The sequence below is a fragment of the Pandoraea sp. NE5 genome, assembly GCF_024363545.1.
GTDB lineage: Bacteria > Pseudomonadota > Gammaproteobacteria > Burkholderiales > Burkholderiaceae > Pandoraea > Pandoraea cepalis.
The window spans coordinates 4,917,628-4,973,001 of sequence record NZ_AP025517.1; the positions used below are offsets into that span (position 1 = coordinate 4,917,628).

General features: G+C 61.7%; 56 protein-coding genes, 1 tRNA gene and 1 pseudogene (1 of these 58 only partly in view). 31 read left to right on the plus strand and 27 right to left on the minus strand.

From position 1 onward, the window contains the following. Positions 1 to 176: 176 nt before the first annotated feature. A complete protein-coding gene (locus tag PanNE5_RS22295) occupies positions 177 to 1,025 on the minus strand; it encodes an NAD(P)-dependent oxidoreductase (protein WP_261939892.1) in 849 nt (282 codons plus the stop codon). 356 nt (positions 1,026 to 1,381) lie between these two features. Here PanNE5_RS22295 and ybgC point away from each other — a divergent pair, with 356 nt between their 5' ends. The 9 genes from ybgC to PanNE5_RS22340 all read left to right on the plus strand — a co-directional run bounded on the left by ybgC (position 1,382) and on the right by PanNE5_RS22340 (position 8,432). Further along, on the plus strand, positions 1,382 to 1,840 hold the full coding sequence (gene ybgC, locus PanNE5_RS22300) for a tol-pal system-associated acyl-CoA thioesterase (protein ID WP_026132192.1): 459 nt from the start codon (positions 1,382 to 1,384) through the stop codon (positions 1,838 to 1,840). Between the two features lie 39 nt (positions 1,841 to 1,879). Then, a complete protein-coding gene (gene tolQ, locus PanNE5_RS22305; RefSeq protein WP_017235170.1) occupies positions 1,880 to 2,554 on the plus strand; it encodes a protein TolQ in 675 nt (224 codons plus the stop codon). A 21-nt stretch (positions 2,555 to 2,575) separates the two neighbouring features. Further along, complete coding sequence (gene tolR / locus PanNE5_RS22310; RefSeq protein ID WP_026132193.1) at positions 2,576 to 3,010, plus strand: protein TolR; 435 nt, start codon at positions 2,576 to 2,578, stop codon at positions 3,008 to 3,010. Continuing rightward, positions 3,007 to 4,053 carry a cell envelope integrity protein TolA gene (gene tolA, locus PanNE5_RS22315; protein WP_261938833.1) on the plus strand — a complete coding sequence of 349 codons (1,047 nt, stop codon included), beginning with the start codon at positions 3,007 to 3,009 and terminating at the stop codon, positions 4,051 to 4,053. Before tolR ends, tolA begins: the two co-directional genes overlap by 4 nt. 101 nt (positions 4,054 to 4,154) lie before the next feature. Further along, positions 4,155 to 5,447 (plus strand): Tol-Pal system beta propeller repeat protein TolB, encoded by a 1,293-nt coding sequence (tolB, locus tag PanNE5_RS22320; protein WP_017235173.1) that lies wholly within the window; start codon positions 4,155 to 4,157, stop codon positions 5,445 to 5,447. Between the two features lie 30 nt (positions 5,448 to 5,477). Next, positions 5,478 to 5,975: an OmpA family protein gene (locus PanNE5_RS22325; RefSeq protein ID WP_017235174.1), complete on the plus strand. Its 498-nt coding sequence runs from the start codon at positions 5,478 to 5,480 to the stop codon at positions 5,973 to 5,975. A 10-nt stretch (positions 5,976 to 5,985) separates the two neighbouring features. Beyond that, positions 5,986 to 6,729, plus strand: coding sequence for a tol-pal system protein YbgF (gene ybgF / locus PanNE5_RS22330; protein WP_261938834.1), 744 nt, complete (start codon positions 5,986 to 5,988; stop codon positions 6,727 to 6,729). A 405-nt stretch (positions 6,730 to 7,134) separates the two neighbouring features. Further along, entirely contained in the window at positions 7,135 to 8,250 is a 1,116-nt protein-coding gene (locus tag PanNE5_RS22335) for a YeeE/YedE family protein (RefSeq protein WP_150564634.1), read from the plus strand. 106 nt (positions 8,251 to 8,356) lie between these two features. After that, positions 8,357 to 8,432, plus strand: a tRNA-Lys gene (locus PanNE5_RS22340). A gap of 159 nt (positions 8,433 to 8,591) precedes the next feature. On the opposite strand, the gene PanNE5_RS22345 is transcribed toward PanNE5_RS22340, so the two are convergent. Next, a complete protein-coding gene (locus PanNE5_RS22345; RefSeq protein WP_261938835.1) occupies positions 8,592 to 8,963 on the minus strand; it encodes a single-stranded DNA-binding protein in 372 nt (123 codons plus the stop codon). Positions 8,964 to 9,153: 190 nt separating this feature from the next. Between PanNE5_RS22345 and PanNE5_RS22350 the strand changes: the two genes are divergently transcribed. Further along, on the plus strand, positions 9,154 to 9,321 hold the full coding sequence (locus tag PanNE5_RS22350) for a hypothetical protein (protein WP_017232392.1): 168 nt from the start codon (positions 9,154 to 9,156) through the stop codon (positions 9,319 to 9,321). A gap of 45 nt (positions 9,322 to 9,366) precedes the next feature. Here the strand turns inward: PanNE5_RS22350 and PanNE5_RS22355 are convergent, their stop codons facing one another. From PanNE5_RS22355 to PanNE5_RS23100, 4 genes are all read right to left on the minus strand, one after another. Then, positions 9,367 to 9,696: a BrnA antitoxin family protein gene (locus tag PanNE5_RS22355; RefSeq protein WP_017232393.1), complete on the minus strand. Its 330-nt coding sequence runs from the start codon at positions 9,694 to 9,696 to the stop codon at positions 9,367 to 9,369. A gap of 10 nt (positions 9,697 to 9,706) precedes the next feature. Beyond that, positions 9,707 to 9,973: a BrnT family toxin gene (locus tag PanNE5_RS22360; RefSeq protein WP_017232394.1), complete on the minus strand. Its 267-nt coding sequence runs from the start codon at positions 9,971 to 9,973 to the stop codon at positions 9,707 to 9,709. Between the two features lie 180 nt (positions 9,974 to 10,153). After that, positions 10,154 to 10,447, minus strand: a complete 294-nt coding sequence (locus tag PanNE5_RS22365; RefSeq protein WP_410007551.1) for an isochorismatase family cysteine hydrolase — start codon at positions 10,445 to 10,447, stop codon at positions 10,154 to 10,156. Next, positions 10,413 to 10,646 carry a hypothetical protein gene (locus PanNE5_RS23100; RefSeq protein WP_353744109.1) on the minus strand — a complete coding sequence of 78 codons (234 nt, stop codon included), beginning with the start codon at positions 10,644 to 10,646 and terminating at the stop codon, positions 10,413 to 10,415. The genes PanNE5_RS22365 and PanNE5_RS23100 overlap by 35 nt, the downstream gene beginning before the upstream one ends. On the opposite strand from PanNE5_RS23100, the gene PanNE5_RS22370 reads away from it, so the two are divergent. After that, on the plus strand, positions 10,575 to 10,739 hold the full coding sequence (locus PanNE5_RS22370) for a hypothetical protein (RefSeq protein ID WP_017232396.1): 165 nt from the start codon (positions 10,575 to 10,577) through the stop codon (positions 10,737 to 10,739). The genes PanNE5_RS23100 and PanNE5_RS22370 overlap by 72 nt on opposite strands. Before the next feature lie 40 nt (positions 10,740 to 10,779). On the opposite strand, the gene PanNE5_RS22375 is transcribed toward PanNE5_RS22370, so the two are convergent. Together PanNE5_RS22375 and PanNE5_RS22380 are read right to left on the minus strand one after the other, a co-directional pair. Beyond that, positions 10,780 to 11,592 carry an IclR family transcriptional regulator gene (locus PanNE5_RS22375; protein WP_017232397.1) on the minus strand — a complete coding sequence of 271 codons (813 nt, stop codon included), beginning with the start codon at positions 11,590 to 11,592 and terminating at the stop codon, positions 10,780 to 10,782. A gap of 174 nt (positions 11,593 to 11,766) precedes the next feature. Further along, on the minus strand, positions 11,767 to 12,333 hold the full coding sequence (locus tag PanNE5_RS22380) for a VOC family protein (RefSeq protein ID WP_150564200.1): 567 nt from the start codon (positions 12,331 to 12,333) through the stop codon (positions 11,767 to 11,769). A 145-nt stretch (positions 12,334 to 12,478) separates the two neighbouring features. Here PanNE5_RS22380 and PanNE5_RS22385 point away from each other — a divergent pair, with 145 nt between their 5' ends. The 3 genes from PanNE5_RS22385 to PanNE5_RS22395 all read left to right on the plus strand — a co-directional run bounded on the left by PanNE5_RS22385 (position 12,479) and on the right by PanNE5_RS22395 (position 16,321). Continuing rightward, positions 12,479 to 13,330 (plus strand): fumarylacetoacetate hydrolase family protein, encoded by an 852-nt coding sequence (locus PanNE5_RS22385; RefSeq protein ID WP_261938837.1) that lies wholly within the window; start codon positions 12,479 to 12,481, stop codon positions 13,328 to 13,330. A 56-nt stretch (positions 13,331 to 13,386) separates the two neighbouring features. Beyond that, positions 13,387 to 14,910 carry a bifunctional 3-(3-hydroxy-phenyl)propionate/3-hydroxycinnamic acid hydroxylase gene (locus PanNE5_RS22390; protein ID WP_261938838.1) on the plus strand — a complete coding sequence of 508 codons (1,524 nt, stop codon included), beginning with the start codon at positions 13,387 to 13,389 and terminating at the stop codon, positions 14,908 to 14,910. A 64-nt stretch (positions 14,911 to 14,974) separates the two neighbouring features. Beyond that, complete coding sequence (locus PanNE5_RS22395; protein ID WP_261938839.1) at positions 14,975 to 16,321, plus strand: MFS transporter; 1,347 nt, start codon at positions 14,975 to 14,977, stop codon at positions 16,319 to 16,321. A gap of 69 nt (positions 16,322 to 16,390) precedes the next feature. Here PanNE5_RS22395 and PanNE5_RS22400 read toward each other — a convergent pair whose 3' ends face one another. The 4 genes from PanNE5_RS22400 to PanNE5_RS22415 form a co-directional block, all read right to left on the minus strand. Further along, positions 16,391 to 17,263 carry an oxaloacetate decarboxylase gene (locus PanNE5_RS22400; RefSeq protein ID WP_261938840.1) on the minus strand — a complete coding sequence of 291 codons (873 nt, stop codon included), beginning with the start codon at positions 17,261 to 17,263 and terminating at the stop codon, positions 16,391 to 16,393. Between the two features lie 95 nt (positions 17,264 to 17,358). Continuing rightward, the gene (locus PanNE5_RS22405) at positions 17,359 to 18,756 is read right to left on the minus strand and encodes an MFS transporter (RefSeq protein ID WP_017232403.1); all 1,398 of its coding nucleotides are present in this window, start codon (positions 18,754 to 18,756) and stop codon (positions 17,359 to 17,361) included. 58 nt (positions 18,757 to 18,814) lie between these two features. Beyond that, complete coding sequence (locus tag PanNE5_RS22410; RefSeq protein WP_261938841.1) at positions 18,815 to 19,519, minus strand: GntR family transcriptional regulator; 705 nt, start codon at positions 19,517 to 19,519, stop codon at positions 18,815 to 18,817. Between the two features lie 197 nt (positions 19,520 to 19,716). Then, the gene (locus PanNE5_RS22415) at positions 19,717 to 20,337 is read right to left on the minus strand and encodes a flavin reductase family protein (RefSeq protein WP_261938842.1); all 621 of its coding nucleotides are present in this window, start codon (positions 20,335 to 20,337) and stop codon (positions 19,717 to 19,719) included. Between the two features lie 294 nt (positions 20,338 to 20,631). On the opposite strand from PanNE5_RS22415, the gene PanNE5_RS22420 reads away from it, so the two are divergent. Both PanNE5_RS22420 and PanNE5_RS22425 read left to right on the plus strand, forming a co-directional pair. Beyond that, complete coding sequence (locus tag PanNE5_RS22420; protein ID WP_261938843.1) at positions 20,632 to 21,285, plus strand: DsbA family oxidoreductase; 654 nt, start codon at positions 20,632 to 20,634, stop codon at positions 21,283 to 21,285. Positions 21,286 to 21,291: 6 nt separating this feature from the next. Next, on the plus strand, positions 21,292 to 22,698 hold the full coding sequence (locus tag PanNE5_RS22425; RefSeq protein ID WP_017232407.1) for an MFS transporter: 1,407 nt from the start codon (positions 21,292 to 21,294) through the stop codon (positions 22,696 to 22,698). Positions 22,699 to 22,749: 51 nt separating this feature from the next. On the opposite strand, the gene PanNE5_RS22430 is transcribed toward PanNE5_RS22425, so the two are convergent. The 5 genes from PanNE5_RS22430 to ribA all read right to left on the minus strand — a co-directional run bounded on the left by PanNE5_RS22430 (position 22,750) and on the right by ribA (position 28,889). Then, on the minus strand, positions 22,750 to 23,247 hold the full coding sequence (locus tag PanNE5_RS22430) for an Rrf2 family transcriptional regulator (RefSeq protein WP_017232408.1): 498 nt from the start codon (positions 23,245 to 23,247) through the stop codon (positions 22,750 to 22,752). Between the two features lie 149 nt (positions 23,248 to 23,396). Next, on the minus strand, positions 23,397 to 24,131 hold the full coding sequence (locus PanNE5_RS22435; protein WP_150564183.1) for a transporter: 735 nt from the start codon (positions 24,129 to 24,131) through the stop codon (positions 23,397 to 23,399). Positions 24,132 to 24,289: 158 nt separating this feature from the next. Further along, on the minus strand, positions 24,290 to 27,043 hold the full coding sequence (mgtA, locus tag PanNE5_RS22440; RefSeq protein ID WP_261938844.1) for a magnesium-translocating P-type ATPase: 2,754 nt from the start codon (positions 27,041 to 27,043) through the stop codon (positions 24,290 to 24,292). Between the two features lie 308 nt (positions 27,044 to 27,351). Beyond that, on the minus strand, positions 27,352 to 27,708 hold the full coding sequence (locus tag PanNE5_RS22445; RefSeq protein ID WP_150564181.1) for a hypothetical protein: 357 nt from the start codon (positions 27,706 to 27,708) through the stop codon (positions 27,352 to 27,354). Positions 27,709 to 28,241: 533 nt separating this feature from the next. Continuing rightward, positions 28,242 to 28,889, minus strand: coding sequence for a GTP cyclohydrolase II (ribA, locus tag PanNE5_RS22450; protein WP_261938845.1), 648 nt, complete (start codon positions 28,887 to 28,889; stop codon positions 28,242 to 28,244). Positions 28,890 to 29,276: 387 nt separating this feature from the next. Between ribA and PanNE5_RS22455 the strand changes: the two genes are divergently transcribed. From PanNE5_RS22455 to PanNE5_RS22470, 4 genes are all read left to right on the plus strand, one after another. Continuing rightward, the gene (locus PanNE5_RS22455) at positions 29,277 to 29,918 is read left to right on the plus strand and encodes a LysE family translocator (protein WP_261938846.1); all 642 of its coding nucleotides are present in this window, start codon (positions 29,277 to 29,279) and stop codon (positions 29,916 to 29,918) included. A gap of 217 nt (positions 29,919 to 30,135) precedes the next feature. Continuing rightward, complete coding sequence (locus tag PanNE5_RS22460) at positions 30,136 to 30,432, plus strand: DUF4148 domain-containing protein (protein ID WP_261938847.1); 297 nt, start codon at positions 30,136 to 30,138, stop codon at positions 30,430 to 30,432. Between the two features lie 257 nt (positions 30,433 to 30,689). Further along, a complete protein-coding gene (locus tag PanNE5_RS22465) occupies positions 30,690 to 31,367 on the plus strand; it encodes a heavy metal response regulator transcription factor (RefSeq protein ID WP_130025430.1) in 678 nt (225 codons plus the stop codon). After that, positions 31,364 to 32,827 (plus strand): heavy metal sensor histidine kinase, encoded by a 1,464-nt coding sequence (locus PanNE5_RS22470; protein ID WP_261938848.1) that lies wholly within the window; start codon positions 31,364 to 31,366, stop codon positions 32,825 to 32,827. The genes PanNE5_RS22465 and PanNE5_RS22470 overlap by 4 nt, the downstream gene beginning before the upstream one ends. A gap of 28 nt (positions 32,828 to 32,855) precedes the next feature. On the opposite strand, the gene PanNE5_RS22475 is transcribed toward PanNE5_RS22470, so the two are convergent. From PanNE5_RS22475 to PanNE5_RS22490, 4 genes are all read right to left on the minus strand, one after another. Next, the gene (locus PanNE5_RS22475; protein WP_261938849.1) at positions 32,856 to 33,614 is read right to left on the minus strand and encodes an aspartate/glutamate racemase family protein; all 759 of its coding nucleotides are present in this window, start codon (positions 33,612 to 33,614) and stop codon (positions 32,856 to 32,858) included. Between the two features lie 30 nt (positions 33,615 to 33,644). Beyond that, positions 33,645 to 35,060, minus strand: coding sequence for a dihydropyrimidinase (gene hydA / locus PanNE5_RS22480; RefSeq protein ID WP_261938850.1), 1,416 nt, complete (start codon positions 35,058 to 35,060; stop codon positions 33,645 to 33,647). 4 nt (positions 35,061 to 35,064) lie between these two features. After that, on the minus strand, positions 35,065 to 35,799 hold the full coding sequence (locus PanNE5_RS22485) for an aspartate/glutamate racemase family protein (protein ID WP_017232426.1): 735 nt from the start codon (positions 35,797 to 35,799) through the stop codon (positions 35,065 to 35,067). 73 nt (positions 35,800 to 35,872) lie between these two features. After that, complete coding sequence (locus PanNE5_RS22490; protein WP_261938851.1) at positions 35,873 to 37,171, minus strand: MFS transporter; 1,299 nt, start codon at positions 37,169 to 37,171, stop codon at positions 35,873 to 35,875. A 218-nt stretch (positions 37,172 to 37,389) separates the two neighbouring features. On the opposite strand from PanNE5_RS22490, the gene PanNE5_RS22495 reads away from it, so the two are divergent. After that, positions 37,390 to 38,067: an FCD domain-containing protein gene (locus PanNE5_RS22495; RefSeq protein WP_017232428.1), complete on the plus strand. Its 678-nt coding sequence runs from the start codon at positions 37,390 to 37,392 to the stop codon at positions 38,065 to 38,067. 184 nt (positions 38,068 to 38,251) lie between these two features. Beyond that, positions 38,252 to 38,983: an ABC transporter substrate-binding protein gene (locus PanNE5_RS22500; protein ID WP_150564173.1), complete on the plus strand. Its 732-nt coding sequence runs from the start codon at positions 38,252 to 38,254 to the stop codon at positions 38,981 to 38,983. Between the two features lie 277 nt (positions 38,984 to 39,260). On the opposite strand, the gene PanNE5_RS22505 is transcribed toward PanNE5_RS22500, so the two are convergent. The 6 genes and pseudogenes from PanNE5_RS22505 to PanNE5_RS22530 form a co-directional block, all read right to left on the minus strand. After that, entirely contained in the window at positions 39,261 to 40,574 is a 1,314-nt protein-coding gene (locus PanNE5_RS22505) for an MFS transporter (RefSeq protein ID WP_261938852.1), read from the minus strand. A gap of 99 nt (positions 40,575 to 40,673) precedes the next feature. Next, positions 40,674 to 41,465, minus strand: coding sequence for an enoyl-CoA hydratase-related protein (locus PanNE5_RS22510; protein WP_261939893.1), 792 nt, complete (start codon positions 41,463 to 41,465; stop codon positions 40,674 to 40,676). A 44-nt stretch (positions 41,466 to 41,509) separates the two neighbouring features. Then, positions 41,510 to 41,638 (minus strand): annotated as a pseudogene (locus PanNE5_RS22515) (enoyl-CoA hydratase); the annotation flags it as partial. Between the two features lie 198 nt (positions 41,639 to 41,836). Beyond that, positions 41,837 to 43,060, minus strand: a complete 1,224-nt coding sequence (locus PanNE5_RS22520) for a CaiB/BaiF CoA transferase family protein (RefSeq protein ID WP_261938853.1) — start codon at positions 43,058 to 43,060, stop codon at positions 41,837 to 41,839. 152 nt (positions 43,061 to 43,212) lie between these two features. Further along, complete coding sequence (locus PanNE5_RS22525) at positions 43,213 to 44,097, minus strand: LysR substrate-binding domain-containing protein (RefSeq protein ID WP_261938854.1); 885 nt, start codon at positions 44,095 to 44,097, stop codon at positions 43,213 to 43,215. Positions 44,098 to 44,124: 27 nt separating this feature from the next. Then, positions 44,125 to 45,075 carry an AraC family transcriptional regulator gene (locus PanNE5_RS22530; protein WP_150564168.1) on the minus strand — a complete coding sequence of 317 codons (951 nt, stop codon included), beginning with the start codon at positions 45,073 to 45,075 and terminating at the stop codon, positions 44,125 to 44,127. A 266-nt stretch (positions 45,076 to 45,341) separates the two neighbouring features. Here PanNE5_RS22530 and PanNE5_RS22535 point away from each other — a divergent pair, with 266 nt between their 5' ends. The 9 genes from PanNE5_RS22535 to cynS all read left to right on the plus strand — a co-directional run. Beyond that, positions 45,342 to 46,730, plus strand: coding sequence for an NAD-dependent succinate-semialdehyde dehydrogenase (locus PanNE5_RS22535; RefSeq protein WP_017232435.1), 1,389 nt, complete (start codon positions 45,342 to 45,344; stop codon positions 46,728 to 46,730). A gap of 399 nt (positions 46,731 to 47,129) precedes the next feature. Next, entirely contained in the window at positions 47,130 to 48,659 is a 1,530-nt protein-coding gene (locus PanNE5_RS22540) for a sigma 54-interacting transcriptional regulator (protein ID WP_261938855.1), read from the plus strand. A 218-nt stretch (positions 48,660 to 48,877) separates the two neighbouring features. Beyond that, the gene (locus tag PanNE5_RS22545; protein WP_017232437.1) at positions 48,878 to 49,417 is read left to right on the plus strand and encodes an OsmC family protein; all 540 of its coding nucleotides are present in this window, start codon (positions 48,878 to 48,880) and stop codon (positions 49,415 to 49,417) included. 44 nt (positions 49,418 to 49,461) lie between these two features. Beyond that, entirely contained in the window at positions 49,462 to 50,601 is a 1,140-nt protein-coding gene (locus PanNE5_RS22550) for an acyl-CoA dehydrogenase family protein (RefSeq protein ID WP_017232438.1), read from the plus strand. Beyond that, positions 50,598 to 51,953 (plus strand): FAD-dependent oxidoreductase, encoded by a 1,356-nt coding sequence (locus PanNE5_RS22560; protein ID WP_017232439.1) that lies wholly within the window; start codon positions 50,598 to 50,600, stop codon positions 51,951 to 51,953. The genes PanNE5_RS22550 and PanNE5_RS22560 overlap by 4 nt, the downstream gene beginning before the upstream one ends. 59 nt (positions 51,954 to 52,012) lie before the next feature. Further along, on the plus strand, positions 52,013 to 53,407 hold the full coding sequence (locus tag PanNE5_RS22565; protein WP_026131681.1) for a CmpA/NrtA family ABC transporter substrate-binding protein: 1,395 nt from the start codon (positions 52,013 to 52,015) through the stop codon (positions 53,405 to 53,407). A 15-nt stretch (positions 53,408 to 53,422) separates the two neighbouring features. Further along, on the plus strand, positions 53,423 to 54,292 hold the full coding sequence (ntrB, locus tag PanNE5_RS22570) for a nitrate ABC transporter permease (RefSeq protein WP_017232441.1): 870 nt from the start codon (positions 53,423 to 53,425) through the stop codon (positions 54,290 to 54,292). Then, positions 54,282 to 55,211 (plus strand): ABC transporter ATP-binding protein, encoded by a 930-nt coding sequence (locus tag PanNE5_RS22575; RefSeq protein WP_017232442.1) that lies wholly within the window; start codon positions 54,282 to 54,284, stop codon positions 55,209 to 55,211. Before ntrB ends, PanNE5_RS22575 begins: the two co-directional genes overlap by 11 nt. 33 nt (positions 55,212 to 55,244) lie before the next feature. Beyond that, on the plus strand, positions 55,245 to 55,374 hold the start of the coding sequence (cynS, locus tag PanNE5_RS22580) for a cyanase (protein WP_017232443.1). The gene runs 320 nt beyond the window's last position; 130 of the gene's 450 nt are visible here — the first part of the coding sequence; it begins with the start codon at positions 55,245 to 55,247; the stop codon falls past the right edge of the window.

Here is a 55,374-nt window from a genome sequence, read left to right on the forward strand (position 1 = left end):
GTTGACGATTGGAGACAAACCCGGAGATATGCCAAATACCGGATATCGACTGCCGACTGCCGACCGCCCACCGACGGCAGGCGACGACCCAGCCTGCCGCCGGTCGTCCACCGTCGCCCCGCTCGCTACCGGCATGCCACGGTCGCGACCGCGGCGGCGACCCCCGACGGTGCCGCTCAGGCCTTGCCCGACAACACGCGCAACCGATGAATCAGGCTCGAGGTGTCCCAGCGCGAACCGCCGAGCGACTGCACATCCCCATAGAACTGGTCGACGAGCGCCGTGACCGGCAGCGACACGCCGTTGCGCTGTGCTTCGGCCAGGCAGAGGCCCAGATCCTTGCGCATCCAGTCCACCGCGAAGCCGAAATCGAACTTGCCGTCGATCATCGTCTGCCCGCGATTGTCCATTTGCCAGCTCGCTGCCGCCCCTTTGCTGATGACGTCGAGCACGAGCGGCATGTCCAGACCGGCACGCTGGCCGAAGTGGATCGCTTCCGACAGTCCCTGCACGAGACCGGCGATGCAGATCTGATTGACCATCTTGGCCACCTGCCCCGCGCCGGCCTCGCCCACGCGCGTGACGGCTCGGCCGTAGGCGCCCAGCGTCGGGGCCACCCGGTCGAACGCCGGCGCGTCGCCGCCGCACATGATCGTCAGCACGCCGTTCCTGGCACCGGCTTCGCCACCCGAGACGGGGGCGTCGACGAAGTGCAGCCCCTTCGCGCGCGCGGCGGCGTAGAGTTCGCGTGCCACGTCGGCCGAGGCCGTTGTGTGGTCGACGAAGACGGCGTTCGCCTTCATGCCGGCGAAGGCGCCGTGCTCACCGAGCACGATACTGCGCAGGTCGTCGTCATTGCCGACGCAGGCGGCCACGATATCGGCGTCGCGCGCTGCCTCGGCCGGCGTGGCGGCGGCCGCACCGCCATACTCGTTGGCCCATTGCTGCGCCTTGGCAGCCGTGCGGTTATAGACCGTGACCTGATGACCGGCACGTTGCAGATGACCGGCCATGGGATAACCCATCACGCCCAGGCCGAGAAACGCGACACGGACAGACGTTGCTTGCGATGAAGGGGAAGTCAATTCGAGGGCCTCGCAGGTTGATTCGCTATGAGGGAACCCAGGGGCGCACGAAGCAGGGGGCACCCGCGGGGTCCTGTCTGAAATTCAGGGGGCTTGCGAGCCACCATTATAAAGATGGGCAGCCCTCGGGCGCCAGCGCAATCCCCCGCCACACGGGGGATCCGCGCAAATTGGCCCCAGTTTGGTGCGCCGCGGGGCTTTCAGTAATTCCCCGTAAACATGAGGCCATCGTTACCGTTTGAAAAATTGTGTTTCCGTGACTGGCGTTGGTCTCAGGTTCCGCTACAATGCGCGGCATGGCTGATTTTGATACCTGTTGGTCAATTCGCGTTTACTACGAGGACACGGACGCCGGAGGCGTCGTCTTCTATGCCAACTATCTGAAATTCTTTGAACGGGCCCGAACCGAGTGGCTTCGTTCGCTCGGCATCGAGCAGCTCGCGCTGGCCCGCGAAACCGGCATGATTTTCATTGTGCGTGCAACCGCACTCGACTATCTGGCCCCCGCCCGGCTGGACGATCTCCTCACCATCAAAAGCCGCATCGAGCGCGTTGGCGGCGCCTCTGTCGATTTTCACCAGGAAGCCTGGCGAGACGCGCCGGACGGCAGCAGCGAACTGTTGGTGCGCGGCAGCATCAAAATCGGCTGTGTGGCGGCCAACACGCTGCGCCCAGGCAAGATTCCCGCGAACGTGCGCCTCGCCATGCTGTCGGCCGCCGCAGCGGGTGAGCCGCCCCGTTCGGCAGCCGCCTGAAGCCAACAACAAGAATTCCGGTCAGTCAATAACCACACCATGCCCGATCAAGACCTTTCCATTATTTCGCTGGTCCTGCATGCCAGCGTGCTCGCTCAGGCCGTCATGGGCCTGCTGCTGGTGCTCTCGCTGCTCTCGTGGACCCACATCTTCCGCAAGATCTTCGCGATTCGCCGCGCCCGCACCCAGACCGAGCGCTTCGAACGCGATTTCTGGTCGGGTGGCGACCTTCAGGCGCTCTATCAAAGCGCGCTGAACAACCGTCATCAGACGGGGGCGCTCGAACGCATCTTCGAATCGGGTATGCGCGAGTACATCAAGGCGAGCGAGAAGGGTCTGCACGATCCGAGCGCCATTCTGGACGGCGCGCGTCGTGCGATGCGCGCTTGCTATCAACGCGAAATGGACTCGCTCGAAGCCAATCTGCCGTTCCTCGCATCGGTCGGCTCGGTGAGCCCGTACATCGGTCTGTTCGGCACGGTGTGGGGTATCATGAACGCTTTCCGCGGCCTGTCGAACGTGCAACAAGCCACGCTCGCCAATGTAGCGCCCGGTATCGCGGAAGCACTGGTGGCGACGGCCATCGGTCTATTCGCCGCAATCCCTGCCGTGGTCGCCTACAACCGCTTCGCCAACGACATCGACCGACTGTCGATCCGCTTCGAAAGTTTCGTCGAAGAATTCTCCAACATCCTGCAACGGCAGATTCACTAAGCACTCCGGGAGCGCCGAGACATGGCAGGTTCTATGCGCAACGCTCGCCGCGGCCGTCGCGCCATGGCGGATATCAACGTCGTACCGTACATCGACGTGATGTTGGTGCTGCTCGTCATTTTCATGGTGGCCGCGCCGCTGGTCGCGCCGTCGATCGTCAACCTGCCGAGCGTCGCCAACGCGAGCCCGCAGCAGCAGACGCCGCCCGTGGTCGTCAACATCGAGGCCGACAACCGGATGCTGGTGCGCTACAAGGACGGCGAGAACACCATCGAGCAGCGCATGGGCGCCGCCGATCTGACGGGGTTCCTGCAAGGGCGTCAGGCCGCAAATCCGGATCAACCGGTCGTCATCGCCGCCGACAAGTCGGTGCGCTATGAAATCGTCATGAACGTGATGTCCGATCTCAAGGCCCAGGGCGTCAAGCGCGTGGGCCTGCTCGTCAAGCAGAAATGAGCCGCACCGCAGCCCGCACCGACCGTGCCAATCGCCCTATCGGCCCACGCAACGATGAGCGGGGCACGGGTCGGGCATTTCTCCTCGCGCTGTTCATGCACGCGCTGCTGTTCGCGCTGCTCTTCTATGGCATGCGCTGGCAGAACAGTTCGCCGGCCGGGTCAGAGGCCGAGCTGTGGACACCGTCCGAAGTCGCGGAGCCGACGCCGCCCGTGGTGACGCCGCCGCCGACGCCCGCGCCGCCCGCCGTGGCCGCGCCCACGCCGCCGGTCGAAGACGCCGACATCGCCCTCCAGCAAAAAAAGCGCAAGCAGGAGCAGCAGGCCGCCGAGCAGGCACGCCTGCTCGAAGCGCAGCAGGAGAAGGCACGTCAGGAAGCGCTCAAGCAGAAGCAACTTGCCGAGCAGCAGGCAGCAGCCGACATCGCTCGCAAGAAGGCGGCGGAGGAAGCCGCCCGCCAGCAGAAGCTGGCCGACCAGAAGAAGGCCGACGAGTTGAAGCATCAGAAGGATGAAGCGGCGAAGAAGGCCGAAGCGCTCAAGCAGCAGCAACTCGTCGATGCACAGAAGAAGGCGGACGCCGAGAAGAAGGCCCAACAAGACAAGGCGGCCAAGGCCAAGGCCGCGCAGGAAGCGGCGGCACAAAAAGCAGCCGACGCCGCACGCGCGCAGCGTCTGGCGGCGTTGCGCGGGATGGCCGGAGGCACGGCCGGCGCGACCGGCAACGGTCTGGGCTCGCAGGCCGGCGGTACGGGCTCGGGCGCAGGCGGCACAGCGTCGGCGGGCTATGCCGATCGCGTGCGCGCGAAGGTCAAGCCGAACATTGCTTATGGCGGCGACACCACGGGCAATCCCACGGCCGTCGTCTCGGTACGTCTGGCGCCGGATGGCAGCGTGCTGTCCATGCAGCTGGTCAAATCGAGCGGCAATCCCGCCTGGGACGCCGCCGTGCAGTCCGCTATCACCAAGTCCGATCCATTGCCACGCGACACCAATGGCAAAGCCCCCCCGAGCGTCAACCTTCGCTTCAGCCCAAAAGGCTGAGAGTGTTGTCAAACGGGAACGATAACCGAGCGACGTGAGTCCATTTTCATCCGAGTGTGGTAAAAATGGCGCTTGCACCGCGTAACTGACCAATCGAACGCATGCGAATTTCCAGTCAATATGCATGGCGTGCGCTGGTGGCCACCTGGCTCACCGCAGCGTGCACGATCGCCCATGCGCAGACGCCGCTGACCGTTGACATTACGGGCGTCGGCACCAACCGTTACCCGATCGCCGTGTCCAATTTCAAGGGCGCCGCGCCGACGGACATCGTGTCCGTCGTCAAGGCCGACCTGAGCAACAGCGGGCGCTTCAATCAGATCGATACGGGCGGCGCCGCCGTCGGCGTGGACGATTCGGTCGATCTCGGCACTTGGCGCGCCAAGGGGGCGAATGCCTTCGTCTCGGGCACGATCGTCCCCGCGGGCAACGGCAACTTCCAGGTCAGCTTCCGTTTATACGATGCCGTGAACGGACAACCGCTCGGCGGTCTGGCCCTCACCTCGTCGGCCGCGAACTTGCGTCTGACGGCGCACAAGATCGCCGACTACATTTACCAGAAGCTGCTGGGCGACCGCGGCGTGTTTGCCACGCGTCTGTCCTACGTGTTGCACAGCGGCAACCACTACCAGTTGCAGATTTCGGATTCCGACGGCCAGGATGCGCGCGTTGCGCTCAACAGCCGCGAGCCGATCATCTCACCGGCCTGGTCGCCGGATGGCACGAAGGTCGCCTACGTCTCGTTCGAGAAGCGCAAGCCCGTCGTGTACATCCACGATCTCCCGACCGGCCGTCGTGCCGTGTTGGCCAACGAGAAGGGCAACAACTCGGCGCCCGCGTGGTCGCCGGACGGCAGCAAGCTTGCCGTGGCCCTTTCGCGCGACGGCAACACCCAGATCTATCAGGTCAACGCCAATGGCGGTGGCCTCAAGCGTCTGTCGCGCAGCGGCGCGATCGACACCGAACCGCAGTATTCCCCGGACGGCAAATGGATCTACTTCACGAGCGATCGTGGCGGTGGTCCGCAAATCTACAAAATGCCGGCCGGTGGCGAAGGGGCAGGCGCTGCGCAGCGCGTGACCTTCAAGGGGAGTTACAACGTCAGCCCGCGAATCAGTCCCGACGGCAAGTTGCTCGCGTTCATTGCGCGACAAGGCGGCGGATTCAAACTGTGCGTGCAGGATATGAGTACTGGCGATGTTACGGCTCTGACCGACACCAGCCACGACGAGTCACCGAGTTTTGCTGCAAACGGCAAGTACATTCTTTATGCAACGCAGTCGGGGGGCCGCAAGGTTCTCGCGGCAGTCTCGGTGGACGGGCAAACCCGGCAGATTCTTCAGGTTCGGGGAGGGGAAGTTCGCGAACCCTCCTGGGGCCCTTTCATGCAATAACGTCAACAGCAACATCAATCGGAGGCTCAAATGAGTTCCCTGCTTCGTAATATCCTCGCCATCTCTTCGCTGGCCGCTCTGGCCGCTTGCTCGTCGGGCGTGAAGCTCGACGACCAGGCTAACGCCAACAAGGGTCAAGCCACGGACGCCCGTGCTGTCGCCCCCGTCGACGCCTCGGCTGACGAACTGAACAACCCGAACGGCCCGCTCGCCAAGCGCAGCGTGTACTTCGGCTTCGACCAGTACAGCGTCGATGCTCAGTACACCCCGATGCTCCAGGCGCATGCTGCGTTCCTGAACAAGTACTCGCAGCGCCACGTGCTGGTGCAGGGCAATACCGACCCGCGCGGCACGAGCGAGTACAACCTGGCACTGGGCCAGAAGCGTGCCGAATCGGTGGTGAAGGCGATGTCGGCACTGGGCGCCAACACCAACCAGATGGAAGCCGTTTCGCTGGGCAAGGAAAAGGCAACGGGTACGGACGAGGCCAGCTGGGCTCAGGACCGTCGCGCCGATCTGGCTTATTGATTGAATCGTCATGACGTCTCGTTTGCTTAAAAACATGATCTGCGCGGTGACGCTCGGCACTGCGGTGCTGAGTCCGCTGGCGCATGCCGGATTGTTCGATGACGACGAGGCGCGCAAAGCGATCCTCGATATCCGCAGCCGTCTGGATTCGGACAAGCAGCGGATCGAGGGGCTCACGCGCAACGTGCTGGATTTGAACAATCAGATTCAGCAGTTGCAACGTGATCTGGCCGACCAGCGCGGTCAGAACGAAGATCTGAAAAACCAGCTTGCGAACCTGCAACAGAGTCAAAAGGATTTCTACAACGACCTCGACGGTCGATTGAAGAAATTCGAACCGCAGCAGATGACCGTCGGCGGCGTGACAGGCACCGTCCAACCGGGCGAGAAAGATGTCTTTGACGCCGCGCTGACGAAATTCCGCAATGGTGACTATAAGGGTGCGCAAACGGCATTCCGAACCTTCTCGGCCAAGTATCCCGACAGCCCGTATCAACCCGAAGCTCAGTTCTGGCTTGGCAATGCGCAGTACGCCAACAAGGATCTGAAGGGGTCGACCGCGACGCTGCAGGGGATCGTGACGAAGTACCCGACGAGCCCGAAGGCTGCCGAGGCAATGCTGGCAATCGCCAGTAACCAGGCGGAATCCGGGCAGATTGCGTCAGCGAAGAAAACGTTGCACGATTTGGTGGCCAAGTACCCGGACAGCGAATCGGCGGCCGAGGCCAAGAAACGTGTGGCCAAGCTGAAGTAAGACGTCTCGCGGGAGACTGCGCGAACCAGCCTGCCGTGTGAGGTCACTCGTCAAACGCATAACGCCGCCTTTGGGCGGCGTTGTCGTTTCCAGCGCATGCCGGATCACCGTCGTTGCCGTCATCGTCAACGCTGCCGCGACCGCCAGGCGCTCCCATCCTTCCGGGCTTTGCGGATGCCGACCGCGACCTCAAGTAGAATACGGGCTTTGCAAGCGTTCGAAGCGCGGCGTCTCAGGGGATGTGTGCGGGTCCGATTGGGTCTGCAGGGCATGACGACCGCACCCGCGATGTGATCGCGCGCAGACTGCGCGCGGCACGTCTGATAATTACCATGCCGGCTACGCCCCGTGGCTCGCGACAACGAATCGAACGGCCGGGCACGGCCGCCATCGCCTTCTCGCCTAATGACCGACGTCGATCTCACCGCCCTCTCCCACACCGTCGTGTGGTTCACCTTTGCGCTGGCCTTCGTGTTTGGCGCTGTGCTGCAGCGCACGCATTTCTGCACGATGGGCGCGCTCTCCGACATCGTGAACATCGGCGATTGGAACCGCATGCGGATGTGGTTGCTCGCCATCGGTGTCGCGACCATCGGCACGGGGGCGCTGGCGTCGCAAGGTGTCATCGATCCTATCAAGGCGATTTACACGACGCCGCGCTTTACCTGGCTGTCGTATCTCGTTGGCGGCTGGCTGTTCGGTTTCGGCATGGTGCTGGCGTCCGGTTGCGGCAGCAAGACATTGGTGCGCATCGGCGGTGGGAATCTGAAGTCGCTGCTGGTTTTCGTGATGATCGGTCTGTCGGGCTACATGACGCTCAAGGGCTTGTTCGCGGTATTGCGCGTGACGGCCATCGATAGCGTGCAAACCACGTTTGCGACATCGCAGGATCTGCCGACATTGCTGGGCGGCTGGTTCGGTGGCGACGTACACCGCGCACAGCTCATTCTCGGGTTGGCGATTGGCGGGGCGTTCGTGATCGCGGCGCTCGCGCGACGCGAATTCTGGACGTTCGATAATCTGCTGGGCGGCCTCGTCGTGGGCGCGATCATCGTGGCGTTGTGGTACGTCTCGGGCAAGTTAGGGTACGTGGCGGAGAATCCGAATACGTTGGAGGAGAGTTTCGTTGCCACGAATTCCGGGAAGATGGAAGCGTTGTCGTTCGTCTCGCCGCTCGCGTACACGATGTATTGGCTGATGATGTGGAGCGACACGAGCAACGTCATCACGTTGGGCATTTCGAGTGTGTTGGGTGTGATTGCCGGGTCGTTCGTCTATGCACTGGTGTCGCGCAATTTCCGTTGGGAAGGTTTTCAGGGCACGGAAGACACGGCAAACCACATGGTGGGTGGCGTACTGATGGGCTTCGGCGGCGTGACGGCCTTGGGCTGCACGGTCGGTCAGGGGTTGTCGGGCGTATCGACGCTGGCGCTGGGGTCGTTCCTCGCGACGGCGGCGATTCTCGTGGGCGGCGTCTGCGCGTTCAAGTACCAGATGTGGCGCATTGAGCGCAGCGTTTGAGCACAAGCCGCGCACAACCGCTCGAATCGCGCCAGAAAGAGCCGCCGTCGCGCCGCCCAGGTATTGACACTATGGTGACAGCGCCGCTATAATTTTGGTCTTCGTTGGGTCGTTAGCTCAGCTGGTAGAGCAGCGGACTTTTAATCCGTTGGTCGCAGGTTCGAATCCCGCACGGCCTACCAAACGAATTCAGGGGGTTACAGGCGCTTCGCTTGTAACCCCTTTCTCGTTTCCGGCGTCATGGAACCACCTTGCCGGCGGATTGCGTCAAGGGGACGCTGGCGCAACCGGCGCTACGCGCTGGCATACCACCTCACAACGCCCCGTCCCCCGCATCTCCTTTAGCGATCGTCGTCCTCGACATGGTCGCCGCTCGCCGGCGCAGACTCTCGTTGGACGGCTTGTCGCTTGCACTTGACGTGGTAGGCCGTCAGCACTGCATGCGCCACCATGTCCAGCGCGGGGCGCGTCTCGCCGTTCTTGTCAGTCCATACCTTCGGCGTGAGCGCACCAGACAGCGAAACAGAATCCCCATCATCCAGCGCTAGCAGTGCGGCCCGCGCATCATCGGCAAAGGCAATTACGTTCACGAACAGCGCCTCGCCGTCGCCCCCGGCCGCGAGAACCTTCGCAGTGGCATATGTCGTGCCGCCTTGCCCTTTGCGCTCAGCGGGCGTTCCGTAGACCTTCCCACCAATCAGACCATCAATCATCTTTCACCTCGTTATCACGCGCGACTGCCGCCCACGCTTCATTTGAACCCTCGAACGTCGAACCATACCCGTTCCACACGCCGGCGTGTTGGATACCCGTGAAGCAGCGCCTGAAACACCGGACAAAATCGCCCACTTGAACCAACGGGTCGACATAGAACGTAGACGAACGAGATTCTCCAGGAGGCAGTTGAATGCAGCCGTGCAGAAGGTGGTGAGCCGCGACGCGAAGCTTACCGGGATGGAAAATCGCGTCGCGTTTGCGTTGCGCACGCTATCCGAAATCAAGCGGTTGAGCGACAAGGGTTCAGGCGATACGGCCAACGAGACACGCAGGTTCGCCATGCGATGGATTTAGCAATTCTAGTGTGACGCTGCGCCCGGAATTTCGGGGCAAACGCCATCAAGGACAGCACGCCGGCAACATGTGATGTGACTTGGCATACTCCCGCAAAGCGTCATTCATTCGCGTCTGCCACCCGTCGCCCGACGCCTTGAACGCCTCCACCACATCACGATCAGCGCGCATGTTCAGCGTCACTTTACGTTGACCTTCCGGCAACGCCGGGCGTCCGCGACGCTTCAACACAGCATCCGCGCGCCCTTTCCCCAACACCTCGGTCAGCACTTCGCGCGCCGGACGCATCTGCCCCAACTGCTGGTCGGTCAACGGTGGGTTATCGGGATCCGTCTCGGCGGCACGCGTGATGGCCGCATCCTCGGCGTCGGTCATTGGGGGGGGTCTACGTTTCGTCATACTTTCGTACCTCGCGTCGGTTGGCTTTGCGAAGGCTGATCACTCGAATCGATTCGTCTCGCACTGTCAACACCATCACATGGAGTCTGTCCCCGAGCGGGCCAAGCGCAACAAACCGCGTTTCGTTGTAGTTGGCGCGCGCGTCGATCTCAAGCAACGCAGCCTCCAAGTCGAAAAACTCGGCAAGCGCCAGCGACAGTCCATGTTTTCTACAGTTTGCCTCGTCTTTCGCTGGATCGAACTCGATTTGCATTGATTTATTGTATGGGCATTAATTTACATACGTCAACGATTTTTTGTATGGACGGAAATCCACGACAAGACACCCGTTGACGAGCCGAACCCATCATCGCAGCAACACCGAATTCGAAATCTCAGCAAACTCCGAATCTACAACCGCCACCCGCAGGAACTCCGACAACTTCAGATCTCCCTAGTCGTATCCGCTCCCGCTATTGCTGCGCAAACCGCCCCACGAGCGTTCTCCCTGTTGCAGGCTCGGGGAGCGACAACATTCGGAGAATATCGAGACCTTGTAATCGTGCATCATCCCATCGCGGGCAGTCGATTCGCAGCCGACGTTCGTCACCGTGCCAGTCACGATCACGGTGTCGATGCCGCGCGCGGCAAGGCGTTGATGCAGGTCGGACGAGCCTTGGATAAAAGCGCTGAACCGCGTCTTGTCGACCATCTCATCCGCATCGCGAACGTCGAGCGGCGGATACAACGCGTGTCCGGGATGTCCGTCGACCAAGGTCTCGCCCAGACTCGCCCCCCCATCCCGCGCCGAATTCGTCGAAGCGCTGCCACGGCGCTTCGCCTGGCACGACCTGCGTGTGACGAATCCAATACACATGACCACCCGCCTCACGCAGCGCGCTCGCGAGCCGATTCACATTCGGCACGATCTCGCGCGCCATCGGCAATTCGCCGGGAAAGCCTGGGGCGACAAAGCCGTTCTGCAGGTCGATGATGTTAAGCGCGGCGCCGACAAGATCGCATCCCTGGCGTGGGGATGATTTTCTCAGGCATCGCTCGGCCATGAGCGGCGAAGTCCGACTATGCGGATCGTCTCGGACGCGCCCCACGCTGCGATGAGGCCACGGCGCCGGTCTGACGGCTCTCGATGACATCCCGCGTGCGCTGTGAAATCCGCGACGCGGCCTCCTTGATCGATTCAACGAGCCGGTCGAGATTGGCGAACTGCAGACGCGGCGTCGGCACGATCACCGCGAGCGCGCCGACCGCCTCCCCTGAGTCGTCGGTAAACAGCGGCGACGCCAGCGCCGAAATCCCGACTTCGAGTTCGTCTTTCGAGAGATAAAAGCCCGCGCGCCGAATCCTGAGCAGCGATCCGCGGAAGTCCTCGAGCGTCGTACCGAGTCCGCTCTGCGCGATGTCCTCGGCATATTGCTCGAACAACCCCGCGAGCTTGGCCTTGGGGAAGGTCGACAGGATCGCCTTCGACGCGGCACCGAGAAAAAGCGGACGTGGACGCCCGCGGCCGTATCGGAGGTCAAGCGATGCGTCGTGCGTCTCTCGATGGGTGTCGACAAGCTCGTTCCCGTACCACCGAGACATCACGGTGTCGAAGCCCGAATGCTCGCTCAGCTCGCGCATGATCGGCCGGCCGACGGCAAGCAGCGGATCGGACACGCGCAAGTGATAGTCGAGCTTGATGATGCGAGGCCCAAGCCCATAGTCCCCTCCCGCAAACCGCACGAGCAAGCCCGCGTCGACCAGCTCTCGCACATAGCGGTAAGCCGTCGGAATCGAGCAATCGAGTTCGGCGCCAACGTCTTCGGCGGACAGGAATAGCTTGTCCTCGGAAAAAAGATCGAGGATGGATAAGACTCTCGTAATGCTCGACATCTGGACAGTGAACCCTGTGGACGTGCGTGAATTATAGCCAGAGCGAGCGGCCGCCTGGTCGGCCCATTTGCACATGCAAAGCGCGCGCGAGGGTCGGACACTCCCCGCAGCATCACGCGAAGCCCGACCCCGATTCAAGCGACGACGCATTGCCCCTTGCTTTTCGTCACCTGATCACACAAGCCCCATGCGTTCCGCCATCTCCGCCTGCCAGACGCTTCGAGGCCGGAAACCAGGCAGGGTGCGCGCATGGCGCTCGACATCCGCCATCAGTTCGGCGTCCGGCCGGTCAAAGTCGACCGGCACACGCATCGGCTGGTCAACGTACCACGGCGTATCGATGAACAGTTCCAGCCGGTTGCCCTCCGGATCTCGTGCATAGATCGACACCGCATTACCGTGGGTCACGGGGCGGATCTCGTCGAGCCCCTCCGCCACAAACTTTTGGTGGAACTGCCTGAGCGTCGCAAGACTGTCCGCCTCCAGCGAAATCTGGTTGATCGGATTGAACGCCAGATGCGCCGGGCGCCCGCTCGCAAGCACGATCTGGTGGTGTACCGCCGGATCGCGACTCAGAAATACCAAGCGCACTTCGCCACTCGGCGTCTGCAACTTGCCACGATCCGTCACGGTGAACTCCAACACCCGCGAATAGAAATCCTCGACCCGCGCCATGTCGTTCACATAGAACCCCATGTGGCTCAACGAGAGACCCTGCCGCTTCTGCTTCATCCCTTCCATGCCTGTCTCCGATAGTGATAAACCCTAACGAAAAACACGTTGTGTCATTCGTTAAATCTAGTTTATTCTCAAAATACGATAAACACACTACTTTTTTACGGCGGTGTGCGGATCAAAACTACCGTTATTTATCATCGGAGCATCAATGAAACTCGTCAGCTTCTCCACCTCTCAGGGTCCTTCGTTCGGCGTGGTTCGCGACGACGTCATCTTCGACCTGGGCAAGCGCCTTGATGGGCGCTTCGCGGACCTCAAGGCGCTGATTGCCGCCGACGCCTTCAGGGAAGCGGCTCAGGCCATCGAGGGCGCGCAGGCCGACTACGCGCTCGCAGACGTGGCGCTGCTGCCGGTCATCCCCAATCCTGAGCAGATCTTCTGCGTCGGCCTGAATTACGCCGAGCACGTCAAGGAAACGCATCGCGAAGTGACCGAACAGCCCGTGATTTTCATGCGGCTACCCGCCTCCCAGGTCGGCCACGCTCGGCCGATGCTGCGCCCGCCCGAGTCTCAGCAGTTCGACTACGAGGGCGAGATCGCGGTCATCATCGGCCGCGGCGGACGGCGCATCGCCGAAGCCGACGCCTGGCAGCACATCGCGGGCTACGCCTGCTACAACGACGGCTCCGTGCGTGACTGGCAGCGTCACACGACGCAGTGGGGGCCGGGCAAGAACTTCTATCGCACCGGCGCGTTCGGGCCGTGGATGGTCACGCGCGACGAGATCACGCCAAACGCGCTGATGACGCTCGTCACCCGTCTGAATGGGCAGGAGGTGCAGCGGGCAACCACGGAGATGCTCATCCACGGTATCGCCAAGCAGATTGCCTATCTCTCGACGTTCACACCGCTTTTCGCCGGCGACGTGATCGTGACCGGCACGCCGGGCGGCGTGGGTGCAAAACGTAACCCGCCGCTGTTCATGAAGCCGGGCGACGTGGTCGAAGTGGAAGTGGATCGCATTGGCGTGCTGCGCAATTCGATTGCCGACGAAGCGTAAAGGTCGTGGCCGGGTGCGGCACGCCGCGCCCGGTGTCTGAACAGCGGGAAACGAACATGTCAAATCAAACTATTCCAACGCCTACATGCGACTACGACGTCGCGATCATCGGCCTCGGCCCCACCGGCGCCACATTGGGTAATCTGCTTGCGATCCAGGGGTTGCGGGTGCTGGTGCTGGAGCGCGACAAAGACATCTTTGCGCTGCCCCGCGCGGTGCATTTCGATGGCGAATGCATGCGCGTGTTCCAGACGATCGGGATTGCGGATGCGCTGCTCCCCAACCTGTTCGTGGGCCCGGGAATGAAGTTCGTGAACGCGCAAGGCCAATTGCTGATCGACTGGCCACGTCCGACCCACATTGGCCCTCACGGCTGGTGTGCCAGCTACAAATTCCACCAGCCCGATCTGGAGAATGCATTGCGCGAGCGCCTCGCGCAGCAACCCAACGTTGAAGTCCGTCTGCGTCATGAGGTGTTTTCCCTCGATGAGACAGCCGACGGCGTTCAAGTCCGCTTCGAGGACACGCGTTGCGGCAAACTGGGACGCGCCACCGCACGATATGTCGTCGGGTGCGACGGCGCGCGCTCCATTGCGCGGCGCTTCATGGGCACCGAGCTGACGGATCTGAAATCGCACGAACGCTGGGTCGTGGTAGACGTGATGCTCAATGCGCCACGGCCTGAACTGGGCGACGTCTCGATTCAGTATTGCGATCCGGCGCGGCCGACCACTTATACGCGAGGCCCGGGCAACCGTCGTCGTTGGGAAATCATGGTGATGCCTGGCGACGATTCGACGCAACTCACAACCCCGGAATGGCTGTGGGACAAGCTCGCTCGCTGGATCTCGCCGGCCGATGCACGGCTCGAGCGCTCAGCCGTCTACACGTTTCACTCCGTCGTTGCCAACGGGTGGCGTCGTGGCCGGTTGCTTCTGGCGGGAGACGCCGCGCATCAAACGCCGCCCTTCATGGGCCAAGGCATGGCCGCCGGTATTCGTGACGCGTCGAATCTCGCATGGAAATTGGGGGCCGTGCTTCGCGGTGAAGCCTGCGACACGCTTCTCGATACCTATGAATCGGAACGCTCGCCGCACGTACGCGAATTCATCGAGACCGCCGTCCAGCTCGGCGCGGTCATTCAGACCACTCATCCTGAGCTTGCGAACGCTCGCGACGACGAGATGGCCGCAGCGATCCGCAATTTCGTCACGCCGCAACCAAAGCTTGGGCCGGGGGAGTGGGTGGACGACCCGTCGGGCACCGCGGGACAGATTGCCCCGCAGCCTCGCCTGGACGACGGGCGGCGGCTTGACGACGTCGTCGGCTACCGATTCGCACTGGTTGCCTTACCGGAGTTGCTCAGCGAGTGCCCGGATCTGCCGGATCAGGCGGCCCGCGCGGATGTCGAACTGATCGCAAGCGACGATGCCTCGATCCGCGAGTGGTTCCGGTCAACCGGCGCCGTCGCCCAATTGGTGCGCCCCGACCGCTACGTATTCGGTGTCGCGCCTGACAGGCATGCCCTGGCACAGCTGCTTGAAGAGACACTGACTCATCGGCGCACGGCAAACGCCTGATCGGCCGCCATCGCGCACGCATACCCCTCGTTGGACAAAGAAGCCAACCCTTTCTGGAGACGTCATGGAGACAACCCGCAACCCTGTCGGCGAACTTGGCCACTCACCCTCCGCCGGCCTGACACGGTCCCAATGGAAGATGATCCTCATCGCGAGCCTGGGCGGCTCACTGGAGTTTTACGACTTCATTGTGTACGGCTTTTTTGCGCAGTACATCGCCGCGCAGTTCTTTCCGAACGCGTCGGCGCTGTTGAGCATGCTCGCCGCCTACTCCGTGCTGGCCATCGGCTATGTGATTCGACCGCTCGGCGGCATCGTGCTGAGTAGCTGGGGAGATCGTTATGGCCGCCGGCCGGTCTTTCTCGGCTCCATCGTTGTCGTGACCACCGCGACGATTTGCCTGGGTCTGCTGCCAAACTATGCGCACTGGGGGATCACCGCATCGATCCTGCTGATCGTCCTGCGCATGCTTCAGGGGTTCTGTGTCGGCGGGGAAATGCCCGGCGCCATTACGTACGCCGTGGAAGCCGCGCCGCATCGCGCCGGCCTGGCTGCCGGCGTCATCATCTGCGCGGTGAACGTGGGCGTGTTGCTTGCGACCATCGTCAATCTCGTCATCCAGAGTTCCCTGTCGAGCGCGGATGCCGCGGCGTATGGCTGGCGCGTCGCCTTTTTGTTCGGCGGCCTGTGCGGCATCGTGTCGTACTGGATGCGACGCAACCTCGACGAGTCGCCGGAGTTCAAGAAGATGCAAGGGGCCGTCATCAAGCAACCGTTTCGCGAAACGCTTCGGCACCACGGTAAATCGGTCGCCGCTGCCGCGCTTACGATCGCGGTCATGGCCGGTGTCAATGGCATCCTGTACGGACACATGCCGGCTTACCTCGTGCAACAACTTCACTATGCGCCCCGGACGGCGGCGATCGCCCAGAACGCCTATCTGATCGTCAGTTCGTTTGGCCTGCTCGCCGCGGGCTGGCTTGGCGACAAGGTGCCGCGCCGGTATCTTCTGCGTGCGTCGGCGTCGTTGCTGGTGGTATTGAGTTACCCGTTCTATTACGCGCTGGTCGGCCACACCGTGAATCTGGTGACCCTGTTCATCCTCGCGGGAGTGGTCTTCTCGCTCGCCAGCGGTACGTGGGCGTCCGTGCTTGCCGATCAGTTCCCGGTGCAGGTGAGGTTCAGCGGCATCGCACTTTCGTATAACGCCTCCGTCCTCGTCTTCAGCGGTTTCGCGCCGTTGCTGGCGACCATGCTGATCCGCGAGACCGGCTCACTGGCCGCACCGGCGTACTTCGTGATCGGCGCCTGCGCGATCGCGTTGCTCGCGAGCTTTGCCCTGCCCGCCAGCCAATCGACATCGCCACGCGCATTGCCGACGGACCGGCGCGGCGCCGAACCATCGCGCTGAACCTGCACCGCCGCACCGCCACGTGTACGGCGAAAGTCACTGATTGTGCCTTTCGCCGCCTGCACTCGCTCAGTCCGCGTGAGCCCGATCGAACGCCCACACTTCGGGGAAGCCCATCAACTCGCACATTTGCGAGAACGGATACAGGGCGTTGTCGATGCTCATCGTGCCCTTGCCGGCCTTGATCTGCGCGTACGCGTGCTCAAGGGCGCGCGCGGCGGCCAGGAAGCCCGTCGCCGGATAGATCGCGATGGAGAACCCGAGCGACTGCAATTGCGCCGGCGCCAACTGTGGTGTGCGTCCGCCCTCGACGATATTGCACAGCAACGGCACATCGAAGGATTTGCCGATCGTCTCCAGCTCCTCCACGCTCTCGGGCGACTCGATGAACAGGACATCGGCGCCCGCCTTCACATAGGCCTCGCCTCGGCGCAATGCCTCGTCCAATCCGAGCGACGTGCGGGCATCGGTACGCGCCACGATCTGGAAGTTCGCGTCGTCGCGCGTCTGCGCCGCGACCTGGATCTTCTTGACCATATCGCCGGCCGGAATCACGCGGCGACCCGGCGTGTGGCCGCACTTCTTCGGAAATTCCTGGTCTTCAAGCTGAATCCCTGCCGCCCCCGCCCGCTCGTAGCCACGCACTGTGTGCATGACATTGAGCAATCCACCGTAACCGGTGTCGCCATCGCAGATCAACGGCGTGCGGCTGTTGCCGCAGAACGCCGTCACACGATTGACCATGTCGGTATAGGTTGCCAGGCCGGCATCGGGCACGCCCAGATACGAGGCCACCGTACCGAAACCGGTCATGTAGAGGCAGTCGAACTGCATCGCGTCAGCCATGGCGACCGAGATCATGTCGTAAATCCCCGGCGCGACCACAATGTCTTGCCGAGCCAGTTTCGCTTTGAGTTGACTACGTTTTTCTTGGGCGTTCATCACAATTCCAATAAGTCGGTGAAGCAAGATTTCCGACGCGCGGGGCGCTCGACCCACGCGTCGTTTCGAATCCGGACGCCATATTGCGCCAGACGTCAGCGTTGCGATTTCCCAGAGAATTCCGACTCGCCGAGACCGGCCGTTCCAAGCCCGCCCGCGTTCGGTGCGATGTCCTCCAACGAGCGGCGGTTGGTCTCGATGCCGAACAGCGCAAGCACGATCGACATGGCCGCCAGCACGCACGCAATCGTCGTGAGAACCTGCTGGATGCCGCCGGACGCGTAGAGTGCGACGACCATCTGCGGCGCGAGAATCCCGGCGATCCGGCCGGCACAGCCCGCCACACCATTGCCGCGCATGCGGTTCTCCGTCGCGAACAGTTCGGGGCAATAGGTTGCAATGCCGAGCGCGACCATCAGATAGGTCAGCGTGAACAGCAGGAAGCCGAGCGCGGTCGCCATCTCCACGCTGCTCGAGTGGCCATAGGCCCATCCCACCACCGCCGCGAGTGCCGACACCGCGATCATGCCGTTCTTGCGACCGATCCGGTCGGCCACGAGCACGCCCACCAGCGCGCCCGCCGGACCGCCGAGCGACATCAACGTGGTGTAGCCGAGCGACGACGCCATGCCGATCCCCTGCTTCATCAGGAACGTCGGCACCCAGACAATGAAACCGTAGATCACCACGTTGACACCGATCTGCACGCAGATCGCCACCACCGTTCGACGAATCTGCGAAGGTGTAAACAAGTCCAGCAGCGTGGTGGGTCGCGTGACGACCGGTGGCATCTGGCGCACCGGGGGCAATACGCCGCCGCGCGCGGACTCGGCTTCGGCCGCACGCAGGATCGCGTCGGCCTCGTCGAAACGTCCCTTCGATTCCAGCCAGCGCGGCGACTCGGGCATCTTGGCGCGCACGAACCACATGACCAACGCGCCCACGCCCACGATCGCGAACATCGCGCGCCAGCCCATCGAGGGAATGATCAGATAACCGAGGAACGTCGAGAAGAACAACGCCGAATTCGTGATCAGCGACAGGTAGGCCGACCACTTGCCGCGCACCGCGGGCGGCACGAATTCACCGAGCGAGCCGTAGCCAACCACGATCTCAGCGCCAAGCCCAAGCCCCATGAAGAAGCGACAGACGATCAGCCACGTCATGTTGGGCGCGAATGCACCGGCGAGCGACGCCAGACCAAAGATCGCCAGGTTGAACTGATAGGTGAACTTGCGTCCCTTGCGGTCACCCAGCACACCCGCCGTCAACGCGCCGAGCAGCATGCCGACGAAGGTCGCCGACAGAAACGTGGCGTTGAGCTGCATCGTCGACCATCCGCTCTTGGCCAGGGCCCCCAGCACGCCGCCAGCCAGATAGATGTCGAACGAATCGAGGAACATGCCGCCCCCGATCAGCCACAGGATCCGGCGATGGAACCCAGAAATGGGCAGCCGGTCCAGCCGGGGCCCCGCGTTTATCGAACTCAACATGCGCTGTCTCCTCCGTCGTTATCGACGTGATGTTTTCGGGTACTGCTGATGGAACAGGCTAATCCCCTGCCAATGCGGGCGCGACGGTGTCGCCCGCCGGCGTGCGTGACGCACGGCCCAGCACCACGCTCTGCGCCGCAGCGATATGGCAGCGCACGATCGCCTCGGCCCAGACGCCGTTGCGCTGTGCAAACGCGTCGACAATTTCGAGGTGCTGTCGTGCGCTGCGCTCGCGGTCTTCGGGGTTGTAGGTGTCGAACGTCCACTTGACGAGTGGCGTCTCTTTCATCGATTTGAGAGAGCGGTCGAGGCGGCCGTTGCCAGCGCCGCCGCTGATGATCGCGTGGAAGGCATCGTTAAGCGCAAACCAGCGTTCGGTCAGCGCCGCCGTCGGCGGCTCGCGCGCAATGTCGAACATCGTCACGGCCAGTTCGCGCAGCCGAGCGACATCGTCGTCGGTCGCCCGTTGCGCCGCACGCCCCGCCAGATACGGCTCGATCAGCAACCGAGCCTCGAAAATCTCGCGCGCGTCCTGCTCGGTCCACGCCCGCACACGTACGCCATAGTTGGGCACCGCTTCGACCCAGCCCTCCGCATCAAGCCGGCGCAAGGCCTCGCGCACCGGCGTGCGGCTCACGCCGAAGCGCTCCGCCAGTTGGGTCTCACGCAGATACTGCCCCGCGGCGTACTCATGTTCGGCCAGCGAGGTCTTGATGGCCAGGTAGACATCGGCCGAGGACAGGGTGAGCGGCGTAGACGACATTGTATGCAATGTTTTAATATTTACGAGATTGCCCACTAATATTAGGCGAATTTTGTAAACATTGTATGCAATGTTGCGAATCGCTGGATCGGTAATTCCCCCTAGACAGGCCCACGGGGCGACAACGATGGCTTCGCTGCGCCCTTTTCAGGTTCCCGCGCCGCCGCGGACGCGGCGGCACGCGATGGCGACGCCGTTCAGCCCTTTGGGCGACGCAAATCGAACATCGGTCCGATCTCTGCATAGTCGCCGAGATAACCCGCGCGCATCACCGGATGCGCCTTCGCCGTATCGAAGATGCCGTCTTCGCGCAGATACTCGCGGCGGATGTGCACGCCGACGACCTGCCCCAGGGCGAGCCAGTTGTCCATCGGCTTGCCGTCGAGATTGTGCAGGCGCACGATCTGCAGCAACTTGCATTCGAGCGAGGCGGGCGACTCGGCCACATGCGGTACGTCCACATTGACGCCGGCGGCCTTCGTCAGCCCTGCCAGTTCGAACTCGTCGACGTCGTGCGGCACGGGGGCCGACGTCCGGTTCATCTGCGTGACGAGCGACTTGCTCGTGAAATTCCAGACGAACTCACGCGTGGCTTCGATGTTGGCAATCGAGTCTTTGTAGCCCTCGCTGCAGAACCCGACGATCGGCGGGAACGTCGCAAAAGCGCCGAAGAAGCTGTAGGGCGCGAGGTTGACCCGGCCGTGCGCGTCGCTGCTGGAGATCCAGCCGATGACGCGCGGCGCGACAATCGCCTTGAACGGATCGTGAGACAGACCGTGACCCTTGGCCGGGTCATAGAAGTGAACGTCGTTGGACATGAGGCAGTGAAGATCCACGTGAATGAATGTCCCACACGATATCGCATTGCCACAGACCGCAGGTCAACAGCCATCCAAACATTCACCAGGCGAAACAATCATTCCGACAGTCAAAACACTCCACGCTTCAGGCAACCGCCTCACCTACGCCCCGAATGCCGCATGAATAAAGGTTTGCGGCGCCGCCCGGGCGGTCTCCGGCGAGATTCACCGATTTATGCGACGATTGCCCGTGTTGCGTCGCGCAAGGCGACGCGTTTTTCATTGCACGCGCCACCACCGCGCAGACAGACCATGCCCGCCACACTCAAGATCGATTTTGTCTCCGATGTCGCCTGTCCCTGGTGCGCCATCGGCCTCGCCTCATTGAAGACGGCCCTCGGCCGTCTGGGCAACGAGGTCGACGCCGACCTACATTTCAGCCCCTTCGAACTCAATCCCGACATGCCGGTCGACGGCGTTCCGCTCGCCGATTACATGTCGCGCAAGTACGGCCTGTCGCCGGAACAGTTGGCACAGAATCAGGCCAACATTGGCGCGCGAGCGGCGGCCGAAGGGTTCCCGATGCGCATGGACCTGCGCACGCACGCCTACAACACGTTCGACGCGCATCGTCTGCTGCACTGGGCACAGACCGTCGGCAACGACACGCAGCTCGCCCTGAAGGAAGCGCTGTTGCGCGCCTACTTCGTCGAGGGCAAGCGCACGAGCGACCCGGAAGTGCTCGTCGACGCCGCGCGGCAAGCCGGCCTCGACACGGCGCGTGCGCGCGAGATCCTTGCCTCCGACGAGTATGCGGAGCAGGTGCGCGCGCTTGAGCGCCACTACCAGAATCTCGGCATCCAGTCGGTGCCGGCGATCATCTTCAACAACCGGCATCTCGTGAGCGGCGGACAACCGCCGGAAGTGTTCGAACAGGCCATTCGTCAGATTCTGGCCGAGGGCTGATCCGTCATGTCGTCCCTGCCCCCGATCGCCGATACCGCGGCGGCCAGCGCCCCAGCGGCGGCGCACACGCACGAGCCGCCCGCCACCGGGCGCGGACTCGCCATGACGGCGATTCTGCTCGCCGTCTCGCTCGCCAGTCTCGACACGGCGATCGCCAACACGGCCCTGCCGCAGATGGCACTCGATCTGAAAACGACGCCGTCGGCATCGGTCTGGATCGTGAACGCGTACCAATTGGCGATGGTGGCGACCCTGCTTCCGTTCGCTTCGCTCGGCGAGCGCGTCGGGCACAAACGCGTCTTCATGTCGGGTGTGGCGGTGTTTCTCGTGGCGTCGCTGCTGTGTGCCCTGTCGCCGACGCTCGGCTTTCTCGCAGGCGCTCGCGTCTTGCAGGGCGTGGGGGCCGCTGCGGTCATGAGCGTGAACATCGCGCTTATCCGGTTCCTGTATCCGGCGCATCAACTTGGGCGCGGTGTGGGCCTGAACGCGCTGATCGTCGGTATTTCGTTCGCCATCGGGCCAACGTTGGCGTCGCTCGTCCTCGCGTTCGGGAGCTGGCCGTGGCTGTTCCTGATCAACGTGCCGACGGCGTTGCTGGCGCTGGCGTTCTCGCGCCGCAACCTGCCCGACACACCGCGCAGCGCGCACAAGCCGGACATGATCGCCGCGTTGCTCAATGTGGCAACGTTTGCGCTGCTGATCTTTGCGCTGAGTCAGAGTGCTCAACGGGCCGATTGGCGTCTGACGGTGACGTGCTTCGTGGGCGCGATTGTGTTTGGCTGGGCCTTGATTCGCCGTGAGCGTGGCCATCGCGCGCCGATGCTGCCAGTCGACTTGCTGCGTCTGCCCGCCTTTGCGCTCTCTACGCTCACGGCCATCTGTGCGTTTGCGACGCAGGGGCTGGGACTCGTGTCGTTACCGTTCTATTTCGAGAACGTGCTGCATCGCAGTCCTATCGAGACAGGCTTTCTGATGACGCCCTGGCCGTTTTTCGTGGCCGCGATTGCGCCCTTGGCGGGACGTCTGTCCGACCGTTACCCGCCCGGCGCGCTGGGCGCGATTGGCTTGGCGATGCTGAGCGCGGGCATGGGGTTGCTGGCGATCATGCCCGAACACGCGCAGCTGTGGGATATCGGCTGGCGGATGGCGTTGTGCGGACTGGGGTTTGGTTTCTTCCAGTCGCCGAATCTGAAGGCGTTCATGCACAGCGCACCGCCGGAGCGCAGTGGCGGGGCAAGCGGCATGGTGGGAACGTCGCGACTGCTGGGGCAAGCGACGGGCGCTGCACTCGTGGCCCTGGCGTTGGGCATCGCAGGCGCCCAAGGTTCGTTGTGGGCGTTGGCGTGGGGTGCGGCATTCTCGGCCGCAGGCTGTCTTGCGAGCGGGTTGCGCTTGGTGCGCAGTCGGGCTTGATCGCGCACAGGGGAAACACGCCAGGGAACCGACGTGTTCCCCCAAGGCGATTCAGGAGGACGATTCGGTGACGCGTCGTTTGACCTTGATGTCCGCCACCGGGATCACCGCGGCCACCGCATCCCCGAGCAAGCGACGCAACTCGGTGGGTTGGCCGACCAGATCGGCCAACGTGTAGCGGTCGAGCACCGCAAAATAGGTGCGCAACGCCTCGCCCAGCACGCCGCGCAGGTTGCACGCCGACGTGATGACACAGGCGTTATCGCCTTGGTGGAAGCACTCGACCATCGCGAAGTCGGGCTCCATCGCCCGCACCACTTCGCCAAGCCCGATGCGCTCCGGTGCGCGTCCCAGTCGAATCCCGCCCGAGCGCCCGCGCACCGTGTGCAAGTAGCCCAGTTGGCCGAGCTTCTGCACGATCTTCACGAGGTGGTTCTTGGGGATGTCGAACGCATCGGCCACGGCCTGCACGTGCACCAACTCGTCGGGGTGAACCGCGACGTAGATCAGAGTGCGCAAACTGTAATCGGTGTGGTCGGTGAGTCGCATTCGACGGGGAAGCGCTGCAGGAACGGGGCAGGCGGCACCGGGTGCCGCCTGCAACTATCGCGAACCAGTTTAACATGGCTTTCATAGGCATCTTATGCTGCGCCGAACCCATGCGCCGCCGGTATGCCTCGACTCGCCAAGGGTTCGCCTTACCAGCGCACGGTCATCCCGCCCATCCAGGAATAGTCATACGTCTGCGGATTGAGGCCGCGTCGATAGCCGACGTCCAGATCCAGCCACGACTTCGGGCTGTAGATCGCACCGAGAATCATGAACGCCGGGTGCGTCCGCTGCGTGAAGTCGGGGTTCTGCGAAGCGCCCACATCCAGAATGAGCTGCGTTGTCGGCAACACGCGATACAGCACCGCCCCTGAGACCTTCCACAATGACTGGCGATCGCCTTGACGGTTCGGCTGATAAGCGGCCCCGGCGTTGAACAGAAACGTCCATTTGTCGATCTCGTATTGCGTGAGCAAGGTCGCCCCGGCGTTCACCCGACCGCTGCCAAGCCCGCGCTGGTCGTTACCCGTAGGGAAACTCAGGTACGGCTTGAGGCCGATGCTGAACGCCCCGTCGTCGTACATCCGCCACTTGGCGCCCGTCTCCACATCGCCAACACCATTGCCGGCGGCGTCCGAGCGGTTTTGAAGGTGCGTATAGGGCACGTCGACATACAGATCGAGCGTCTCTCCCACCCCTCGGGTGAGCGTGCTGTTCCAGAGCGTCTGGCGGCCGATTTCCGGCTGCTTCGACGTCACTTCGCCATTGGTCTCGAACTGCCAGTTGCCGTCGCCCTGTGTGCCGGTATCGTCGGACACCAGCGGATGGGCGGCGAAGGCGCTGAGCGGACAGAGCAGCGCCAGAGACATCAGTTGCTTCTTCATGAGTCGTTCTCTTGCTTACGTGTGCCGCCCCGGCGCGGCGAGCGGCGGGGCGAGCGTGTGTGTGTGATTGTCAGCTCCCGCCCGGCCGGGCGGGAGCGTTGTATGAAATCAATGGCGGTAACGATTCGGCCGTCTCGGCTGACGCGGCCGATACCCGATCAGAACCAGCGGCCAAAGCGGCGGATGTAGATCGTCTTCACCACTTGGGCGAGAGCGATGTAGCCGAGCATGGTCGCAGCCAGCCAGTAGAAGTACGTCCCCGGCAGGGCCACGAAGCCCAGCGCTTCGGCAAAGGGCGAGTAAGGCAGCCAGCAGGCCAGCGCGATCGCCACCGTCGTCGACAGCATGATCGGCAGCGCCGGCGTGCTTTGCAGGAACGGGATCTTCTGCGTGCGCAGCAAGTGAACGACCAGCGTCTGCGACACCAGCCCTTCGACGAACCAGCCCGAGTTCATGATGACCTGCCCCGCATCGCCGCCATGCGCGTGATACAGCGCGCCCGCACCGAACACCGTCCACATCAGCGCATAGGTCGTGATATCGAACACCGACGAGGTCGGTCCGAGCCACAGCATGAAGCGCCGGATGTTGCCCGCGTCCCACTTGCGCGGCTTCTTGAGGAATTCCGGATCCATGCGATCCCATGGCAGGAACATTTGCGAGATGTCGTACACGAGGTTCTGCACGAGCAATTGCATCGCGAGCATCGGCTGCCACGGCAGGAATGCGCTCGCCACCAGCACCGAGAACACGTTGCCGAAGTTCGAGCTGGCCGTCATGTTCAGGTACTTGAGGATGTTGCCGAAGGTCTCGCGGCCCTTGATGACGCCCTCCTCCAGCACCATCAGGCTCTTTTCGAGCAGGATGATGTCTGCGGTTTCCTTGGCGATATCGGCACCGGTATCCACCGAGATGCCGACGTCGGCATCGCGCAGGGCGGGGGCGTCGTTGATGCCGTCGCCCAGGAAGCCCACCGTGTGACCGTTGGCCTGCAAGGCCTTGACCACGCGCGCCTTGTGCAGCGGCGCGAGCTTGGCGAACACAGTCGTGCGACCGACCGCCTCGCGCAGCGTGGCGTCGTCCATCGGTTCGATGTCCGTGCCGAGCAGCGGCGTGCCGGGTTCCAGGCCGACCTGACGGCACACGTTGATCGTGACGATCGGGTTGTCGCCGGTCAGCACCTTTACCGTCACGCCATGCTCGCGCAAGGCGGCGATGGCCGGGGCGGCCGAGTCCTTGGGCGGATCGAGGAAGGTCAGAAAGCCGCAGACCGTCAGTCCCGCTTCGTCGGACGTTTTGTACTGCGTCTTCGTCTCGCCTGCCGGGATGTCGCGCGTCGCCACGACGAGCACGCGGAACCCGTCGGCGTTGTATGCCTCGGCGCGCGCCAGCAGGATGGCACGAGCCGCATCGTCGAGCGCGCGCACGCCCTGGGGGGTCTGCACGTGCGTGGAGACGGACAGCATCTCCTCGACGGCGCCCTTGGTAATCATCAGGTGCTCGCCGTGCGCGTCGGCCACCACCACCGACAGGCGCCGGCGCACAAAGTCGAACGGCAATTCGTCGATCTTGGCGAAGTCGCGCGGTTGCACCGCCTCGCCGATCTCGTTGGCACGGCGGATGATCGCGACATCGATCAGGTTGCGCTGGCCACTCTGGTGATAGCTGTTGAGCCAGCCCAGACGCAACACGTCTTCGCGCTCGTCGCCCGCCACATCGAGATGTTGTTCGAGAATGATGCGGTCCTGCGTGAGCGTGCCAGTCTTGTCGGTGCACAGCACGTCCATGGCACCGAAGTTCTGCACCGAGTTCAGGCGCTTGACGACCACCTTGCGGCGCGACATCGCCATGGCGCCGCGCGCCAGGTTGGCGCTCACGATCATCGGCAGCATTTCCGGCGTCAGACCGACGGCCACGGCCAGCGCGAACGTCAGCGCGCTCACCCAGTCGCCCTTGGTCAGACCGTTGATCATGAAGACGACCGGCACCATCACCAGCATGAAGCGAATGAGCAGCCAGCTCACGCTATTCACGCCGCGATCGAAGCTCGTCTCGACCCGCTTGTGACTCACTACGTTCGTTGCCAGCGCGCCGAAATACGTGTCGCCCGCCGTGGCGACGACCACGCCGGTGGCCGTGCCGCTGACCACGTTTGTGCCCATGAAGCAGATATTGGACAGATCGAGCAGGTTCGCATTGCCCTGCCCGGCCGTCGTCTCGGCGGACTTTTGCGCGACGGCACCCAGCGTGTCGTACTTCTCGACGGGCAGCGCTTCGCCCGTGAGGACCGCCTGACTGATGAACAGGTCGCGCGATTCGATCAAACGCAGGTCGGCCGGGATCATGTCGCCCGCCTGGAGCGTCACGATGTCGCCCACGACCAGCTCGCGCATGGCGACCTCGTGACGCTCCGGCTCGCCCGTCGCCGTCACACGGCGGCGAACGCTGGCCGTGGTGCGCACCATCGCCTTGAGCTTCTCGGCCGCGCGCAGCGACCGGAACTCGGAGAAAAAGCGCAACAGGCCGCTGATCGTCACCATCGTGAGCAGGATGGAGATGCCCATGTAGTCTTCATCGCCCGGATCGGCGAAGTAGACGTCGGTGAAATAGCTGACGGTGGCGAGCGCCAGCAGGACCATCACGAAGGGGTTCTTGAAGGCGCCGAACAATTGCACCGCCCAGTGCGGCGGCTTGTCGTGCGCGATTTCGTTAGGGCCGTAGCGTGTCTGGCGCTGACCGACGTCGGCGAGCGTGAGACCTTTCAGGTCGCTGTCGAGGGTGTGCAGGACGTCCTGCAGCGGTTCATTGGCGAGCCGGGCAACGACGTCGGGGCCGACGGGCGGCAGGTCTGAGGATGTCGAGCGTTCGACGAAGCCGCGCTGCTTGCGGCGCGAGTGAAGCTGCTTGTTCATGACGAATTCCTGGCGCGGCTTACGCGGGTATGGCGGCCGGCCGGTCTCGTCAGGCGCTACCGGAGGTCATGTCTCCGAAAAAAACGCGCGAACGTATCCAGCCGCGCCGCGCGGCGCGCGGTCGGTGATGGTGAAAAGATTTGTGGATCGCCCGTCGGAACCCCACGTGCCAAGCACAGGGTCCCGACGGGCCTCATTCGACTACTTCCATCTTCCATATTGGACTCCTTACATTTTTATTTTCGGTACACCGGCAGGCACTGGCGCTCTGTCTGGCAAGAAACACCGTTGCGACAGGGACGACGGAATCAGCCGTGTGTGGACCTGGCGCCAGCGCTCGCGTGTCGGGCGGCATCGTCGGACCAGTACACGCGGCGCACGCTGCGCTCGCCGGACAGGCGCATGACGAGCGAAGTGAGCGACGCGCGCGAAGCGGCCGGACAGTCGAGCGTGACGGTGGCCGAGGCTTCGTCGCGATCGCTCCAGCGTGTGATGCTGACGCGCGTGGCACGCAGGCCGAGGGCAGTGAGATCGATGAACATCTGCTTGCGCAATGCCCCAAGGGCATCGGCCAGGCAGACGATGGTCAGACGCGACACCGGGGTGGGGAGCGTCGGCGGGCTCTGGAAAGCCTGAAAAGTTTGCAACGTTTGAATAGCGCGCATGATTTCCTCGCATGGCTGCGAATCGTCCTTACCGCGCACGGCACGGACGGCCGGCCGGTGCGGGCGCTCCGTTGCGATGCCAAACGCATGCGCAAGACGACAACGCCCCTCACGGGCACAACAGTGAAATTTCTGCGGGAATTGCGCCGGAGCGGTCACGCTCAAGACGAGCGTTCGGTGGCGCTAGACACCGCATCCTGCATGAGGACGCGGCACAGGGAATGGCTGTGGATCCTCAGGCAATCAGTCGATCAAAGGTCGACTACTACTGGCATCGGAATTCACGGACAAACCCCTTAAGTGGAAGACAGGGCGGATGGTAACTGCTGCCAAATTGCAACGTCAAGTACAAATTGCTGCGCCGCACACGAGATGGGAATTTGCCCATAACGCTCGGCGTTTCCTTCGAAGTGAAGCGCGCGACGGGCCCGCCACAGATCAGGCGTTTCGGCCGACGTATGACTAACGCCCGCCTCGCGGACAGGATGTGCGCGTTCATTGTGAAGCGCGTCGCGGCGCTGCGCGACATGGGCTTACTCGTTCTCTTCGAAGTAATGTCCGAACTTGACCTGCTTGGTGCGGATATAACGTTCGTTCTCTTCGCGCATCGGGATGTCGAGCGCCACGCGCTCGCACACCGGGATACCGTGCTTCGCGAGCGTGTCGAACTTCTTCGGATTGTTGCTCATGAGGCGCACCGAACGCACGCCGAGAATGCGCAGAATCGCGGCTGCCGAGTCGTATTCACGGGCGTCGTCGGGCAAGCCCAAATCGAGATTGGCCTCGACGGTATCGCGGCCCTGTTCCTGCAGCAAATACGCGCGAATCTTGTTGCTCAGGCCAATACCCCGCCCTTCGTGGCCCCGCAGGTACAGCATCACGCCGCGCCCTTCCTCGGCGATCTTGCGCATCCCCGCATCGAGTTGCTCTCCGCAATCGCAGCGATAGGAACCGAAGACGTCCCCCGTCAGGCATTCGGAGTGCAGACGCACGAGCGTGGGCGCATCGCCGCCGGCATCGCCCATGACCAGCGCGAGGTGCTCGTTGTCGCTGCCCTTGACGCGAAACGCGTGAGAGGTGAAGGTGCCGTATCGGGTCGGCAGGGTCGCCGTTGCGACAAGCTCGACGCATTCGCCAGCGTCGCACGCGGGCGTGGCAGAGGCAGTACCAGGGGACTTCATGTTGACGTTCAAACAGGACGAAATTTGGGAGTCGCCCGCCACCGGATGGCGGGGCGTGCGCTAGAAGTGTAACGCCATTTCCGAATTTCGGCCGGCAGCGGCATGCAACACACCGTTTCACGGCGCCTGATCCTCGGCTGACACCCGGCCAGCGTCCAGTCAACGTCGATCTGACGTATGACGCGCTGCGGCACGTCGCGCACTGGGTCGGCTACGGCGCCGTGTCGCGCCGCGCCGACCCGGCAAGGACGCCAACGAGACCATCGTGCCCCCATTGCGCCAGCCGTCACGATGTTACGATGCCCGAGCGCACCGTCATGCCTGCGACACCGGCCAATGCTTCCGCGCCTTCGGTTGCGTCACCGATCGCGCCACTCCCTCTGCCCCATGATCGATATCACCGTGCTTCCCTACTTTCTGGTCACCGTCGCCGTGCTCGTTGCGATTCCGGGACCGAATACGATCTACATCGCGACGGCGAGCGCCAGCCAGGGATTTCGCTTCGGGTTGGCGTCGTGCTTTGGTGTGATGCTGGCCACGCTTGTCCACGTTGCCCTCGCGGCGGGCGGATTGACCGCCCTGTTGCTGGCCTCCCCACTGCTGTTCAGCGTGATCAAGTCGCTCGGCGCGGCCTATCTCATCTTTCTCGGCGTGAAGGCCATGCGCAGCCAACCCGCGGCGCTCGGCACCGCGCCGCTGCCGCCAGCACGCATGCTCGGCACATCGATCAAGAAAGGCTTTCTCGTCAATCTGCTCAATCCGAAGACGGGGCTCTTCATCGCCGCCTTCCTGCCGCAATTCGTGAACCCCGAGTCTGGCCATGTGCCGCTGCAAATCGCGACGCTCGGCGTATTGCTCGTGTGCGTCGGTGCGTTGAGCGACATCACTTACGCGGCACTCGCGCGCACCATCGGCAAGGCGCTCACCCGCCGGCGCGCAAAGCCCGGGGCCGGGAAGTATGTGACCGGTCTGCTGTACATCAGCCTTGGCGTCGCTGCGCTGGCAACGTCGAACGGTTCAACGCGGTAACGCCGCTTCCCTCGCGTTCCGGGACCTTCCCCGCCCCGCCGCCCTGCTGCCTGCCCCCCCGCCGACACCTTTCATTTTTGTAATCTCCCAGTAACGATCGGGTCAGCCCCCGCACCGCAAAATGCCTTCAACGCTGAGACGCCAACGTCACGGCGGGACCGGCCGGCGCGAAGTGTTCGCGTTGGCACTCACAACCAAACCGTTGAGGCAAAACATCATGAAATCGATCGTAAAGTCCGTCATCGTCGCTTGCGCGCTCGCCATCCCCGCCCTGTCGTTTGCTCAGGCATCGCCGACAACACGTGCAAGCGTTGAGCATGAGCTCGTTCAGATGGAGAACGCTGGCTATGTTCCCTCCGCGAGCAACACTCACTATCCGGACAACATTCAGGCTGCAGAAGCCATGCTGCAATCGCAACCCCACACCGCGAGCGCGTCGAGCCTTGGCTCGGCACCGCAAGTCCTTAGCCAGCAAAGCACGAACGACGCGGCGGCGACGTACGTTGGCTCGTGATCGTGTCGCGAGTTGATGCGCACGGCGAACGGTCACCGGCGGCAATGGAAATTGCACCGTGGCTCGTCCGCCGTGCCGCACGGCTCGTCAACAGGTCAGGCGCCGCGAAGCCGCTCGCACGTGACAACGCGCCGACACAACGCCCGGAGCGGACTATCGCCGATATGGCGTTCAAGACGCGTTCCGCGTTCGGCTATCATGGGCAAGCGTAGCGTCGGCCAATGCGGCGCGACGCGCCTATTCCGAGGCGACAAAGCATGCGCGTTCTGTTGATTGAAGATGAACCGAAGACCGGCGCCTACCTGAAAAAGGGATTCGAGGAATCCGGCATCTCGTTGGATTTGGCAACCGATGGCGCGCAAGGGCTCCTGCTTGCGCAGGAAGAGGAGTACGACGTCATCATTCTGGACGTCATGCTTCCCGTCATGGACGGATGGGCCGTGGTCAAACGCCTTCGCGCGACCAAGGGAACGCCCGTGTTGTTTCTCACGGCGCTGGACGACGTCCACGATCGGGTTCGCGGCCTCGAGGCCGGGGGCGACGACTATCTCGTCAAACCTTTCGCCTTCGTTGAGCTGCTGGCCAGGGTCCGTACGCTTGCCAGGCGGGGGCCTCCGCGAGACTCGGAAACGCTGCGCGTCGGGGATCTGGAGATCGACCTGCTGCGCCGGCGTGTCAAACGGGCCGGCCATCGGATCGAACTTACGCCGCGCGAGTTTGCCTTGTTACAACTGCTCGCGGGCCGACAAGGTGAAGTGCTCACGCGTACGCAAATCGCCTCGTATGTCTGGGACATGAACTTCGACAGCGACACCAACGTCGTCGAAGTTGCCATCCGCCGGCTACGGTCGAAAATCGATGATGACCAAGCGCTAAAGCTGATACATACCGTGCGTGGCGTAGGGTATGTGCTCGAGGTCCGAGACGAATCATGATTCGCCGTTCCCTTGCCGCAACGCTGGCCCTGTCGTTCGGCGTCACGCTACTTGCCGTTTTTGTCCTCGTGGGGTGCTACCTATATGTAGCGCTGGACCGTCAGGTCAAGACAGAGCTCGACTCGGATGTCGTACTGGCCAGCCGCCACGTGCGACGTCTGGCGTCCGAACTCGAGACCAAGGACGATGTGAAGTCGCACACGCCCCGCTTGGTGAGTGCCGTGCTGGGCGATCGCGCCTTGTCCCTCGTGCTGTTCGACCCGAAAGGCGATCGTCTCCTCTCCTATGGCCCGAACCAGGTCATTGATGACCTGGATTCCGCACCGGACAAAGGCGTCCGGCTCGACCCTGCCACCATACCGTTGCAGCAGGCGCGCGTGTCCGACAACGCCAAGATCGCCTCGTCGGATGTCGTCGCGTGGACAACGGATCAGAAAATCCCGGTCAGGAGCGTTGCATTTGACGTTCAGCTTCGCGACGGCACCCGTTTGAACGGGATCGTGGTTCGCGATGTCAGGGCCCCGCTCCGGTTGCTGGACAAATACCGGGATCAGCTCACCATGGCGGGCATCGTCGGCAGCCTGGTCACGATGCTTGCCACCTATCTGTTGATTCAATTTGCCCTTCGGCCGCTACGCCAAATGACCGCTGACGCCACCGACATTACTGCGACCCGTCTCGATGCCCGCCTACAGGTCGTGCAATCGCCAACGGAACTCAGCGCGTTGGCAATGTCGCTCAATCGAATGCTGGCGCGCCTGGAGGAAGGGTTTCAGCGACTGTTCCAGTTCACGGCGGACCTCGCCCATGACATGCGAACGCCCATTGGCAACATCAAAGGGGCAACCGAGGTCGCCCTTCGTCGACCGCGTAGCGTCGACGAATATGAAAATTTGCTGGCGTCGAATCTCGAGGAGTGCGACCGCCTATCGCGGATGATCGAGAACGTGCTGTTTCTCGCGCGAGCGGAGCACCCCCAATTCATTACCCATATGCAAGTGTTCAATGTTGCCGACGAACTCGGGAACATAGCCGGCTATTTTGAAGGGTTGGCAGACGAGGCCGGGTCGGCGATTCACGTATCAGGCCGCGCCGATACGATGCTGAAAGCCGATTTGGAATTGTTCCGCAGAGCCGTGGGGAACCTGCTCGCCAATGCGATCCGGCATACCCATGTCGGCACGATTGAAATTTCCGCCGAGGTCAAGGCAGGCCGAGTCGACGTATCCGTGTCCAACCCCGGCGTCGCGATCGACGATGAAGATATCGAACGCATTTTCGACCGCTTCTACCGGGGGGACAAATCACGTCGGCAGCCGTCGGGCGTCGGCACCAGCGGCGCTTCGGCCGGGTTGGGGCTCGCCATTGTGCAAACGATCATGGGGCTTCACGACGGGCGCGTCGCCGTCACGAGCCGCGACGGCAGAACGACATTCTGCCTGTCGTGGCCCCAACGGTGACGGTGTTTTTGCCGGGCAATCTCCGGCATCAAACGTCCCGTGCCCCGGGCGCTTCAAGCATCCGGCTCACGGCGAGCGGCAGCCCCGCGTGCGGCTTCGCGGGCGGGCGCTGAAAACTGCCCAGCCGCGCCACGCCCGGCTGCAATGCCACCAGCGACTCGCAATGCCGGACCGCGCTGGAAACGCCATCGACGACCGGCACCGGAATGCGATCGCACAATGTCCGCGCCAGTCCTGCCAGCGGCGCACCCGCCACCACGATCACGTCTGCGCCGTCTTCCTCCACGGCTTGCCGACTCAGTTCGATGAGGCGCTCTGCGTGGTCCTCCTGCACGGTCGCAATATCGCGCAACGGCGACGTCAGGCTGCGAATGCTGGCGAGCCGCGACGTCAGCCCGTTCGCTTCGACACACTCCCGATACCAGGCTTGAATCCGGTGCGAGATGGCAATGATCGAAAAGCGCGCGCCGAGCAGGCACGCGCTCGCCAACGCCGCTTCGGTCATGCCGACCACCGGCACGTCGAATAGCTCCTTGATCCCCCCTAACCCCGGGTCGCCGAACGCCGCCACCACGAGACCATCGAACGTGCCCGTCTGTTCCGCAGCAGCACACGCCGTGGCATAGCCGCCGACGAGCGCTTCGAAACGCGTCTCGATGTAGGCCACGCCGAACGACGCCGTCGCGAAGGCGAGCGTCGTCTCCGGCGATGCGGCGCGACGGGCTTCGGCTTCGATCAGCCCCGTCACGCTCGTCGAGATGTTGGGATTCACTACAAGTAAGCGCATGAAATCTCCTGCCACTGTCGTTGTTTTGCGTCACACCAGCGACGGCGCGTCTGCGGGCAGAAAGCGCCCGCGCCCGGCAACCGGCGCCAGATATTGCCCACTGGCGACGAGTTGTTCGCCACGCGAGAAGCAGTGCACCGGCCAACCGACGACCTCGCGCCCCTCGTACGGCGTGTAGTCGACGGCATGATGCAGTTGGGTGTTGCGAATCGTCGTGCGCATCTCCGGGTCCCACAGCACGATGTCGGCGTCCGCACCCACGGCGATGGTGCCCTTGCGCGGATACAGACCGTAAAGCCGCGCCGGACGGTAGGACGTCAGCTCGACGAACTGATGAATCGACAGGCGTCCGCGATGCACGCCATCGAACAGCAAGGGCAGGCGCGTCTCAATGCCGGGAATGCCGTTGGGGATATGCTCGAACGACTGCGGCTTGCCGCCCGGCTTCTTGCCTTGCGGATCTTCATAGTTGAACGGCGCGTGATCCGACGAGAACACCGAGAACACGCCTTGCTTCAACGCCTTCCACACGGCCTCCTGGTTGTCGGCATCGCGCGGCGGCGGACTGCAAACGCATTTGGCGCCCGCGTAACCGTCATCGCCCGGATGATTCATGTCCTCGGCGCTCAGATACAGATATTGCGGGCAGGTCTCGGCCAGAATCTGCATGCCACGGCCCTGTGCCCAGCGAATCTGACCGATGGCATCCTTGCCCGAGACATGAACAATCAGGATCGGCACGTCGACCAGTTCGGCGAAGGTGATCGCGCGGTGCGTGGCTTCGCGCTCGACGGCCGCCGGCCGCGCGAGGCCATGGAACTTCGGCGCAATGCGACCCTGCCCGACGAGCTTGTCCGTCAGCCATGCGATGCAATCCGAATTCTCCGCATGCACCATCACCAGCGCGCCATGCTCGCGGGCCACGGACAGCACTTCCAGAATCTCGCGGTCCGAGAGCTTCAGATCGTCGTAGGTCATGTAGATCTTGAACGACGTGTACCCTTCGCGAATCAATTGCGGCAGCTCTTCGCGGAGCACCTTCTCCGTTGGGTCCGCAACGATCAGATGGAACCCGTAGTCCACCACCGCGCGCCCTTCGGCGCGTTGGTGATAGTCGTCGACGGCTGCGCGCAACGAACCGCCCTTCTCTTGCGCGGCAAACGGGATCACCGTCGTCGTGCCGCCGCACACGGCGGCGCGTGTACCGGTGAAGAAGTCATCGGCCATGCGCAGGCCGTCCGGCATCGGCTGGTCGAGATGGCAGTGGCCGTCGACACCGCCAGGCAGCGCGAGCAATCCCGAGGCGTCGACCTCACGCGCACCGCTGGCCAGGTTCCGGCCCAGCGCGGCGATCACGCCGTCGCGCACGCCGATGTCGCAAGTAAAGCGATCGGCGGCCGTGACCACGTCAGCGTGCCGAATGACCAGATCGAAGGTGTCGCTCATCGTCTTACTCTCCTTGCTGGAACAGTTGACCCCAGTCGCTCAGGGCGCGCGTGTCGACGCCGGCGAGCCGCAGCGACTTCCAGAGCACCGTCGAGATGGTGTCGTACACGGGAATGCCGGTCTTGGCTTCCAGCGCGCGGGCGAGCGGCGCGGCGTGCAGGTTGGTGCAGAACGTGGTGATGGCTTGCGGGCGCGCTTGCGCCACCTCGTTGACGAGTGCCTCCAGCGTCTGCGCGCTGACCTCGGAAAACTCGAAGTTCTTGCTCAGCCCCAGATGGCGCTCTGCCGTGCAACGAATGCCTTGACGCGCATAGTTCGCAACGATGCGTTGCTGCACATCTTCCAGATACGGCGTCACGAGACCGAGCTCGGTCACGCCGGTCCGCGCGAGGATCTCGTTGAGCGCCAGCACGGACGTGGTGGCGGGAATGCCTGTCGTTTCGGTGATCTGTCGGCACAGCGCCTCGTCGGTCTCGAAGCCCAGCCACCCGGCAGACGTACCGTTCCACGCAATGACATCGACTTCGGCGTCGGCGAGGAGCCGCGCCGCGTCGAGAATCTTTTCCAGGTCGAATTGGCCGAGCGCGTTCTCGCCGAGAGAAATCTGCGTGACGCGAAAGCGGGAGAAATGGACAGAGACATGATCGAGGTCAGCCACCATCGCGCTGGTAATCGGTTCCAGCGCGGTGTTGGAAGACGGCGTGAGCATGCCAAGCAATTTACGTTTTTGGGTCGTCATGGTCGTACCAAAAATGCGATGACCGGCCGCCTGGGCGGCGTGCCGATCAAGGGAGAAACGTGTATCCGATGAATCAAACCGGAAGCTTGCGTTCGTAGTCGATCAGCGTCGAGCAGATGAACAACCCGACACCAGCGGCCGCGAAGAACATCAGCGCGAGGAAATACGAACCGGTGGTCTGCACGATCACGCCGACGATCAGCGGCACACTGATGCCCCCGATGTTGCCGCCGAGATTCATCACCCCGCCGAGGAACCCGACTTTGTTGCGCGTGCCGAGAATGGACGGAATGCACCAGTACAGGCCACACCAGCGCAGGAAGAAGAGCGTCGAGGACAGCAGCACCACGGTGATGACATCGCTCTTCACATACGCCACGGAGAAGATCGATGCGGTCGCGATCACGGCGGCAATGCCGAAGAGGGTACGCATGACCTTGTTGGGTGAGCCGCCCGCGGCCTTCCACTTGTCGCCGACCCAGCCGCCGAACAGCTCGCCGATAAAGCCGCAGAAGAAGATGATGAAGCTGGCGCCGCCCATCTGCTTGATATCGAACCCGTGAACCTTGTGGAGGTAGTTCGGCATCCAGGTCAGCAGCCCGTAGAAGACCGTGTTGAAGCACATCCAGCCCAGCGCCATGCACCACACGGAACGGTATTTGAAGAAATCGAGCGAACGACCGGAGAGGTTGGCCGGTTCGGCGCGGTGCTCGTTTGCTTGCGCTTCCTCGATGTAGGTCGCCTCTTCGTCGTTCACGCCCGGGTGTTCGCGCGGGGTGTTGCGAATGTAGCGCCAGGCGACGTAGCCGGCGAGCACAGTGCCAACGCCCGCGACGACGAACGCCAGACGCCATGAGCCAAGCATCGTGATAAGCCAGGTGATGATGATGGCGCCGAGGGCGGCCCCCAGCGGGGCGCCGCCGTCGAGCAACGTGGCACCGCGGCCGCGTTCATACTGCGTCATCCAGATGGCATTCAACTTGCCGCCTGCCGGATAGATCGGTGCCTCGGCCGCGCCGAGCCCGAAACGCGTGAGCAGCAACGACGTGGCATTGGTGCACAGGGCGGCCGCCGCCTGAAAGATGCCCCAGAAGACCGTGGCCAACGCGATCACGATGCGCGGCTTGTGCTTGTCGGCCAGCATGCCGCCCGGAATCTGCATGACGGCATACGTCCAGAAGAATCCGCTTAGGATCAACCCTTCCATCGCGGGCGTGAGGTCGAACTCCTTCGAGATCAGCGGCATGGCCACCGACAACGACGCCCGATCGATGTAGTTGATCGAGATCAGACACAGCATCAAGAAAAAAATCTTCCAGCGCACAGCGCTCTTCGTGCCTGCCATAGCGGCAACCCTGCCTGTCGACTGCATGGTGAATCTCCAGAGTAGATGACTTACATAGCTTTCGTCGCGACTTGAGAGTGAGTATAGAATCTGTAATCTGTAATTACAATATCGGTAAATAATTGATTTTATTGAAATCTATTCTAGGGATTTCCCTATATGGTAGGATGTTTATGACACTGATAAACACGCTCGAGACCGTGACCCTCCCCCTCCAGAAGTCCCTCAAACTCCGCACGCTAGGCATGGCGGCCGAGATTACGGCGCGCTTGCGCGTCATGATCGAAGAAGGCGAGCTGCCGCCGGGCGAGCGTATTGATGAGAAGGCGCTTTGCGAAATGTTCGACGTCTCGAAGACGCCGTTGCGTGAAGCGCTCAAGACGCTGGTGTCCGAGGGGCTGGTGCTGCACCGGCAATACATCGGCTACCGGGTCGCGCCACTCGATCTCGACGAGCTTCGCGCGACGTTTGAAGTCCTCCATGGCCTGGAGGGCATGGCGGGCGAACTGGCGTCTCGGCGATTGACCGAGAGCGCGCTGGCCGCGATCGAACGGAAGCACGAGCAGATGCTCGACGCGCACGGCAAGGGGCTTCGAACGGAGTACTTCCGGATCAACCAGCAGATTCACCAGATGATCGTGGACGGCGCGGGCAACCCGGTGCTCTCGTCGCTCTATGCCACATTAATGAGCAAGGTGCACCGCGCACGCGGCGCCGCGAACGCGGATCTTTCGCGTTGGCAGGAATCGCACGAAGAGCACGACCGGATCATGGCGGCCCTGCGCGAAGCCGGACGGCCGCACTTGGGCGAGGTGCTCAAGGCGCACTCCGAGAACACAGGGACCGAAGTGCTGAGCGTGGTCGCCGAGGCCATTCGGCTCGGCGAACCCCACCGTCGCGGACGCGAGATCGGGGCAAGCTGACGCGTCGCGCCCACGCATCGGCCGCAGGGACACTGGTGAGAAGGCGCGTCGGGATGGCCTGAGCGTTGGCGCAAGCCAATCTTACGACCGGTGCCGGTGTACCGAACGCCCCTCTGTGCCACACCATCGACGCCATCGGCAAGATTGCCGATATTCTCGAACCCCAGACCTCCCGATCCTGACCATGACGCTCGATTCGACTCTCCTTGCCGCGTTTGCGCCGACTGGCGTGCTGCGTGCCTGCATCAACCTTGGCAATCCGATTCTGGCGGGGCTTGACGCCCAATCCAGGCCGGTCGGCATTTCAGTCGATCTGGCGGGTGAATTGGCGAAGCGGTTGGGCGTCGAGCTTGCGCTTGTCGTGGTCGATGCCGCTGGCAAATCGGTGGAGACGGTGACGAACGAGCAGGCCGACGTGGGCTTTTTCGCCATCGATCCGCGCCGCGCCACGACGATCGGTTTCACGGCACCGTACTTGCTTATCGAAGGCTTTTACCTGGTGCGCGACGCCTCGCCGGTGAAGACCAACGCCGAGGTCGATCAGGCGGGCACGCGCGTGGTCGTCGGTAAAGGCAGCGCGTATGACCTGTTCCTGACGCGCGAACTCAAGCACGCGGACATCGTGCGCGCGCCCACGTCGCCGACGGTGGTCAAGACGTTCATCGAAACGGGCTGTGAAGTGGCCGCTGGCGTGAAGCAACAGCTCGAACACGACGTGGCCGCACTGACGGGCTATCGGCTGCTCGACGAGCGTTTCATGGTCATTCAGCAAGCCATGGGTATGCCGATCACGCGCGGCGAGGCGGCTGTGGCATTTCTGAAGACGTTTGTGGAAGACATGAAACGCGAGGGTTTCGTGGCAGATGCCATGCAACGTCATGGTGTGACGGGGGTCAGCGTTGCGCCTGCGGCGTGAGGCGACTTACGCATCCACCACGAAGCCAAAGGCGGCGAACGAAAGTTGACCGATTCGTCATCGTCGAAGCTCCTTCTCCGAATCGAACATGCGTCGACGATGTGTGAAGTTCACACTTGCCGATCATCCCCGTCATGGACTGTCGCCACATGCAGCTGATTTGTTGCTCCATGAATGCTGACGGACATGCCTGGACCGGTCATGCTCCACAGCGATAATTTGCGGATTATCGCTGTGTTCACCGACAGCACGTGAGGGCAAAGTGTTGCCGGACGTATTATTTGCCAGCCGGTGCCGGCGCGTTCATCAAATCCGGCCGGCGATTGGCGCGATCTCGTTTTAATCCCCAGAAATAGGTAACCGCAAGACAGGGCACCAGTGACGCAATCGAATAGGCCACCCCTGCCAGTTGGTTGCCGGTCAGCGCTACCAGCGACAGGCTGATGAGCGGTAAAAATCCGCCGAACAGGATGTTGCCCAGTTGCTGCGCCAGTCCGAATCCGGTTGTCCGACTCTGAGGCGGAAAGCACTCGGCGATAAATGCGGGTAGCGGCGCCATGATCATGGCGGTCAACACGGCGAGTACCGTAATAAGTGCCGCGACCACACCCCAGGCCTCGTTGAGCACACCCGTGCGGATCCCGGCAAAGGTCGGATACGCGCTGGCCATCCATAGCAGTATGCCGATGAACATCACCCGTGCTCGTCCGATTCGATCGGATAAGCGGCCAAACACCGGGAACATAGGCGTCGCGATTATGATGCCAACCGCCACGCAAAGACTGGCGTGAGTCGGTTCCACCTTGAGCACGTTCTGCAGAAAGTACAGCATGTAGACAATCGACGTGTACAACGATACCGAAGTGCCCCCTTGGGCACCGAAAATCGCAACCAGAATGGCTTTCCATGAGGATTTGCTGGTCACCGTGTCGGACAGGGGCGCTTTCGACAAACGCCCGCTTGCCTGCATTTCCACGAACACCGGCGTCTCCTTCATGCCCAACCGAATCATCGTTGCAATCGCGACGATCGGTGCGGAGACCAGGAAAGGCACGCGCCAACCCCAAGTGGCGAATGCGTGGGCGTCAAGCGTCAGTCGCAATGCAGACACTATCGCCAGGGCGAGCAACAGGCCGACCCCGGCCGTGCTCTGCAAGACGCTCGTGAACATGCCGCGCTTGTCCTGCGGTGCGTATTCGACCACATAGACCACAGCTGAGCCATACTCCCCACCGAGCGCAATGCCTTGCGTAACGCGCAGCACCAGCAAGGCGACGGGTGCGGCCACCCCGACTGCGCCATAAGTCGGCAAGCAACCGATGCCGACAGTCGCGACACCCATCAACACAAGTGTGATGACAAAGGTCTTTTTGCGCCCGATACGATCCGCCATAGGGCTAAAGATAATCGTGCCGATGGGTCGCGCGAGGTAAGCAATGCCAAAAGTCGCGACGCCCGCGAGCGCAGCGACGGTTCTGTCCTGCGACGGCAGAAACAATTGCGTCAGTGTGCCCGTCAGCGCGACGTACACGAAGAAGTCGTAGTACTCGAGCATCGTTCCCAAGCTCGAGGTTGTGATGATCTTCAACATTTGCCGTAGCGCCGCCGGTTGGCGATGATGCGTGTTCATGACTGTCTCCTTCCATTGATTTTTATTTGTATTACATAGCGCACGTCGTCTGCCAACGCTTCACTTGAGAAACCGGCGAACCGCGGCCTTGTGCTCTTCACCGCAAAGAAGAATGGCCTGCATCGATGCGGCCATCTCCAAGGCTGTCGGCAACGATGCTTCCGCCGATTGGCGAACCAGTTGCTTGGCCATTCGCAAAGCGTGTGGAGGGCTGTTGGCGATTGTTTCAGCCAGTCGCTCCGCCTCCGCGTCCAATGCGTCGACGGCCACGACTCGCGAGACGATGCCGGCATCAAGCGCTTGGAACGCATCGATGAATTCGCTGGTCAGCGTCAACTCCATTGTCTTGGCGACCCCGACAATCCGAGTAAGGAACCAGGCCCCGCCGATGCCGGAGACCAAACCCAGTCGCAGAAAGCTTTCCGAGAAACGGGCATTTTCCGCGGCAATGCGCAAATCGCACATCAATGCAACATCGAATCCCGCGCCCACTGCGGCACCATTGACGGCGGCGATAGATGGCACCGGCAACGCATGCAACGCGCGGGGAATGCGATGCAGGCTACCCGCGAGGCGCTCCCTGACCGCCTCGATAGAGCCTTGCATCAGATCGGCGCCAGCCTCCATATCTTTCACATTACCCCCCGTGCAGAAATGCTTGCCGGAGGACCGGAGCAAAACGCATTGCACGTTCGAAAGCCCGCTCGCCCGCTCCAGGGCGTCTGCCAACGCTTCGGTCATCGCCACATCGAGCGCGTTACCGGTTTTCGGTTCATTCAGCGTGATTGTCATCACGCCGTTGACGACGCGGGTCAAGACCAATCCTTCGCTTTGAGCGTTGTCGGTCGTCATGACATCCTGTCTGGTGTTCATTGCGTAGCGATTCATACAGATACTCACTTATTGAGAAATTCCGGCGCTCGCTTCTGCAAGAACGCCGCCATGCCTTCCTTCTGATCGTGCAACGCGAAGCCAGCATGAAAAAGCCGTCGCTCGAATAACAGACCGTCGCCCAGGGACGACTCAACGGATGGGCATATGTCAGCGCCCGCTGCAAATGTCTTGTCTGAGCCAGTGATGAAAGTTGCATGCACTGGGTCGTCGGCATCGATCCGACCAAGCGCGTCAGTTAGCGGATTGCATGGATTGTCAGATGCCAGCCTGAGCAACGTGACCCGTCGATGCTTCTCGACAAGTACGGGAGCGCACGTCACCCCCACCTCCTACAGAGAGACCGGCGCATCTTGCGCAGCGGCGGTCTGAATCACGCCCAGGCCGATCAGCCTGGTGATCTCCTCGTGGGTAACACCGTATTCCGCGAGAACCTCAATTGAGTGCTGCCCGACTAGCGGCGCGGCGACATCCGCTCCACGCGTGTCGTCGCTTTTGCCAAGGGCAAAGCCAGGCAGCCGCACCTTGCCGGCAATCGGATGATCGACGCTAGAATCGATTCCGCTTTCGCGATACTCGCGAGAATCCACCACCTCCCTGTACGTCGAAACCGGAGCGCACAGAATGTCGCGAGCGGCCAACACGTCGAGCCATTCGGATGTGGTGCGGGTCGCAAAGCATTCCCCCAGCGCGCGGCGCAGGGCAGCCCGATTGCGCACGCGATCCGTGTTGGTGACAAAGCGCGGGTCCGATGCGAGATAAGGCAAGTCAAGCACCTCGCAAAGCGACGCCCATCTGTGCGGGTGATAGGCGGCAATCATCAACCAGCCGTCTCGGGTTTGGAACGCCTCATTGGGCGACGCGTAAGGCGCCGCGCTGCCGACCTTTTCTGGGTCAGTGTTGGAGGCGAGAAACGACGTGAAGCCGACCTGCTGCAGCGTAACGGCCGCCGTAAACAAGCTAATGTCCAGATGTTGGCCCGCGCCACTGCATCGGACCTGGTGCAGTGCCGCGAGCACGGCAATGGTGGCCATATAGCCGCCCACCATGTCCGCCACAGGAACCGGTACCTTCAACGGCGCCGAACCTGGCTCACCGAGCGTGCTCATTAGCCCGCTGGCGGCCTGAATGATGCCGTCCACGGCGGGACGACAGCGCGAGGCGCCGGTTTGTCCAAACGCGGAGATCGAGCAGTAAACAAGCTTGCCGTGAGTTGCTTCAAGCGACGCATAATCCAGACCCCACGTCGCCATGACGCCGGGCCGGAAGTTCTCGACAATCACATCGGCCTGCCGAACCATCTCCCTTATCGTTCTCTGGCCAGCCTCGGTTTTCAGATCGATCGCCAGACTGCGCTTATTGCGATTGACACTGAGATTGGCGACGCTCTCGCCGTTGATCCATGGTGGGCCGATCTTGCGCCCCAGCTCACCGAACGGCGGCTCGATCTTGACCACGTCCGCACCGAGATCTGCAAGCATCATGGAGCAAACCGGCCCGGCCAGCACGTGCGAAAAATCCAGCACGCGTATGCCTTGAAGACTGTCTCTTATCATTTTTTCCTATCCAGTTCCGCGCTGCAAATGACATTCGCGTCACTGATTTGCAGCCATTGAGAACAGGATAGAGAGCGCGCGTAGCGCGGACAAACGACTTTATTGATCGTACCTTTTGACTTTTTGTAAAGCGATGTGCCGCATCGCAAGCGCTAGCTTTGCACCACCGTGGCAAGCCATTCGCGAAACGCGCGCAACGCCGCTGTCTGCCGCTTGCCCGAGGGCCATGCGAAATAGTAGGTGTATGCGCCGCGATCGAGTGTCGGCCCAAACGGGATGACCAGCGTGCCGTCGTTCAAATCCTTCTCGACCAGCGCCTTCTGTGCGATCGCCACGCCGTGCCCCTCGATCGCCGCCTGGTAGGCCAGCAGCGATGTCTCATAACGCATGCCGCGCAGCGCGTTGATTCTCGACACGCCCGCGGCGGCCAGCCACAGCCCCCAGTCGTCGGCGCGAGCGAGCGAATGCAGCAGTGTTTGACTTTCGAGCTGTCTCGGCCTTTTCAAGGTGAGCATGGGCGCAGCCACCGGCACCAGTTCGTTGGGAATCAGGCGCTGCGTGTTCATGCCGGGCCAGTCGCCATCGCCCAGTTGAATGCCCGCGTCAATGTCTTCCAGCGCGAAGTTCAGCGGCGCCGACGACGTGGTCAATTGCACATCGATGTTTTGATTTAGCCGGTGAAAGCTGGCGAGCCGCGGAATCAGCCAGCGCACCGCGAACGTGGCCGGCGAGCGGATGCGCAGCACGTTGTTGCTCTGGCTGCCAGACACGATCGCCTCCGTCGCTTCGCGCAGCGTGGCGAAGAGCGGCATCAACTCCGACAGATAACGAGCGCCCACCGCGGTCAACACGAGACCGCCGCGCACCCGTTCGAACAGCGGCGCCTTCAGAAAATCCTCGAGCGCCCTGACCTGCCGGCTCACCGCCGCTGGGGTGACGGCTAACTCGTCGGCCGCCTTGGAAATGCTGAGCAGACGCCCGGTCGCCTCGAAGGCGCGCGTGGGATTGAGTGGCGGAAGCGAGTCGCGGCGGGCCATGTTCGAGGATTGTCCAGAGAGTATGGGTTAGTGCGACGATACAAAAATCGACGGCGCGCCTTCGTCGGGCAGCGCAAAATTGCGCTTCATGCGCGCGATTTCCTGTAATGGGCTGCCGCCGAACAGCCGCTTGAACTCGCGACTGAATTGAGACGGACTTTCATAACCGACCTGGCTACTCGCCGCCGCCGCGGTCGTGCCGAGCCGCGCCATCAGGAGCCGCGCCTGATGCAAGCGCGTGGACTTGATGTACTGCAGGGGCGAGGTGTCGGTCACCGCCTTGAAGTGCACATGGAAAGTCGGCACGCTCATGCGCGCTTCGGCGGCGAGTTCCTCCACCGTCAACGGTTCCGCAAAATTTGTATGAATCTTGCGGATCGCGCGGGAAATGCGGCCGAAATTGCCTTGGCGACTCAAAGCGGCGCGCATCGAGCCGCCCTGCTCGCCCAAGAAAACCCGGAAATAGATTTCCCGCACCAGCGCCGGCCCGAGGATCTGAGCCTCAAGAGGATTCAACATGGCCTGCAAAAAGCGCAAGACGCTCTGCCCCAGCGGTATATCGAGCGTGGTGGTTGCCATGCCGCGAGGTGGCATCGGCGTCATCGCTTCGTGCTCCTCGAGCTGTAGCAGCAAATCGGCGGCAATGCCGAAATCCAGCCGCAAATAAATCGCCAGTAACGGCTCGGCTTCGCTCGCGTCGGTCTCCATCGAAAACGGCAACGGCACCGAGACCACCAGATAGCGCTGGGCATCGTAAAGATAGACCTGATCGCCCCAGAAGCCGCGCTTGCGCCCCTGGCACACGATCACGATGCCCGGCTCATAGAGCACTGGCGTTCTGGTCAACGACCGATTCGAACGCAGGAAGCGTATATCTGGCAGCGGTGAAAGGTTATAGCCCTCATTGGGCGCGAGCTCGAGCAACAACTCGATCATCTGTTGGCGCACGCGCCCCTGACGTTTCGATGCGGATTCCATGGCGGCGACAAAAAAAACTTAGCGATCGACGAGCGCAGTTTCGCATCGAGTCGGGAAAAGCACCAGCCACTCATAGGATCAGGCAAGAATCACAGACGAATGCGCGTTTTCCGCCGTGTCCCGCGCTCATAACATTTTCACAGGTTGTCGCATGCGGTCATGCCGAGGGCGCGTCATCGGTCGACGCGCGTCGCGCACTTCGCGTGCTTCGAGTGTATTTCCCGCTCACGACAATCACCCTTCCAACATGGACTCAAGGATATTTCATGATCGAAGTAAGGAATCCCGCGGACGGCAGCGTGGTGGGTCACGTCAAGCATCATACTGAGCAGGAGGTGCGTGAGGCGATTGATCGCGCCTGCGCTGCTTTTCCTCAATGGTCCCGGAAGCTGGCCAGGCAGCGCAGCGACTTGCTGCGCAAATGGTTCGAGCTGGTCAGGCAAGACAGGCAGGACTTTGCCGAACTGATCTCGCGCGAGAACGGAAAGTGCCTGACCGAAGCGCTCGGCGAAATCGACTATGGTCTAGGCTTTATCGAATGGTATGCGGAAGAGGCCAGGCGCGTGTATGGCGATACGATTCCATCGCACGCCGCCGATGCTGCAGTGCTGGTCACCAAGGAGCCGATCGGCCCGGTAGCGTCGATCACGCCTTGGAATTTTCCGTTCATGATGATTGCACGCAAGGTCGCTACCGCACTCGCGGCCGGTTGCACGATCATCATCAAGCCTGCCGAGGAAACGCCGCTGACCGCCTATAAGTTGCTTGAATACGCAAGGCGCGCCGGCATTCCCGAGGGTGTTTTTGAAATGGTGACGGGCGACCCTGCGTCCATCGGCGGCATGATGACCAGCGACTCGCGCATCCGGAAGATTTCGTTCACCGGATCGACCAAAATCGGCCGGCTGCTCGCTCGGCAAAGCGCAGATACGCTGAAAAAGCTGACGATGGAACTCGGTGGCAACGCGCCGTTCATCGTGTTCGATGATGCAGACATCGAACAGGCAATTTCAGGGCTCGTTGCGGCAAAACTACGCAACTCTGGACAGGTCTGTATCTCGCCGAACCGCATCTACGTGCAGGCCGGCATTCACGATCGCTTTGTGCAGCGCCTGACGGAAGCCGTCGAGCGAATCCGTGTCGACCAGGGATTACAGCCCGACTTCGTAGTGGGGCCTCTGATCAATCAGGCGGCACTCGACAAGGTGTCTCGGCTCGTCGAGCAGGCGCAAAAGAGCGGTGCGAAAACGTTGCTCGGTGGGCGGCGACACGACAACGGTGGTCTCTTCTATGCGCCGACCATCCTCACGAACGTCGCCGACGACATGGATATCTGCTCGACGGAACTCTTCGGCCCGGTATTCCCGGTTTACACATTCGCCTCCGAGAAGGAGGTGATTGCGCGTGCGAACGCCACCGAATACGGTCTGGTCGCTTACGCATTTACCCGCGATCTCGGGCGGGCATTTCGCCTCTCGCGCGACATCGAGGCAGGCATGGTGATCCTGAACTCAGGCTCGGTGGGTACGGCTTCCGTTCCGTTTGGCGGGGTCAAGCAGTCGGGCTATGGTCGGGAAGGAGGCTATTACGGCATCGAAGAGTATGTTCAAGTGAAGTATGTGCTGATGGCTGGGTTGGCGGAGGCCGCCCAATAGGTTCGATTGGGGGTGCGGACAAATACATGAACTATCGGGAGGTAGTTCATGTATTGACCCAGTGAGAACCCGCTCACGTCATTTTCGAGGTTCAGACGATGAGCTAGGCATTGGAAGAAGACATCAAAAGGTGGACGGCCGGGCGCGAGATATGGGTTCCCCCATCGTCTCGCCGAAAATCGAGCCATAGTCTGGCCGGCTTTATTCCCCCCTCACCAGGCGCCCTCGCCTCGTTGCTTCCCCTATTGAATGGGTGCGCATACATCGCTGGCGAATTCGGCCCACGAATATGTTTCATGCCCGGGTTGATCTTATGATGGGATCTGTTATCTCACGGGTGGCCAGATGAGTTCCCAGCATAGTGAAAGCGATTCGCCGGCATTCTGGAGAGAGCAGGAGATGCTCCTTCTCCAACAAATAATGAGCCTCGTAGGCAAAGGGCTATCGCCGGACGTCATTCTTCGTGAAACGCTCCATCTGATGTCCGAGCTCCTCGGGCTGAACCGTGGGCGCATCGTGCTTCTGGACGATGGTGCGACTGACAGTTGCAGAATCCAATATGCGTATGGCCTCAAGCCGGACGAAATCGAACGCGGGCGCTACAAGGTCGGTGAAGGCATAACGGGGCATGTACTGCGCCATGGCCAGTTGACGATCGTGCAGGACATCGATCGAGACGATGTCTTTCTTGCACGGGCGGTTAAACGAGACCGCCTTCCGCCGGGGCCCGTGTCGTTTATCGCGCTCCCCATCCGAATTGAGGATCGAAGCGTCGGCGTCCTGGCGTGCCATCGAATTCGTGTCCGCAATCGTGCATTATCGAGCGACGTGTCTATTTTGCGGATCTTGTCGACACTGGCCGGCCACCTTCTTCATCTTGATTCGATGATGAAGGCAAAGACTCGCGCACTCGAAGAGCAGAACGAGATGTTGATGCACGCGCTTGAGCATGAGAGCGCAAAGTACGGAATCGTGGGGACTTCGCCTGCGCTGCTTAAAGCGATTTCGGAGCTGGAGCGAGTCTCGGATGCATCGGCGAGTGTCTTGCTGCTCGGCGATTCAGGCACCGGCAAGGAGCTGTTCGCCAGAGCACTGCACTTGTCGGGTCAACGCCGTGACAAGCCGTTCATAAAGGTGAACTGTGCAGCAATCCCCGACACGCTTTTCGAATCCGAATTGTTTGGCTACGAGCGGGGTGCGTTTACGGGTGCGACCGGTGTGCGAGAGGGGCTGTTCGAACAGGCGTCTTCAGGGACGATCTTCCTTGACGAAATCGGTGAGCTGCCTCTCACGTTGCAGGGAAAGCTGCTTCGTACATTGCAGGAGGGAACGATAACCCGGCTAGGTGGGAAGCGTGAAATCAAGGTGGACGTCAGGCTTGTGGCGGCGACGAACAGAAGCCTGGAAACCGATGTTGCGAACGGCCTGTTCAGACAGGATCTGTACTACAGACTCAACGTTATTCCTATTCGGCTTCCGTCGTTAGCCGAGCGCAAAGGTGACATTCGCGCTTTGGCATTGCATTTTCTCAGCCGTACAAACCAGGCAAACCAGCGCAACGTCAATCTTGCGCCCGATGCACTCGCAAGGCTCGAGGACCATCAATGGCCTGGCAATATCCGCGAACTTTCGAATTTTATCGAACGCGTCGTGCTGCTCGCCGACAGGCCAATACTCCATTCGGACGATGTTGAACGGTTTCTACCCGCAACGGAACCGGCGCCACTGTTCGAGACTCCCGGTTCGACCCTGCAGCAGACGGTTCAAATTCCGGAAGGGGTGCGTCAGTACATGGCGAACGACTCACATTCGGCAGATGAACTGCGTCAGGCATTGCGCTCGGCTGGCGGCAACAAGTCGCGAGCAGCGCAACGCCTCGGGCTGACGCCCCGTCAGTTCTCGTATCGCTGGCAGAAAATTTGCGGCTAGATACGACTGACAATGTTCGACAAATTGTCGACATTGTCAACAATTTGGGATTGGGTGCTCATTGGGCTTGCAGCGTGGTCGGCCATAAAAAATATAACAAATACAGCACCCTATAGATTTTTACCCTGCCCTGGCACGGTCGTTGCTTTGATGGATGTGCGATCTCGCAGATCGTTTCATCCGGCTCATATGCCACGTCTGTCACCAGGAGAATTACCTTGAGTACCGAAACCGTCACCACGTACCTACGCCCCATCGACCGCGAAGGCCTTCTGAAGTTTGCCGCCGCCGGCCGTGAAAATCCCGAGCGCAAGGGCAGCAACAAGGTCCATACGGTCATGCAGGGGCAGTTCCGCTCGTGGAGCTATGTAGGCACCCACAACCCGGTCGTCGTGGACGAGCCGGTCCATCTCTTCGGTGAAAACACGGTGCCTGCGCCGGGCGAGATCGCGCTCTCGGCGCTGGGCGGTTGCCTGAGCGTCGGCATTACGGCGGTGGCGACCTACCGCCAGGTCAAGCTTTCGCGTCTCGAAATCTTCCTGGAAGCCGACATCGGCAATACCGCCGCGTGGGGCGCTGGTGGCGCCGAACGTCAACCCGCGCAAATGGGCTTCCAGGAAATTCGTGTGAAGGTCCTCATCGAGGGCGACGCCACGCGCGAAGCGCTGGACGACATCGTCAAGCACGCCAATCACTTCTCTCCCGTTGCCAACAGCATGCGCAATCCCATCCCGTTCAGCATCGCGCTCGCGGAGTAAGCCGCAGCACGCTCCATCACACTGAATAACGGGAGTATCGCATCATGAAAGCGGTTGAATTTCCTGGCGACCGGATCGATTCGACGTGGACCGATTCCCACGTCATGGCAAACGTGACGGCCATCTCCGACGGCCCGCTCGCAGAAGCCGCGCATCGTATTGATGAGGGTCATTACCCGCTCGAAATCCTGGGGTCGCTCGGCACCGCAGGCGCGTTCGGCGCGCACCTCGAGCGAGGCGGTCGTCGGGTTGGCCTGGCGCTGGACGCTATGCGCGCTGTGAGTCGCCGTTGTGGGTCAACGGGATTTCTCACATGGGCACATGACGTCTGTGGGCTTTACATGGAGCAATCCGGCAATCCTGCGCTGACTGGCGAACTGCTCGACGATCACACGATGGGGCGTACCTTCGGGGGTACGGCGCTTTCGAACCCGATGAAAGCAATTGCCGGCATCGAAAAGATACTGCTACGCGCAGTGAAGGTGCCCGGCGGATATCAAGTTAGCGGCGCACTGCCGTGGGTAAGTCATATCGCGCCGGGACATTACTGCGGCGCCATGGCAGGCGTGTTCCGCGACGATGGCTCAGTGTCGCACGAGATCATGTTCCTGCTGAAGCTGACGCCCGAGGTCGTATTGCGCCAATGCCCGGAATTTTCGGGCATGGAAGGAACCAGCACCTGGGGCGTGCGCCTCGACAACTACTTTGTCGGCGACGCCGCAATGATCGCAGATCCTGCTCGTCCTCTCATTGCGAAGATACGTGCTGTATTTGTGTTGCTGCAAGCCGGGATGGCAATGGGCATTGCACAGGGCAGCATCGACTCTATCCGCGAAGTCGAGCCAGTCCTTGGTCACGTCAACCAATTTCTGGAAGACGGTCCGGCCGAGCTTCAGGCGGAGTACGACGAGCTGTGGAGTCGCGTCGCCAAGCTCGCGCAAACGCCATACGACGGCAGCAAAGACTATCTACTTCATGTGCTGGACGCGCGCGTACAAGGCGCGCAACTGGCATTACGTGCTGCGAATTCGGCGCTTATGCATCAGGGCGCGCGCGGCTACCTTATGAGCGCTGCGCCGCAACGCCGTATTCGCGAGGCTCAGTTCGTCGCGATCGTAACGCCTGCCATCAAGCACCTGCGTTGGGAGATGGCTCGTCTGTCGAAAGAGGAGGTCCCCGAATGAGCACCCCGACGAATTTGCCGTGGCGGCAATTCCTCTGTCGCGCCTGCGGCTTGATTTACGACGAGGCATTGGGCGATCCCGATAGCGGGCTTGAACCGGGGACGAGATTTGAGGACATTCCGGAGGACTGGGCTTGTCCGCTCTGTGGCGTTGTCAAGGCGGATTTCGAGCCTTACGAACCGTTGGAGCGCACTGCACGCTCGGACGATGCCGCGGTCGTTACGCCGACACGTGAGCTCGGCGTCGTGATCGTGGGCGGTGGCATTGCCGGTTGGAGTGCGGCAGAGGCGTTGCGTGCGCTCGACCCCGCTGTACCTATTACGCTCGTGACCGCATGCAACGGCGACAGATACCTCAAGCCGGAACTGTCCGTCGCACTCGGGCGCAGCCTGAAGCCTGCCGATCTGGTTCGGGAGTCGGCCGTCAATGCAGCTCGGCGCCTTAATGTGCGTCTGATGACAGAAACGTTTGTCGTCGGCATTTCTCCGTCCATCAAACAGGTACGTACCACGCGAGGTGCGCTTCGCTATACGAAGCTCGCGATCGCGCAGGGCGCGCGCCCTGCACTACCGGAGCAAATGCCGGCCTCGCTATGTTGGCGTGTCAATGATTTGGCGGGATGGTCGGGGATTCAGGCACGCCTGGATGGCGCGAAAAAGACCGTTGCGATCGTCGGTGCCGGGATGATTGGGTGCGAACTCGCGGAGGATTTTGCGCGTGCAGGCCATGCCGTGTCGCTAATCGATATCAACCTCGGCCCGCTGGCCAGTCTGGTTCCGGCGGTCGTCTCTGACAGGCTCCTGACGGGCCTACAGGATGCGGGTGTCAGATTCTTGGGGGGGCGTCGCATCGAGAGGATCGAGAAAGCGGACAACGGCCAAAGGATCATTCAAATGCAAGGCGGCGAGCAAATTCGCGTTGATGAAGTCGTCGCTGCGACGGGGCTCGTCACTGAGACCCGCCTCGCGAAAATGGCCGGGCTCGCGTTTGATCGAGGCATCGTAATCGATCCGCACACGATGCAGACAAGCATCGAAGACATTTATGCGATTGGCGATTGCATCAGCGTTGCCGGCGTGCCATGCCGATTCATCGAGCCGATCGTGCGGCAAGCGGGGGCGCTTTCGCATCACGTGCTCAACCGCGAGCATGCCGGTTATGTTCACAGCACGCCGCTGATTCGTCTGAAAACGAAGGCATTCCCCATCGTTATCCACGGCGTCCCGAGCGCCAAGGGTACGTGGGGTGCTCCCGATGATCGAGAGGGTCAGATTCGGATTGAGCAGCGCCTCGATGGTCGAGTCATTGCCCGCATCGAAGCGGGTTTCGCACAGCAGCGGCTTGTCGCTTGAATGCCTTGCTGCCCGTAGGGCGGCTAACCCGAGTCCGAATCAAACCAGGTGCGTCGAACATGAAAGATGAAAATCCGTATCGTCCGTATAGCGCAGACCACTCGCTGGAGCGCTGCTCATGCGGCATGCACGCCAGTCAGGACGAACACGATGCCCGCAGCGGCGTTGTCGCTCGCCCCCCAGTGCACGATGAAGACGTCCAGTCGCGCCATTTCCTCGAAATGGTGGCTGTCAGGGCGCTGTTCCCCCACGACGCGCTGCGCCGGCGATTCCTTCGCGCGGTCGGCATCAACGCCGCGCGTGCCGCCATTGCCAGCGTGCTCCCATTGGCCGACCTTCAGGCGATGGCGGAAGAAAGGCGTCCTCTGGAGAAGAAGGACCTGAAGATAGGTTTCATCCCGATCAACTGCGCCACACCGCTGATCATGGCGGATCCCATGGGCTTCTATCGGGAGCAGGGTCTCAACGTCTCGCTTCGCAAGACGGCCGGTTGGGCGCTGGTTCGAGACCAGATGCTTAATCACGAGCTCGACGCGTCGCATTTCCTGGCACCGATGCCGCTCGCTATTTCCATGGGGCTTGGGTCTTCCGCCCAGCCCATGCGAGTCGCAGCTATTCAGAACGTCAACGGCCAGGCCATCACGTTGGCGCTGAAGCATAAGGACAACCGGGACCCGAAGCACTGGAAGGGCTTCAAGTTCGCCATTCCGTTCGAGTATTCCATGCACAACTTCCTGCTCCGCTACTACCTGGCGGAGCATGGACTTGACCCCGACCGTGATGTTCAGCTCCGCGTGACTCCGCCTGCGGAAATGATCGCCAATCTGAGGGCCGGCAACATTGATGGGTTCCTCGGACCGGATCCCTTCAATCAACGTGCGGTGTATGACCAGGTGGGTTTCATTCACATCTTGTCGCGCGACATCTGGGACGGGCACCCGTGCTGTGCGTTCGGTGTAGCGCAGGGCTTCATTGACCAGAACCCGAACACATTCGTGGCGTTATACCGTGCGTTGCTGAAGGCGTCCGCGAGCGCTCACAAGTTAGAGAACCGTCCTGCGATCGCGCGCGCCATCGCGACGCCAAACTATCTGAACCAGCCGGAATCGGTCATTCTGCAAGCGCTCAGTGGCCACTACGCCGATGGGCTCGGAAATGTGCGTGATCAGCCAGATCGAACGGATTTTCAACCGCTTCCGTGGTACTCGATGGCCACCTGGATGCTCACGCAAATGCAGAGGTGGGGCTACATCAAGAAGCAAATTTCCTACGATGACCTTGCCAAGAAGGTGTTCTTGCTTACAGATGCAAGTGCGCAAATGAAGGCACTGGGGCAGGAAGTCGACCACGATGCGTTGGCTGGCGGGATGCGGAAATTCTCAGTGATGGGCCGTGAATACGACCCTGCCAACCCGGCCAAATACCTTGCAAGTTTTGCGATCAGGCGGACCTGATTCAAAGGATATGAGATGAAGTCTTCAATTCGATTGCAAGCTGCACTGGTGTCACTTGCCATGGTTGCGATTTTTCTCGTTTGCTGGCAATTCGCGACAACGGCGGGGAAGCAGGCCCAGCACGCGCCAATGACTGCGGAGCAAAAAGAGTATGCACAGTTGATGGGACAGACGCCCGACGACCCATCGTCGGAGCCGAAGAGCGACGGTTTCCCCACACCCGCACAGTTCTTTTCCGTCGCGGCGCAGAACCTCGCGCACCCATTTTACGATCATGGTCCCAATGACAAAGGAATCGGCATTCAATTGGGCCATTCCCTTCTGCGTGTCGCCGGCGGCTATCTACTCGCCGTCATCGTGTCGATCCCTTTGGGTTTCTTGATTGGCATGTCTCCGCTGCTCTATCGCGCTTTTGATCCATTCATTCAGTTGCTCAAGCCGATCTCTCCGCTCGCGTGGATGCCAATCGCGCTATACACGATCAAAGACGCCTCTGTCTCTGCAATTTTCGTGATTTTCATCTGCTCGCTATGGCCAATGCTGATCAATACCGCGTTCGGCGTGGCGAACGTAAGACGTGAGTGGCTAAACGTTGCCCGCACTCTCGAAGTCTCGCCGTTGCGCAAGGCGATGCAGATTGTCTTGCCCGCCGCTGCACCGACCATCATCACCGGCATGCGTATCTCGATGGGGATTGCGTGGCTTGTCATCGTGGCTGCCGAGATGCTGGTCGGCGGAACGGGCGTCGGCTATTTCCTATGGAACCAGTGGAACAATCTTTCGCTGACAAATGTCCTGTTTGCGGTGCTCGTCATCGGCGTGGTTGGGATGCTGCTTGATCAACTTTTTGCCCGCCTGCAAAAGAAGGTGACCTATGCAGAGTAATGACAATCGCGCCGCAAGCGGCAGTGCTTTCATTGAGGTCGACAACCTCTCGAAACGCTATCGCGCAGATCTTCCGCCGGTCTTCGAAGACGTGACATTCAAGATTGATCGTGGCGAGTTCATTTGCGTAATTGGTCACTCCGGCTGCGGAAAGAGCACGATTTTGAACGTACTCGGAGGGCTTGAGCAGGCGAGCGGTGGCGGGGCCGTCATGGGCGGGAGAGAGATTGCAGGCCCGAGCCTCGATCGGGGGGTCGTGTTCCAAGGTCATGCGTTGCTGCCCTGGCTCACCGCGAAGCAGAACGTCGAATTCGCCGTTCGCTCCCGGTATCCGGATTGGACGCGTCAGCAAATCGACGAGTGCGCAATGCGCTTCCTCGATATGGTCGGCCTCACGCGCGCGATCGACAAAAAACCATCGGAGCTATCGGGCGGCATGCGCCAGCGAGTGGGGATCGCTCGCGCATTCTCCGTCGCACCAAAGATGCTTCTGATGGACGAGCCGTTCGGGGCACTCGATGCGCTGACGCGTGGTGTTATCCAGGATGAACTTCTGCGCATCTGTCTGGCGACTCATCAGACCGTTTTCATGATCACGCACGATGTCGACGAAGCGATCCTGCTTGCTGATCGAATCTTCTTGATGAGTAACGGGCCGCGCGCGCGCCTTGCGGAAATTGTGGTGAACACGATGCCACGGGAGCGAACGCGAGAGACGCTTGTCCACGATCCGCAGTTCTACAGGATTCGAAACTATCTTATCGATTTTCTGGTGAGACGCTCCGCCACGATTCAACAGGATATCGAACATGGTCGTGAAACGCATCAAACGACGCAAATTGTTCGTCCAGGCTTATCTCAGGACAACGTTACGGAGCTTGATCAAGGCCGCGCGCTCCGCATGGGCAATACGGCTTAATTTTCCAGTGGTAGTTTTTTTGAGGATAGTCACATGATTTCGAGTCGCACACAGGTTACCGAGATGATCGTCTCGGCGAAGGTACGCAAGGGCCTCAAGTGGGCAGATGTTGCGGATAAAGTCGGCATGGCCAAGGAGTGGACGACTGCCGCATGCCTCGGTC

Bases quoted from the DNA above. Each gene is read 5' to 3' on its own strand.
- ybgF (WP_261938834.1), top strand. From the start codon at position 5,986: ATGACGTCTCGTTTGCTTAAAAACATGATCTGCGCGGTGACGCTCGGC.
- PanNE5_RS22385 (WP_261938837.1), top strand. From the start codon at position 12,479: ATGAAACTCGTCAGCTTCTCCACCTCTCAGGGTCCTTCGTTCGGCGTG.
- PanNE5_RS22410 (WP_261938841.1), bottom strand. From the start codon at position 19,519: ATGTCGTCTACGCCGCTCACCCTGTCCTCGGCCGATGTCTACCTGGCC.
- PanNE5_RS22505 (WP_261938852.1), bottom strand. From the start codon at position 40,574: ATGTTGAAGATCATCACAACCTCGAGCTTGGGAACGATGCTCGAGTAC.
- hydA (WP_261938850.1), bottom strand. From the start codon at position 35,060: ATGAGCGACACCTTCGATCTGGTCATTCGGCACGCTGACGTGGTCACG.
- PanNE5_RS22495 (WP_017232428.1), top strand. From the start codon at position 37,390: ATGGCGGCCGAGATTACGGCGCGCTTGCGCGTCATGATCGAAGAAGGC.
- PanNE5_RS22550 (WP_017232438.1), top strand. From the start codon at position 49,462: ATGAAAGCGGTTGAATTTCCTGGCGACCGGATCGATTCGACGTGGACC.
- PanNE5_RS22510 (WP_261939893.1), bottom strand. From the start codon at position 41,465: ATGACGACCGACAACGCTCAAAGCGAAGGATTGGTCTTGACCCGCGTC.
- PanNE5_RS22390 (WP_261938838.1), top strand. From the start codon at position 13,387: ATGTCAAATCAAACTATTCCAACGCCTACATGCGACTACGACGTCGCG.
- ntrB (WP_017232441.1), top strand. From the start codon at position 53,423: ATGAAGTCTTCAATTCGATTGCAAGCTGCACTGGTGTCACTTGCCATG.
- ribA (WP_261938845.1), bottom strand. From the start codon at position 28,889: ATGAAGTCCCCTGGTACTGCCTCTGCCACGCCCGCGTGCGACGCTGGC.
- PanNE5_RS22435 (WP_150564183.1), bottom strand. From the start codon at position 24,131: ATGAAGAAGCAACTGATGTCTCTGGCGCTGCTCTGTCCGCTCAGCGCC.
- PanNE5_RS22380 (WP_150564200.1), bottom strand. From the start codon at position 12,333: ATGGAAGGGATGAAGCAGAAGCGGCAGGGTCTCTCGTTGAGCCACATG.
- PanNE5_RS22560 (WP_017232439.1), top strand. From the start codon at position 50,598: ATGAGCACCCCGACGAATTTGCCGTGGCGGCAATTCCTCTGTCGCGCC.
- PanNE5_RS22295 (WP_261939892.1), bottom strand. From the start codon at position 1,025: ATGGGTTATCCCATGGCCGGTCATCTGCAACGTGCCGGTCATCAGGTC.
- ybgC (WP_026132192.1), top strand. From the start codon at position 1,382: ATGGCTGATTTTGATACCTGTTGGTCAATTCGCGTTTACTACGAGGAC.
- PanNE5_RS22470 (WP_261938848.1), top strand. From the start codon at position 31,364: ATGATTCGCCGTTCCCTTGCCGCAACGCTGGCCCTGTCGTTCGGCGTC.
- PanNE5_RS22400 (WP_261938840.1), bottom strand. From the start codon at position 17,263: ATGAACGCCCAAGAAAAACGTAGTCAACTCAAAGCGAAACTGGCTCGG.
- PanNE5_RS22575 (WP_017232442.1), top strand. From the start codon at position 54,282: ATGCAGAGTAATGACAATCGCGCCGCAAGCGGCAGTGCTTTCATTGAG.
- PanNE5_RS22370 (WP_017232396.1), top strand. From the start codon at position 10,575: ATGACCACCCGCCTCACGCAGCGCGCTCGCGAGCCGATTCACATTCGG.
- PanNE5_RS22360 (WP_017232394.1), bottom strand. From the start codon at position 9,973: ATGCAAATCGAGTTCGATCCAGCGAAAGACGAGGCAAACTGTAGAAAA.
- PanNE5_RS22520 (WP_261938853.1), bottom strand. From the start codon at position 43,060: ATGATAAGAGACAGTCTTCAAGGCATACGCGTGCTGGATTTTTCGCAC.
- PanNE5_RS22425 (WP_017232407.1), top strand. From the start codon at position 21,292: ATGTCGTCCCTGCCCCCGATCGCCGATACCGCGGCGGCCAGCGCCCCA.
- PanNE5_RS22430 (WP_017232408.1), bottom strand. From the start codon at position 23,247: ATGCGACTCACCGACCACACCGATTACAGTTTGCGCACTCTGATCTAC.
- PanNE5_RS22395 (WP_261938839.1), top strand. From the start codon at position 14,975: ATGGAGACAACCCGCAACCCTGTCGGCGAACTTGGCCACTCACCCTCC.
- PanNE5_RS22325 (WP_017235174.1), top strand. From the start codon at position 5,478: ATGAGTTCCCTGCTTCGTAATATCCTCGCCATCTCTTCGCTGGCCGCT.
- PanNE5_RS22405 (WP_017232403.1), bottom strand. From the start codon at position 18,756: ATGTTGAGTTCGATAAACGCGGGGCCCCGGCTGGACCGGCTGCCCATT.
- PanNE5_RS22415 (WP_261938842.1), bottom strand. From the start codon at position 20,337: ATGTCCAACGACGTTCACTTCTATGACCCGGCCAAGGGTCACGGTCTG.
- PanNE5_RS22465 (WP_130025430.1), top strand. From the start codon at position 30,690: ATGCGCGTTCTGTTGATTGAAGATGAACCGAAGACCGGCGCCTACCTG.
- PanNE5_RS22525 (WP_261938854.1), bottom strand. From the start codon at position 44,097: ATGGCCCGCCGCGACTCGCTTCCGCCACTCAATCCCACGCGCGCCTTC.
- tolB (WP_017235173.1), top strand. From the start codon at position 4,155: ATGCGAATTTCCAGTCAATATGCATGGCGTGCGCTGGTGGCCACCTGG.
- PanNE5_RS22565 (WP_026131681.1), top strand. From the start codon at position 52,013: ATGAAAGATGAAAATCCGTATCGTCCGTATAGCGCAGACCACTCGCTG.
- PanNE5_RS22530 (WP_150564168.1), bottom strand. From the start codon at position 45,075: ATGGAATCCGCATCGAAACGTCAGGGGCGCGTGCGCCAACAGATGATC.
- PanNE5_RS22335 (WP_150564634.1), top strand. From the start codon at position 7,135: ATGACCGACGTCGATCTCACCGCCCTCTCCCACACCGTCGTGTGGTTC.
- PanNE5_RS22500 (WP_150564173.1), top strand. From the start codon at position 38,252: ATGACGCTCGATTCGACTCTCCTTGCCGCGTTTGCGCCGACTGGCGTG.
- mgtA (WP_261938844.1), bottom strand. From the start codon at position 27,043: ATGAACAAGCAGCTTCACTCGCGCCGCAAGCAGCGCGGCTTCGTCGAA.
- PanNE5_RS22485 (WP_017232426.1), bottom strand. From the start codon at position 35,799: ATGACGACCCAAAAACGTAAATTGCTTGGCATGCTCACGCCGTCTTCC.
- PanNE5_RS22490 (WP_261938851.1), bottom strand. From the start codon at position 37,171: ATGCAGTCGACAGGCAGGGTTGCCGCTATGGCAGGCACGAAGAGCGCT.
- tolQ (WP_017235170.1), top strand. From the start codon at position 1,880: ATGCCCGATCAAGACCTTTCCATTATTTCGCTGGTCCTGCATGCCAGC.
- PanNE5_RS22535 (WP_017232435.1), top strand. From the start codon at position 45,342: ATGATCGAAGTAAGGAATCCCGCGGACGGCAGCGTGGTGGGTCACGTC.
- PanNE5_RS22540 (WP_261938855.1), top strand. From the start codon at position 47,130: ATGCTCCTTCTCCAACAAATAATGAGCCTCGTAGGCAAAGGGCTATCG.
- PanNE5_RS22345 (WP_261938835.1), bottom strand. From the start codon at position 8,963: ATGATTGATGGTCTGATTGGTGGGAAGGTCTACGGAACGCCCGCTGAG.
- PanNE5_RS22455 (WP_261938846.1), top strand. From the start codon at position 29,277: ATGATCGATATCACCGTGCTTCCCTACTTTCTGGTCACCGTCGCCGTG.
- PanNE5_RS22420 (WP_261938843.1), top strand. From the start codon at position 20,632: ATGCCCGCCACACTCAAGATCGATTTTGTCTCCGATGTCGCCTGTCCC.
- PanNE5_RS22475 (WP_261938849.1), bottom strand. From the start codon at position 33,614: ATGCGCTTACTTGTAGTGAATCCCAACATCTCGACGAGCGTGACGGGG.
- PanNE5_RS22460 (WP_261938847.1), top strand. From the start codon at position 30,136: ATGAAATCGATCGTAAAGTCCGTCATCGTCGCTTGCGCGCTCGCCATC.
- PanNE5_RS22375 (WP_017232397.1), bottom strand. From the start codon at position 11,592: ATGTCGAGCATTACGAGAGTCTTATCCATCCTCGATCTTTTTTCCGAG.
- PanNE5_RS22445 (WP_150564181.1), bottom strand. From the start codon at position 27,708: ATGCGCGCTATTCAAACGTTGCAAACTTTTCAGGCTTTCCAGAGCCCG.
- tolA (WP_261938833.1), top strand. From the start codon at position 3,007: ATGAGCCGCACCGCAGCCCGCACCGACCGTGCCAATCGCCCTATCGGC.
- PanNE5_RS22355 (WP_017232393.1), bottom strand. From the start codon at position 9,696: ATGACCGACGCCGAGGATGCGGCCATCACGCGTGCCGCCGAGACGGAT.
- tolR (WP_026132193.1), top strand. From the start codon at position 2,576: ATGGCAGGTTCTATGCGCAACGCTCGCCGCGGCCGTCGCGCCATGGCG.